Annotated in this window: 60 protein-coding genes and 1 tRNA gene (1 of these 61 running past the window's edge); 24 read left to right on the forward strand and 37 right to left on the reverse strand. The window is 69.3% G+C overall.

What is annotated here, in order from left to right:
- From ACESK5_RS04305 to ACESK5_RS04320, 4 genes are all read right to left on the reverse strand, one after another.
- On the reverse strand, positions 1-1,061 hold a 1,061-nt coding region (locus tag ACESK5_RS04305), incomplete at its 3' end, for a histidine kinase N-terminal 7TM domain-containing protein (RefSeq protein ID WP_372910312.1).
- Between the two features lie 122 nt (positions 1,062-1,183).
- On the reverse strand, positions 1,184-2,518 hold the full coding sequence (locus tag ACESK5_RS04310; RefSeq protein ID WP_372910313.1) for an MFS transporter: 1,335 nt from the start codon (positions 2,516-2,518) through the stop codon (positions 1,184-1,186).
- Positions 2,519-2,567: 49 nt separating this feature from the next.
- Complete coding sequence (locus ACESK5_RS04315; protein ID WP_372910314.1) at positions 2,568-3,152, reverse strand: hypothetical protein; 585 nt, start codon at positions 3,150-3,152, stop codon at positions 2,568-2,570.
- A 196-nt stretch (positions 3,153-3,348) separates the two neighbouring features.
- Positions 3,349-4,284 carry an EamA family transporter gene (locus ACESK5_RS04320; protein ID WP_372910315.1) on the reverse strand — a complete coding sequence of 312 codons (936 nt, stop codon included), beginning with the start codon at positions 4,282-4,284 and terminating at the stop codon, positions 3,349-3,351.
- A 115-nt stretch (positions 4,285-4,399) separates the two neighbouring features.
- Between ACESK5_RS04320 and ACESK5_RS04325 the strand changes: the two genes are divergently transcribed.
- A complete protein-coding gene (locus tag ACESK5_RS04325) occupies positions 4,400-5,503 on the forward strand; it encodes a DNA primase (RefSeq protein WP_372910316.1) in 1,104 nt (367 codons plus the stop codon).
- Positions 5,504-5,609: 106 nt separating this feature from the next.
- Here the strand turns inward: ACESK5_RS04325 and ACESK5_RS04330 are convergent, their stop codons facing one another.
- Positions 5,610-5,807 carry a hypothetical protein gene (locus ACESK5_RS04330; RefSeq protein ID WP_372910317.1) on the reverse strand — a complete coding sequence of 66 codons (198 nt, stop codon included), beginning with the start codon at positions 5,805-5,807 and terminating at the stop codon, positions 5,610-5,612.
- A 166-nt stretch (positions 5,808-5,973) separates the two neighbouring features.
- Here ACESK5_RS04330 and ACESK5_RS04335 point away from each other — a divergent pair, with 166 nt between their 5' ends.
- Positions 5,974-6,717: an SWIM zinc finger family protein gene (locus ACESK5_RS04335; RefSeq protein ID WP_372910319.1), complete on the forward strand. Its 744-nt coding sequence runs from the start codon at positions 5,974-5,976 to the stop codon at positions 6,715-6,717.
- Between the two features lie 58 nt (positions 6,718-6,775).
- Positions 6,776-7,672 carry an alpha/beta fold hydrolase gene (locus ACESK5_RS04340; RefSeq protein WP_372910320.1) on the forward strand — a complete coding sequence of 299 codons (897 nt, stop codon included), beginning with the start codon at positions 6,776-6,778 and terminating at the stop codon, positions 7,670-7,672.
- On the opposite strand, the gene hjc is transcribed toward ACESK5_RS04340, so the two are convergent.
- The 4 genes from hjc to ACESK5_RS04360 all read right to left on the reverse strand — a co-directional run bounded on the left by hjc (position 7,669) and on the right by ACESK5_RS04360 (position 11,956).
- The gene (hjc, locus tag ACESK5_RS04345; RefSeq protein ID WP_372910321.1) at positions 7,669-8,100 is read right to left on the reverse strand and encodes a Holliday junction resolvase Hjc; all 432 of its coding nucleotides are present in this window, start codon (positions 8,098-8,100) and stop codon (positions 7,669-7,671) included. The two genes, ACESK5_RS04340 and hjc, sit on opposite strands and share 4 nt — an antisense overlap.
- 188 nt (positions 8,101-8,288) lie before the next feature.
- Positions 8,289-9,422, reverse strand: a complete 1,134-nt coding sequence (locus ACESK5_RS04350; protein WP_372910322.1) for a flavin-containing monooxygenase — start codon at positions 9,420-9,422, stop codon at positions 8,289-8,291.
- Positions 9,423-9,579: 157 nt separating this feature from the next.
- A complete protein-coding gene (locus ACESK5_RS04355; RefSeq protein WP_372910323.1) occupies positions 9,580-10,392 on the reverse strand; it encodes a helix-turn-helix transcriptional regulator in 813 nt (270 codons plus the stop codon).
- Between the two features lie 283 nt (positions 10,393-10,675).
- Positions 10,676-11,956, reverse strand: coding sequence for an adenosylhomocysteinase (locus ACESK5_RS04360; protein ID WP_372910324.1), 1,281 nt, complete (start codon positions 11,954-11,956; stop codon positions 10,676-10,678).
- A gap of 153 nt (positions 11,957-12,109) precedes the next feature.
- On the opposite strand from ACESK5_RS04360, the gene ACESK5_RS04365 reads away from it, so the two are divergent.
- Positions 12,110-13,444 carry an ADP-dependent glucokinase/phosphofructokinase gene (locus ACESK5_RS04365; RefSeq protein WP_372910325.1) on the forward strand — a complete coding sequence of 445 codons (1,335 nt, stop codon included), beginning with the start codon at positions 12,110-12,112 and terminating at the stop codon, positions 13,442-13,444.
- A 16-nt stretch (positions 13,445-13,460) separates the two neighbouring features.
- Here the strand turns inward: ACESK5_RS04365 and ACESK5_RS04370 are convergent, their stop codons facing one another.
- The 6 genes from ACESK5_RS04370 to ACESK5_RS04395 are packed head-to-tail and all read right to left on the reverse strand — an operon-like array spanning position 13,461 to position 19,594.
- Positions 13,461-14,756, reverse strand: a complete 1,296-nt coding sequence (locus ACESK5_RS04370) for an amidohydrolase (RefSeq protein WP_372910326.1) — start codon at positions 14,754-14,756, stop codon at positions 13,461-13,463.
- 59 nt (positions 14,757-14,815) lie between these two features.
- Positions 14,816-15,559 carry an ABC transporter ATP-binding protein gene (locus tag ACESK5_RS04375; RefSeq protein WP_372910327.1) on the reverse strand — a complete coding sequence of 248 codons (744 nt, stop codon included), beginning with the start codon at positions 15,557-15,559 and terminating at the stop codon, positions 14,816-14,818.
- Positions 15,559-16,362 carry an ABC transporter ATP-binding protein gene (locus ACESK5_RS04380; RefSeq protein ID WP_372910328.1) on the reverse strand — a complete coding sequence of 268 codons (804 nt, stop codon included), beginning with the start codon at positions 16,360-16,362 and terminating at the stop codon, positions 15,559-15,561. The genes ACESK5_RS04375 and ACESK5_RS04380 overlap by 1 nt, the downstream gene beginning before the upstream one ends.
- Positions 16,359-17,327, reverse strand: coding sequence for a branched-chain amino acid ABC transporter permease (locus tag ACESK5_RS04385; RefSeq protein WP_372910329.1), 969 nt, complete (start codon positions 17,325-17,327; stop codon positions 16,359-16,361). The genes ACESK5_RS04380 and ACESK5_RS04385 overlap by 4 nt, the downstream gene beginning before the upstream one ends.
- Positions 17,327-18,202 carry a branched-chain amino acid ABC transporter permease gene (locus ACESK5_RS04390; RefSeq protein WP_372910330.1) on the reverse strand — a complete coding sequence of 292 codons (876 nt, stop codon included), beginning with the start codon at positions 18,200-18,202 and terminating at the stop codon, positions 17,327-17,329. The genes ACESK5_RS04385 and ACESK5_RS04390 overlap by 1 nt, the downstream gene beginning before the upstream one ends.
- Positions 18,203-19,594, reverse strand: a complete 1,392-nt coding sequence (locus ACESK5_RS04395; protein ID WP_372910331.1) for an ABC transporter substrate-binding protein — start codon at positions 19,592-19,594, stop codon at positions 18,203-18,205.
- Positions 19,595-19,787: 193 nt separating this feature from the next.
- On the opposite strand from ACESK5_RS04395, the gene hisG reads away from it, so the two are divergent.
- Positions 19,788-20,633: an ATP phosphoribosyltransferase gene (gene hisG / locus ACESK5_RS04400; RefSeq protein ID WP_372910332.1), complete on the forward strand. Its 846-nt coding sequence runs from the start codon at positions 19,788-19,790 to the stop codon at positions 20,631-20,633.
- A 7-nt stretch (positions 20,634-20,640) separates the two neighbouring features.
- On the opposite strand, the gene ACESK5_RS04405 is transcribed toward hisG, so the two are convergent.
- The 4 genes from ACESK5_RS04405 to ACESK5_RS04420 all read right to left on the reverse strand — a co-directional run bounded on the left by ACESK5_RS04405 (position 20,641) and on the right by ACESK5_RS04420 (position 23,288).
- A complete protein-coding gene (locus tag ACESK5_RS04405; protein WP_372910333.1) occupies positions 20,641-21,096 on the reverse strand; it encodes a hypothetical protein in 456 nt (151 codons plus the stop codon).
- 58 nt (positions 21,097-21,154) lie between these two features.
- Entirely contained in the window at positions 21,155-22,123 is a 969-nt protein-coding gene (locus tag ACESK5_RS04410; RefSeq protein ID WP_372910334.1) for a lysostaphin resistance A-like protein, read from the reverse strand.
- 126 nt (positions 22,124-22,249) lie between these two features.
- A complete protein-coding gene (locus ACESK5_RS04415) occupies positions 22,250-22,621 on the reverse strand; it encodes a hypothetical protein (RefSeq protein ID WP_372910335.1) in 372 nt (123 codons plus the stop codon).
- 103 nt (positions 22,622-22,724) lie between these two features.
- The gene (locus tag ACESK5_RS04420) at positions 22,725-23,288 is read right to left on the reverse strand and encodes a TATA-box-binding protein (protein WP_372910336.1); all 564 of its coding nucleotides are present in this window, start codon (positions 23,286-23,288) and stop codon (positions 22,725-22,727) included.
- A gap of 117 nt (positions 23,289-23,405) precedes the next feature.
- Between ACESK5_RS04420 and ACESK5_RS04425 the strand changes: the two genes are divergently transcribed.
- On the forward strand, positions 23,406-24,377 hold the full coding sequence (locus ACESK5_RS04425; protein ID WP_372910337.1) for a methyltransferase domain-containing protein: 972 nt from the start codon (positions 23,406-23,408) through the stop codon (positions 24,375-24,377).
- Between the two features lie 40 nt (positions 24,378-24,417).
- Here the strand turns inward: ACESK5_RS04425 and ACESK5_RS04430 are convergent, their stop codons facing one another.
- The 3 genes from ACESK5_RS04430 to ACESK5_RS04440 all read right to left on the reverse strand — a co-directional run bounded on the left by ACESK5_RS04430 (position 24,418) and on the right by ACESK5_RS04440 (position 26,723).
- The gene (locus ACESK5_RS04430; RefSeq protein WP_372910338.1) at positions 24,418-24,879 is read right to left on the reverse strand and encodes a DUF6069 family protein; all 462 of its coding nucleotides are present in this window, start codon (positions 24,877-24,879) and stop codon (positions 24,418-24,420) included.
- A 174-nt stretch (positions 24,880-25,053) separates the two neighbouring features.
- Positions 25,054-25,659, reverse strand: a complete 606-nt coding sequence (locus tag ACESK5_RS04435) for a protein sorting system archaetidylserine decarboxylase (protein ID WP_372910339.1) — start codon at positions 25,657-25,659, stop codon at positions 25,054-25,056.
- Complete coding sequence (locus ACESK5_RS04440) at positions 25,656-26,723, reverse strand: AAA family ATPase (protein ID WP_372910340.1); 1,068 nt, start codon at positions 26,721-26,723, stop codon at positions 25,656-25,658. Before ACESK5_RS04440 ends, ACESK5_RS04435 begins: the two co-directional genes overlap by 4 nt.
- Positions 26,724-26,888: 165 nt before the next feature.
- On the opposite strand from ACESK5_RS04440, the gene ACESK5_RS04445 reads away from it, so the two are divergent.
- The 3 genes from ACESK5_RS04445 to ACESK5_RS04455 all read left to right on the forward strand — a co-directional run bounded on the left by ACESK5_RS04445 (position 26,889) and on the right by ACESK5_RS04455 (position 29,717).
- Positions 26,889-27,785, forward strand: a complete 897-nt coding sequence (locus ACESK5_RS04445) for a DUF6544 family protein (protein WP_372910341.1) — start codon at positions 26,889-26,891, stop codon at positions 27,783-27,785.
- Between the two features lie 92 nt (positions 27,786-27,877).
- Positions 27,878-28,798 carry a ribonuclease Z gene (gene rnz / locus ACESK5_RS04450; protein WP_372910342.1) on the forward strand — a complete coding sequence of 307 codons (921 nt, stop codon included), beginning with the start codon at positions 27,878-27,880 and terminating at the stop codon, positions 28,796-28,798.
- 49 nt (positions 28,799-28,847) lie between these two features.
- The gene (locus ACESK5_RS04455) at positions 28,848-29,717 is read left to right on the forward strand and encodes a PhzF family phenazine biosynthesis protein (protein ID WP_372910343.1); all 870 of its coding nucleotides are present in this window, start codon (positions 28,848-28,850) and stop codon (positions 29,715-29,717) included.
- A gap of 53 nt (positions 29,718-29,770) precedes the next feature.
- Here ACESK5_RS04455 and ACESK5_RS04460 read toward each other — a convergent pair whose 3' ends face one another.
- The gene (locus ACESK5_RS04460) at positions 29,771-30,091 is read right to left on the reverse strand and encodes a winged helix-turn-helix transcriptional regulator (protein WP_372910344.1); all 321 of its coding nucleotides are present in this window, start codon (positions 30,089-30,091) and stop codon (positions 29,771-29,773) included.
- Between the two features lie 131 nt (positions 30,092-30,222).
- On the opposite strand from ACESK5_RS04460, the gene ACESK5_RS04465 reads away from it, so the two are divergent.
- On the forward strand, positions 30,223-32,202 hold the full coding sequence (locus ACESK5_RS04465) for a DUF460 domain-containing protein (RefSeq protein WP_372910346.1): 1,980 nt from the start codon (positions 30,223-30,225) through the stop codon (positions 32,200-32,202).
- 71 nt (positions 32,203-32,273) lie between these two features.
- Here the strand turns inward: ACESK5_RS04465 and ACESK5_RS04470 are convergent, their stop codons facing one another.
- The 4 genes from ACESK5_RS04470 to ACESK5_RS04485 all read right to left on the reverse strand — a co-directional run bounded on the left by ACESK5_RS04470 (position 32,274) and on the right by ACESK5_RS04485 (position 34,121).
- Entirely contained in the window at positions 32,274-32,672 is a 399-nt protein-coding gene (locus ACESK5_RS04470; protein ID WP_372910347.1) for a response regulator, read from the reverse strand.
- A gap of 25 nt (positions 32,673-32,697) precedes the next feature.
- The gene (locus ACESK5_RS04475; protein ID WP_372910348.1) at positions 32,698-32,970 is read right to left on the reverse strand and encodes a HalOD1 output domain-containing protein; all 273 of its coding nucleotides are present in this window, start codon (positions 32,968-32,970) and stop codon (positions 32,698-32,700) included.
- A 55-nt stretch (positions 32,971-33,025) separates the two neighbouring features.
- Complete coding sequence (locus ACESK5_RS04480) at positions 33,026-33,697, reverse strand: bacterio-opsin activator domain-containing protein (RefSeq protein WP_372910349.1); 672 nt, start codon at positions 33,695-33,697, stop codon at positions 33,026-33,028.
- Between the two features lie 121 nt (positions 33,698-33,818).
- Positions 33,819-34,121, reverse strand: a complete 303-nt coding sequence (locus tag ACESK5_RS04485) for a PLDc N-terminal domain-containing protein (RefSeq protein ID WP_372910350.1) — start codon at positions 34,119-34,121, stop codon at positions 33,819-33,821.
- Positions 34,122-34,239: 118 nt separating this feature from the next.
- On the opposite strand from ACESK5_RS04485, the gene ACESK5_RS04490 reads away from it, so the two are divergent.
- From ACESK5_RS04490 to eif1A, 3 genes are all read left to right on the forward strand, one after another.
- Positions 34,240-35,220 carry a tyrosine--tRNA ligase gene (locus ACESK5_RS04490; protein ID WP_372910351.1) on the forward strand — a complete coding sequence of 327 codons (981 nt, stop codon included), beginning with the start codon at positions 34,240-34,242 and terminating at the stop codon, positions 35,218-35,220.
- Positions 35,221-35,290: 70 nt separating this feature from the next.
- Positions 35,291-35,947, forward strand: a complete 657-nt coding sequence (locus ACESK5_RS04495; RefSeq protein WP_372910352.1) for a type IV pilin — start codon at positions 35,291-35,293, stop codon at positions 35,945-35,947.
- 94 nt (positions 35,948-36,041) lie between these two features.
- Entirely contained in the window at positions 36,042-36,332 is a 291-nt protein-coding gene (gene eif1A / locus ACESK5_RS04500; protein ID WP_372910353.1) for a translation initiation factor eIF-1A, read from the forward strand.
- A gap of 460 nt (positions 36,333-36,792) precedes the next feature.
- Here eif1A and ACESK5_RS04505 read toward each other — a convergent pair whose 3' ends face one another.
- Positions 36,793-37,311 (reverse strand): hypothetical protein, encoded by a 519-nt coding sequence (locus ACESK5_RS04505; protein WP_372910354.1) that lies wholly within the window; start codon positions 37,309-37,311, stop codon positions 36,793-36,795.
- A gap of 575 nt (positions 37,312-37,886) precedes the next feature.
- Between ACESK5_RS04505 and rio1 the strand changes: the two genes are divergently transcribed.
- From rio1 to thsA, 5 genes are all read left to right on the forward strand, one after another.
- A complete protein-coding gene (rio1, locus tag ACESK5_RS04510; protein ID WP_372910355.1) occupies positions 37,887-38,735 on the forward strand; it encodes a serine/threonine-protein kinase Rio1 in 849 nt (282 codons plus the stop codon).
- A gap of 117 nt (positions 38,736-38,852) precedes the next feature.
- Positions 38,853-40,808, forward strand: coding sequence for an ester cyclase (locus tag ACESK5_RS04515; protein WP_372910356.1), 1,956 nt, complete (start codon positions 38,853-38,855; stop codon positions 40,806-40,808).
- 25 nt (positions 40,809-40,833) lie between these two features.
- Positions 40,834-41,370, forward strand: a complete 537-nt coding sequence (locus tag ACESK5_RS04520) for a KH domain-containing protein (protein ID WP_103427258.1) — start codon at positions 40,834-40,836, stop codon at positions 41,368-41,370.
- Between the two features lie 119 nt (positions 41,371-41,489).
- Positions 41,490-42,248 (forward strand): NAD(P)H-hydrate epimerase, encoded by a 759-nt coding sequence (locus ACESK5_RS04525; RefSeq protein ID WP_372910357.1) that lies wholly within the window; start codon positions 41,490-41,492, stop codon positions 42,246-42,248.
- Positions 42,249-42,372: 124 nt separating this feature from the next.
- A complete protein-coding gene (thsA, locus tag ACESK5_RS04530; RefSeq protein WP_372910373.1) occupies positions 42,373-44,031 on the forward strand; it encodes a thermosome subunit alpha in 1,659 nt (552 codons plus the stop codon).
- A 427-nt stretch (positions 44,032-44,458) separates the two neighbouring features.
- Here thsA and ACESK5_RS04535 read toward each other — a convergent pair.
- Both ACESK5_RS04535 and ACESK5_RS04540 read right to left on the reverse strand, forming a co-directional pair.
- Positions 44,459-44,563: transfer RNA gene (locus tag ACESK5_RS04535), tRNA-Arg, on the reverse strand.
- A 306-nt stretch (positions 44,564-44,869) separates the two neighbouring features.
- Positions 44,870-45,250, reverse strand: a complete 381-nt coding sequence (locus tag ACESK5_RS04540; protein WP_372910358.1) for a YccF domain-containing protein — start codon at positions 45,248-45,250, stop codon at positions 44,870-44,872.
- A 156-nt stretch (positions 45,251-45,406) separates the two neighbouring features.
- On the opposite strand from ACESK5_RS04540, the gene ACESK5_RS04545 reads away from it, so the two are divergent.
- Positions 45,407-45,982 (forward strand): AAA family ATPase, encoded by a 576-nt coding sequence (locus ACESK5_RS04545; RefSeq protein ID WP_372910359.1) that lies wholly within the window; start codon positions 45,407-45,409, stop codon positions 45,980-45,982.
- A complete protein-coding gene (locus tag ACESK5_RS04550; protein WP_372910360.1) occupies positions 45,979-46,398 on the forward strand; it encodes an RNA-binding domain-containing protein in 420 nt (139 codons plus the stop codon). Before ACESK5_RS04545 ends, ACESK5_RS04550 begins: the two co-directional genes overlap by 4 nt.
- Before the next feature lie 69 nt (positions 46,399-46,467).
- Here ACESK5_RS04550 and ACESK5_RS04555 read toward each other — a convergent pair whose 3' ends face one another.
- Complete coding sequence (locus ACESK5_RS04555; protein WP_372910361.1) at positions 46,468-46,983, reverse strand: gamma carbonic anhydrase family protein; 516 nt, start codon at positions 46,981-46,983, stop codon at positions 46,468-46,470.
- A gap of 71 nt (positions 46,984-47,054) precedes the next feature.
- Between ACESK5_RS04555 and ACESK5_RS04560 the strand changes: the two genes are divergently transcribed.
- The 3 genes from ACESK5_RS04560 to ACESK5_RS04570 all read left to right on the forward strand — a co-directional run bounded on the left by ACESK5_RS04560 (position 47,055) and on the right by ACESK5_RS04570 (position 48,927).
- A complete protein-coding gene (locus tag ACESK5_RS04560) occupies positions 47,055-47,375 on the forward strand; it encodes a tRNA-binding protein (RefSeq protein ID WP_372910362.1) in 321 nt (106 codons plus the stop codon).
- 216 nt (positions 47,376-47,591) lie between these two features.
- Positions 47,592-48,128, forward strand: a complete 537-nt coding sequence (locus ACESK5_RS04565; protein WP_372910363.1) for an amino acid-binding protein — start codon at positions 47,592-47,594, stop codon at positions 48,126-48,128.
- A 67-nt stretch (positions 48,129-48,195) separates the two neighbouring features.
- Positions 48,196-48,927 carry a type I 3-dehydroquinate dehydratase gene (locus ACESK5_RS04570; RefSeq protein ID WP_372910364.1) on the forward strand — a complete coding sequence of 244 codons (732 nt, stop codon included), beginning with the start codon at positions 48,196-48,198 and terminating at the stop codon, positions 48,925-48,927.
- 32 nt (positions 48,928-48,959) lie between these two features.
- Here the strand turns inward: ACESK5_RS04570 and ACESK5_RS04575 are convergent, their stop codons facing one another.
- The 6 genes from ACESK5_RS04575 to ACESK5_RS04600 form a co-directional block, all read right to left on the reverse strand.
- On the reverse strand, positions 48,960-49,937 hold the full coding sequence (locus ACESK5_RS04575; RefSeq protein WP_372910374.1) for a nucleoside recognition protein: 978 nt from the start codon (positions 49,935-49,937) through the stop codon (positions 48,960-48,962).
- A 124-nt stretch (positions 49,938-50,061) separates the two neighbouring features.
- Entirely contained in the window at positions 50,062-50,331 is a 270-nt protein-coding gene (locus tag ACESK5_RS04580; protein ID WP_372910365.1) for a hypothetical protein, read from the reverse strand.
- 192 nt (positions 50,332-50,523) lie between these two features.
- The gene (locus ACESK5_RS04585; RefSeq protein WP_372910366.1) at positions 50,524-51,081 is read right to left on the reverse strand and encodes a magnesium transporter; all 558 of its coding nucleotides are present in this window, start codon (positions 51,079-51,081) and stop codon (positions 50,524-50,526) included.
- A complete protein-coding gene (locus tag ACESK5_RS04590; RefSeq protein ID WP_372910367.1) occupies positions 51,081-51,668 on the reverse strand; it encodes a magnesium transporter in 588 nt (195 codons plus the stop codon). The genes ACESK5_RS04585 and ACESK5_RS04590 overlap by 1 nt, the downstream gene beginning before the upstream one ends.
- A 131-nt stretch (positions 51,669-51,799) precedes the next feature.
- Positions 51,800-52,288, reverse strand: a complete 489-nt coding sequence (locus ACESK5_RS04595; protein ID WP_372910368.1) for a hypothetical protein — start codon at positions 52,286-52,288, stop codon at positions 51,800-51,802.
- A gap of 110 nt (positions 52,289-52,398) precedes the next feature.
- A complete protein-coding gene (locus ACESK5_RS04600; protein ID WP_372910369.1) occupies positions 52,399-53,796 on the reverse strand; it encodes a signal recognition particle protein Srp54 in 1,398 nt (465 codons plus the stop codon).
- 142 nt (positions 53,797-53,938) lie between these two features.
- Between ACESK5_RS04600 and ACESK5_RS04605 the strand changes: the two genes are divergently transcribed.
- Positions 53,939-54,200 carry the 5' portion of a LysE family translocator gene (locus ACESK5_RS04605; RefSeq protein ID WP_372910370.1) on the forward strand. It continues 359 nt past the right edge of the window, so only the first 262 of its 621 coding nucleotides appear in the window; it begins with the start codon at positions 53,939-53,941; the stop codon falls past the right edge of the window.

Raw genomic sequence — 54,200 nt, forward strand, 5'->3', positions numbered from 1 at the left:
TTGAAGACCTCGAGGCGCTGGCGGCGGGCCTCGCGTTCGGTGATGTCGTTGAGTGCGATAGTTCGGCCGACCGTGGTGCCGTGTGAGTGGTCGATGTCGGAGGGAACCGCCTCGAGCGTGCGACGGCACCCGTCGACGAGAACGTCGAACGTCTCGCCACCGTCCGCGAAACCCTCCGCCTCGAGGACAGCGGCGGGAACGAACGCCGAGAGCGGAGCGCCGACGGCGGCGTCCGTAACGCCGAGTAACGCCCGCGCCTTCTCGTTGAGTTCGACGACGCGGTCGTCGCCCGTGACGATGACCACGCCGACCCCGAGGTCGTCGAGCGCCGCCTGCCGCCCCCGATAGCTCGTCGCGGGGACGAGGTCGAACAGGTCGAACCGGAAGAGGGCGTAGCCGAAGGTGAGCCCCGTCACCGCGAGCGCCATCGGCGTGAAGTCGACGGCTGCGAGGGGACCGACCTGGAAGGTGCGTTTGACGTGGGCGACGGTCGGGACGACGGAACCGACGACGAGCGCGAGCGTCTGGTTGCGGTACAGGGTGGTGTGTGCGGCGAGCGTGTCGACGAGGAGCGCCATCCCTGCACCGACGAGGACGTACCCGTACGCGGCGTGCGCGTAGTGCCAGAGCGCGGGGTCGTAGGTGACCGTCGCCGCGCCGAACGTGGGCGTGACGCGGTATGCCGTCCAGATGAGTGGCCGCAGCGTGGGGAGAGCGACGACGGCGAGGGTCGCGGTGGGGAACACCGCGAGTGCGACGACGGTGCGCCGGGTGAGGTACTCCGCACGACCGGTGTAGCCGAGGGCGAACGCCAACCAAGCGGGGGCGATGAGCGCCTTCCCGACCTCGATGGGTACCTCCATCCACACGCGGACGGTCGGGTCGAAGACGGTGAGCGCGACGGCGTACGAGAGCGACCACACCGTCGCGCCGACCATCAGGAGGGCGAACGCGGTCGACCCCGGTTCCGCTCGCTCGAACCAGGCGTACAGCGCGAGAGCGAGCGAGGTGCCGCCGGCGAGGAGGGCGCCGAAGACCAGCGGCGAGAACCCCGGGAACATACCCACTCTCCGGTGCGCGTGGACAAAAATCCTCGTGGAATTGATAGTGTGCCTTTACGATACGTTGAGAGGCCTCCCTGACAGCGAGTCACACCCCCCTCTCGCCCGGGACGACGCACTGCTCACCCCGTCGCGCGACCGGGAGTGGTCCGCGCCGACCGGGCGAGGATGTAGACGATGGGGACGAGGATGACCGCACCGACGACGAACGGGAGCGGGAAGCCGACGACGTAGAGGGCGGCCATCGCGGGCGGACCGACCGTCCGACCGAGACTCCCCGCACCCTGGGTGACACCGAACGCGTCGCCCTGACGGTCGGCACTGGCACGCGTCGAGACCAGCGTGGACAGGGAGACATTCAGGAGGCTGTTCCCGAACGAGAGGAGCGCGCCGTCGACGAGCAGCACGAACAGTTCGCGGGTGAACCACGCGGGGCCGCCCAGTGGGGGGAGGAGCCGTCCGACGTCCGGCGAGAACGGGAGGAGGAGGAGCGAGACGAGGAGGAAGACGGCACCGACGACGGCGAGTCTGTCCTCGGGGTACCGGGTCGAGAGCCGACCGACGAGCACCCCCTGGTTCAGTGCTCCGAGGAAGCCGATGTAGGTGAGGAAGAAGGCGGTCTGGGTGGCGTCGTAGCCGTAGACGTCGGCCGCGAACGGGATGAACATCACCTGCACGCCGGAGAAGGCGAGCGAGAGGAGGAAGAAGGAGACGACGAGGCCCCTGAGTCGGAGGTTCGAGAGCGCCCCGACGAAGCTCCCGACGAGCGTCACCCGCGCCGCCGGTCCGCGCGCCCGGTCGGGTTCGGGGAGGAACAGTGCCGCCGACGCCAGCGCGAGGAGGCTGAGCGTCGCCGCGCCGAACGAGGGGAGCGAGAACCGCGTCGCCGGGACGACGGCCGGGAGGACGTCACGCGCGACGCCGACGACGGCGTCGCTGGCGAGAACGCCTCCGAGTGCCGGCCCGAAGATGAAGCCGAGGCTGAACGACGCGCCGATGAGGCCCAGGGAGGCGGCGCGGCGTTCGAGCGGCGTCACGTCCGCGACGTACGCCTGTGCCGTCGCGATGTTGCCGCCCATCGCGCCGGCGAGCATCCGCGAGGCGAACAGCGTCGCGACGCCCGCGACGACGCCGGCCGTCGAGAGTATCTCACCGGCGAGGCCGAAGACGGTCCAGGCGACGACGCTACCGGCGAGTGAGAGCATGAGCACCGGCCGTCGTCCCCGCGCGTCGGAGACTCGCCCGAGGAGTGGGGCGAAGACGAACTGCATGAGCGAGTACGACGCCGCGAGCAGGCCGATGAAGACGTCGCTGACGCCGAAACTACGGACGTAGAAGGGGAGGATGGGGATGACGACGCCGAAGCCGACGAGGTCCAGGAAGACGACGAAGATGACGGTGGCGAGCGCCCGGCGCGGCGTAGTCACGGTGGCCGTGGACGACTCGGGGACCGCCATACCGGTCGGAGCAGTGGGAGGTGCTTCGGCCTGTCGGTTCTCGCCCCGTTCAACCCCGGTGGCGGTCGACGACGCGCTTCGCCGACTCGGCCTTCTCCTTCCAGCCGTAGCCGGCCTCGTAGACGTGGCGTTTCTTCTCGACCAGTTCGCCGGGGGACGTCTCCTCGAAGCCGCCGCGGTCCCACGTGCCACTGTCTTCGAGCCACGCGACGACGTTCTCCTTCGTCTCGGCCCACGAGAGACCGACCATCTCGTACCAGGCGATCATCGCGAAGACGGCGTTGTCGTGACAGCCCGGGACCGACCCGTACTCGTAGAGCGTTCGGAGCGGTTCGACCGTCGGCTCCGACACCTCCTCGCGGTACTCCTCGGCGGTGCGGAGGCGGAGGACGCCGTTTCGCTCCGTGAGGCGGTCCTCGTGTTTCAGTTGGCGGAGCGCCGCCTCGTGGAGCGCCGACCAGTCAACGGCGTCGCGGAGCGCGTCCTCACGGAGCGGCGACGCCGACAGGCGGGCGAGGAGGTCGACGTAGGCGCGCTCGACTTCGGCCCACGGGGTCCCCTCGAACCGGCAGTCGGTGCCGTGGAGGCTGTTCGTGCTCCGACAGGCCGGACAGGGGTAGCTGAACCGCGGCACGCCCCCCGCTTGGCGTCGACTCGTAATAGGTTCGGTGGTCGGCGCGCGGACGGGGAGCGACCCGATGGCGGACAGGCGGCACGTCGGCGTCGGAGGACGGTGTGCCGCACGACCGCGAGGCGTCCTCCACGAGGGTCAGCGCACACCGGTGGTGGCTGCGGTATCGTATTTGAACGCTCGGTGGGAGGGTGGGCGACTACGGGACGGCCGACGTCACCCCGGCCGCGAGCGCCGGCCCCCCGGTCACCAGCGCGGCGCCGAGGACGATCAAGAGCGCTCCGACGACGACCCCGCGGGTGACCCGTTCGAGGTCGCCGAGGAGTCGCCAGGAGAAGAAGACGGTGAACAGCGGGGCCGTCGCGATGAGCGGGTCGACCACGGCGATTCGTCCCTCGGGGTGGGCGAGCGCCGTGAACATCGAGAGGAGGGCGACGGCGGTGATGAGACCGCTGACGGCGAACACGGCGTACGACCGCCGGGGGCGACCCAGCACCCGACTTCGACCGGCGACGGCGACGTACGCACCGAGCGTGACGAGGGCGGCGAGTTCGTTGACGGCGACGGCCTCGAGCGGCGTGGCCTCCGCGGCCGAGAGCCCCCACCGCCGGGCGACGTTACCGACCGCGAAGGCGGCTGCGGCGACCAGCGGGACGAGGAGGTCCCGTCCCGACCACCCCCCGAGGTCACCGCCCTTCGCGACAGAGAGGACGCCCAGGCCGACGACGAGGACGACGATGCCGACGGCCGTCGGGAGCGTCAGCGGTTCGCCGAGGAACCCGACGGCGAGCGCCGTGGCGAACAGCGGGCGGGCGCTGACGACGGCACTGGAGATGCTCGCCCCGACGCGGGCGTTCCCGGCGAAGATGGCCAGTCGACCCAGCGCGGTGCCGACGGCCCCGGCGGCGGCGAAGACGGCGAGTGTCCCCAGCGTGAGGCCGCCGAACGGGTCGTCCTGGAGCAACGCGAGCGCGAGCAGGTAGACGGAGGAGTCGACGACCACGACGGTGAACGCCGCCTGCAGCGGTGTACCGCCGTCCGACAGCGCCCGCTTCTCGATGACGGGCGTGAACCCCCACATGAGGGCGGGGAGGAACGCGAGGAGGAGGACGAGGGGCGGGGCCGAGAGGTCCATACGGGGAGACGACTACACACGGGCATAGACCACACGGAAGCGGACAGCGGCGAGAGACGACGGGGAGCGGACCGTCGTGTTTATTCGACGCGGCCCGCAACGCACACCAGACCAGATGTCACGGGAGGTGCGTCACGCGCGGTACCCGTTCTTCAGCGCGGCGAGAGAGGCCGTCCGGGAGGCCGACCTGTCGCTCATCGGACTCGTCGAGCGCGACGCCCCGGCCGTCGAGCGGGCGCGCGAGCGGGTCGAGCGGGCGCTCACCGCCGGGACGACGGCTCCCGAGGAACCCGACCGGTGGGACTCACGGGACGAACTGCTCTCGTACCCCATCGCACGCATCCTCGTCTCGCTTCTCGACGACCGGGCGGCCGTCGAGAAGTACGCGGCTGCGGAGGCGGCGACGGCCGCCGAGCGGTTCGAATCGGACTTCGCGTCCGACGACGACGGCCTGCGGAGCGTCGAACGCGTGGGCGTCAGCCGCGAGGAGGTGCTCGCGGAGTTCGGCGTCGACGCCGAACCCGAGTCGCGACGAGTCCAGAGCGGCCGGCGCTGGTACTGGGTCGGACTGTCGACGTATCTCACCTTCTCCGACCCCGACTGGGGCGAGGACTGGCGCTTCGTCAACCGGGAGGTGAGAGACGGCGACGTCCGTGTCGAACAGTCGGAACTCGACCGTCTCGTCGAGGAGGCCGTGCGTCGGCGCGTCGCCGAGGGTCTCCCGTTCGACGTCCGCGAACGCAACCCGGAACTCGCGACAGCGCTCGAACCGACGCTCGCCTCGGTGCGACAGTTGCTCACCGCGGGCCACGCGCCGACGTCGGGCGTCGGCGTCGTCGACCCCTCGCTGTTCCCGCCCTGTGTGAAGGCGCTCCTCGAGCGCAGTCGTGACGGCGAGACGCTCCCGCCCGAATCGCGGTTCGCGCTCACGGCGTTCCTCGTGGCGCTCGGCCTCGACGGGGAAACCATCGCGTCGGTCGCAGGGCTCGACGAGGAGGCGACGACGACGCAGGCCGAGTTCCTCCGCGACCGGGAGGGGGTGCAGTACCCTTCGCCGTCGTGTGCGACGATGCAGGCGTACGGCGACTGTGTGAACCGCGACGAGCGCTGTGAGCGCATCACGCACCCGCTGTCGTACTACAAGACGGCCGTCGAAGCCAGCGGTGGGACCGACGGGACGGCGGCAGTCGAAGCCGCGGACGGCGGAGACGACCGCTGAGTGTCGTCAGTCACTGAGACGAAGGGACGGCGAGGAGGCGACGTGAGACGAGTGTGGAGTCGGTGCGTGTCGAGTGCGCTCCCGAGCGGGGACGTGCAGGACCTGCTCACTTCGCGAGGAAGAGACCGACGCCAGCCATCAGGAGGATGAACAGGACGATGCTCCCGATGAGGGCGAGTCCGCCGGTGCTCCCGAGGCCGCCGTCGTTGAACGTCACGCCGATGCCGACGATGATGCCGATGAAGACGAGGACGGTGACGATGGAGACGACGATCTTCCGGCGCATCTCCGCTTCGAGAGCCATTGTCTGCTGACGCTTCCCCCGACGGTCTGAAAAGTGCTTCGAAGCGAGGGCGGACAGGGGCCGAGAGCGGCAGAATCGGCCGATACGGGTCGTCGGGACGAAGACTTACGCCCGTCGAGCACCTACCAGAACACGAGATACCGGCCCGCTGTCGGGTCTCATCATCATGACGCACCCAGCACACACACCCGCGTCACAGCACACACGACTCCCACCGGCGGGCGCGACGGGCCGCGCGCTCCGCGCCCGCACCGAACCGATGACCGTTCGCCCGCTCCGCGACCGCCGGTACGTCGTCGAGACAGAGGGGGGCACGTACGTCGTCGACCTCGACCGGCGCACGTGCACCTGTCCGGACCACGCCATCCGTGGCTCGCGCTGCAAGCACCTCCGCCGCGTCGCCATCGAAGTCACGGAGCGCCACGTCCCGGCGCCGGGGGAGCGGCCGGCCGTCTGTGCGGTCTGTGGCCGGGAGACGTTCGTCCCGTTCGACGCGACGGGCGCACAGCTCTGTGAACGCCACGTCCGCCGCCCCGGAGACGTCGCCGTCGACCGGGAGAGGGGAGCGACGCTGCTCGTCGTCGGCGTCACCACCGCCCGGGCCGACGCCGTCGAGACCCACGAGGGACGCCTCGTCGCCGACTACGAGTCCAACCGTCACTACGGCAGCCACGAGCCCGTCGTCGACGCGGTGTACCTCGAAGACGACGAGCCACGGAAGCGATACCGATTCCCGGCCTCGCGCCTCCGGCCGCGGCGGGGGGCGGACGAGACGAGGCCGGAACCGCGCCGCGGCCGGGCGCTCCCGGCCGAGGACGAGGCCGACGTCGCGTCGGAACACGGCGGGGACGCGAGGCGGACCCCCCGACGCGAGGGCGGCACCCCCATCGGGGTCGGGTCGACCGCCTGAGGTCCGCCGCGGCGGCCGTGAGTGCCCGCGTTAAGTCGTCCGGGCGCCTCTCTCCGGTATGGATTCCGCCGTCGACACGACCCATCCAACGGACCCAGCGTGGCTCGACCGGGGCCTGTTCCCCGTCGAGTCGTCGTACCTGCGCCTCCCCGAGGGCCGACTCCACTACGTCGACGAGGGCCCGCGTGACGGGTCGACGGTACTCTGTCTCCACGGGAACCCGACCTGGTCGTTCCTCTACCGTGACCTCGTGACGAGGCTCGCGCCTCGTCTGAGAGTCGTCGCACCCGATTTGCTCGGGTTCGGCCTCTCGGAGAAGCCCGAGGACTTCTCGTACCTGCCGCGCGACCACGCCCGCGTCCTCGACCGGGTCGTCGACGAACTCGCGCTCGACGACGTCGTCCTCGTCGTCCACGACTGGGGCGGTCCTATCGGACTGGACTGGGCGACGCGACACCCCGACCGGGTCCGCGGCGTGGTCGTGACGAACACGTGGATGTGGCCCCACGACTCGGCGCACGTCCGGCGGTTCAGTCGCCTCCTCGGGGGGTGGCTCGGCCGCGAGGCCATCCTGCGGTTCAACGCGTTCGCTCGCGTCGTGGTCCCGTTCGCGTTCGCCGACCGCTCGCGACTCTCGCCCGACGTCCGCCGACACTACGTCGCGCCGCTCGTCTCGCGGAGCGCGCGGAAGGCGTCGTGGGTGTTCCCGCGCGAACTCGTCGGGTCGAGCGCGTGGCTCGGGGCACTGTGGGAGCGACGGACGGCGCTGGAGGCGAAACCGATGCTGCTCGTCTGGGGACGCGCTGACCCGGCGTTCGGCGGGGAACTCGACCGGTGGCGGAAGTCGTTCCCGCGGGCGCGGACGGTCAGTTTCGGCGACTGCGGCCACTACGTCGCAGAGGAGAAGGGCCGGGCGCTCGCGGCCGCCGTCGAAGGGTTCCTCGAGACGCTCTAGCCCTGGTCGACGTCGTCGAGCGTCGTCCGTTTCGAGCGCCCGACGAACTCGTCGAAGTCCTCGCCGTCTGCCAGCGCCGTCTCCTTCTTCACCCGGTAGTTGCCCCCGTCGGTGACGTAGAGGTCGCCCGGGTGGAAGAAGTACCAGTCCTCGCGGTCGAAGCGGACGGCGATTCGAGCCTTGGCACCGAAGTTCTGTGCGAAGTAGATGAGCGCCTCGACCTCCTCGCCGGTGAGATAGATGGGGTCGCCGGCGCTGGCCTTGGCCTCGATGGCGTAGAACACCTCGCCGTTGCCGGCGAGGACGTCGGGGAGTTCGCGGGTCGTCGCGCTCCCGGAGGCGGGCGCGCGCATGACGGCGAAGCCGGCCTCGTCGAGTCTGTTGACGAGTTCGCGCTCCCGACGGTCGCCCTTGCGGTTCGCGGACATGACCGGACCTCGTGGACGCGCGGTATTAAGGGTTGAACCACGCAGTGACGGACTGAATCGCGTGCGAGAAGAGGACGTATCGTCACTACGGGTGCTCAGAAACCAACGGAGGACGAGTTAAACCGTGTGAGGTGTCGAGGTTCGCGGGACTGGCCGTTCTCAGACGCGGGGGCCGACACCAGACCCGACTACGACTGCTGTGGGAGTCTATCCACCGAACTGGAGTGGTTCGGACGAGGTTGCTGCCGCGCCGTCGACGTCAGGTGGCCGACCACGTACTCCGCATCCCTGCCGACGCCGGTAAACAGCCCCGACGTCATCGCGTACAGGAAGAACAAGCCGACGAAGTACAGTCCCGGCTCGTCTGGGACGATACCACGCACGTGGACGGGCTCTTTGGGCTGTTCCTCTCCGTCGAAGATTGGGAAGTCCATCCACGAGAAGTCGGGGCGGAAGCCAGTGCACCAGATGACGTTCTCGACGTCGAGGACGTCGTCGCCGACAACGGGACGACTCTCGCGGACGCCGGTCGTGCGAGGCACCCGCTCGACGCCGGCCGCGGCCAAGTCACTCGGCTTCGTGCGCACCAGCGGGCCACCCTGTGAGAGCACCTTCGGACGGAGACGGCGCCCGACCGGCGTCCCCGTCGTGAGGATTCGATGGAAGAGCACGCGCATCACGAACGGGACTCCGAGGTGACGGCCGACCCACGAGTCGATGTGAAACGGCACGTGGCCGACGTCCCGGCCCGACAGCCACGTTTCGTGTCCGTCGGCAACGTCGAGTGCGATTTCGGCACCGGAGTTGCCCGCCCCGACGACGAGCACGCCCCCGTCTCGAAGCTGGCCGGGGTTGCGGTAGTCGCTCGTGTGCAGCTGGACGACGTCCTCGGAAAGCTCCACCGCGAAATCCGGGACCTTCGGGACCTGGTAACTGCCCATCGCCACAACGACGTTGTCCGCCTCGACCCGCCGGTCGCCCGCGGTGACGATGAAGCTGTCTCCGCTCCGTTCCAGCCCGTCCACGCGGACGCCGAGCTCGACGGGCAAGTCGAACCGCCGAGCGTAGGTCTCCAGGTAGTCGGCCACCTCGTCCTTCGTGGGGAAGGCGTACGGTGAGCCCGGAACGTCCATCCCCGGTAGGCTCGAGTAGCGGGCGGGAGTGAACACCTGGAGGGAATCCCAGCGGGCCCGCCACGCGTCGCCGACGCGGTCGCTCGCGTCGAAGATGACGAAGTCCTGCTCGTGCTGCTGCAGGTAGTACCCGGTCGCCAGTCCGGCCTGGCCACCGCCGATAACGACGGTATCGTATCGTTCGATCATGCGTTCGTTCCCCGGGAAGCGTACGCGCCGAAGGGAAGTGATGATGCCGCGTGCAGGATTTCACGCCCTGAAACCTCGGAAGCCGGGCCCCTGCGACGTCAGCGGCTCCCAGGTGACCGATCGGTCAGTCCGCGGGTGGTTCTCGTCACCCGTGGCATCACGATGGCGTGCGGGATTCGAAGGCAGTAGGGTCGACCGGGGACGCCTCCGCGCGAACCTGCTCGAATACAGAGATAGCCCAGTCACGGGCCGCCGGGGCGTCGGTGTCGATGACCGCGACGAGCGCCCCAGTCTCGGCGTCGTGGCAGCAGATGCCGGCCCGGTCGTCCACGATGCCGAGACCGCAGCGGTCGCCGTCGGGGAGATGGTCGTGGACGAGAACGGTCGCGTTCTCGCAGGCAGTGACCTCCATGACCCGACCCGGGTTCCAGGCAAACATCCCCTCCAGAGCCTCGGGGGTAAACACGTATTCGAACGTCATTCCCTCGAGGACCGCGCCGCAGGCCGTCTCCAGGTTGCTCGACTTGTAGACGATGTTGTCGAACCCGCGCAACGACGAGGTAGACGAAATGAGCTGGCCGAGGCGCTCGACGGGCTCGTAGGGATAACCTGGCCCGGGGTAGGAGACCACCGCGTCGGCGAAGAGGTCGACGGCGAAACCCGGCATCTCCACCGGCAGCCACTGCCAGACGTCGCGGAGCTTCTTTTCGATATCCATCGCGTCCCGGAGGGAGAAGAACCGATCGGCGACGTACTCTCCGAGTGGGGTCAGCCCGTACGTGGGGCCGTCCCTGACGAGCCATCGACGCTCGTCGAAGTCGGCGAGCACCCGCCCGACGGTCGGCGAGGAGGCACTGGTGGCCTCACACAGCTCTCGACGGTCGGTCGGTCCGTCGCGCAACGTTTCGAGGACGCCGACGCGGTGGGCCGACGTGGCCAGGAACCGGATGTTGTCGATTCCCGCAGTCATATGCGATGTAGGAGAGCGAGTAGCTTAGTCTTTCTACCGCAGGGAGAGAGGCGACGCTACGTTCGAGGCCCTCGGGAGGCTCGAGCGGCGTATCCTCCGCCTGCTCCCCAGCCCCGCACCCAATGGTGGCGACGCTCCTCGTTCGCGGTGCTGACGTGGCTGTCACCACTTGCTGCGATTGCGCCCTCTTGCAGCACGCCCGCAGAGAACTATCACCGGCCGAGACAGAGCCGGCGAGTTGTCACTGTGGTCGCCGCGTGCGCCCGGCCCGCCGGCGGAGGTGTTACGTCCCGTGGTCCCAGGAGTTCATGTACTCGGCCTGCTCGTCGGTGAGCGAGTCGTACTCGATGCCCTCGGCGGCGAGTTTGATTTCGGCCACCTCCCGGTCGAGTTCGTCGGGCACCTCGTGGACGCCCGCGTCGTACTTCTCACCACGCTCGACGAGTTCGCGGACGCAGACGGCCTGGACGCCGAACGACTGGTCCATCACCTCGACCGGGTGGCCGAGCGCGATGGGGGCGGCGAGGTTGACCAGTCGACCCTCGGCGAGGACGTTCAGCCGACGACCGTCCGCCATCTCGTACGCCTCAACGCCGTCGCGCGCCTCGTACTGGTCGACCGCCATGTCCGAGAGCTGGTCGAGGTTGACCTCGACGTCGAAGTGGCCGGCGTTCGCGAGGAGGACGCCGTCCTGCATGACCTCGAAGTGCTCGCGGGTGACGACGTCGCGGTTCCCGGTGGTGGTGATGAAGACGTCGCCGACTTCGGCGGCCTCGGCCATCGGCACGACGTCGTACCCCTCCATGTGCGCCTCCAGCGCCCGGCGGGGTTCGACTTCGGTGACGACGACGTTGGCGTTCTGTCCGGCAGCCTTCTTCGCGACGCCCTTCCCGCAGTAGCCGTAGCCGGCGACGACGACGGTCTTCGACGCCCACGAGAGGTTCGTCGTCATCGCGATGGTCGCCAGCGCCGACTCGCCGGTACCGTGGACGTTGTCGAACAGCGTCTTCATCGGCGTGTCGTTGACCGCGAACACCGGGTAGCGGAGTTCGCCGTCGGCGTCCATCGCGCGCAGGCGGTGGACGCCCGTCGTGGTCTCCTCACAGCCGCCGACGATGGTGTCGATGAGTTCGGCGTGGGACTCGTGGATGGCCGCGACCATGTCCATCCCGTCGTCGACGGTGATGGTCGGTTCGTGGCCGATGACGGCCTCGATGTCAGCGTAGTACTGCTCGTCGTCGACGCCGCGCTCGGCGTACGACGTGATGCGGGGGTGAGAATCGAGCGCCGCGCTCACGTCGTCGTGTGTCGACAGGGGGTTACAGCCCGTGATGGCCACCTCCGCGCCGCCCTCCGCGAGGAGTTCGACGAGGTTGGCCGTCTTCGCCTCGACGTGCATCGCCATGCCGACGACTTCCCCGTCCAGGGGTTCCTCGCTCGCGAACTCCGCGGAGAGCGACTGCAGGATGGGCATGTGCTGCATCGCCCAGTCCATCTTCCGGCGGCCCTCCTCGCGTGCGACCTCGGGGTCCGTGAGACGGTCGGTGATAGACGGCTGACTCATGCGTAGCGGTTACGAGAGGGGTGGGAAAACGGTACCGGAGCGGCGGCATCTGACGGGGACGGGTCGCCGACGGTTTCTCGCCGACGACGCCGACCGGTCTAGCGTCGCTCGGCAGGCAGAACGACTAACAGGCGCCCTGGCGACACGTCCGACATGGACCTCCAGACCGCGCTGGACACGCTCGACGACTATCCGGTGCTGTGTGCGTACAACGCGAACGTCGACGGCATCCGGCGCGTCGACAGCGACCTCGAATCGTTCCTCGGCCCGCCCGGGGACGCCCCCGACGGCCGACTCGACTCCCGGAGCGAACTCGCGGCGGCCATCACGGCGACGATGGAGCGGGGGAGCGGCGACGAGCGCGCCATGACCGACACGTTCGCGGCCGACCTCGAATCGTCGCTCACGGCGGACGAACAGCGCCTCGGCGGCCAGGCCGGCATCATGGCCGACGTGCTGTCGTCGGTCGGCGGCACGCCCGTCTTCTACACCTACCTCCTCTCCGACCGCCAGCGCGAGCAGTTCACCCACCCCGACGGGATTCGGTTCCCGGTCGTCGAGGAGGGTTCCCTCGCGCTCCGGTCGCTCGACGACGCCCCGACGGCGGAGAAGACGAAGCTCAACTGGATTTTCGAGTTCGACGCGGACGACACGTTCTTCGAGACGACAGCGGCCAGCGCCTCGCGCTTCATCGCGGCCTCCCGGCCCGACGAGTTCGACCTCCATACCCCCGTCGACGACCACGCCGTCGAGCTCGGCGAGCACGTCGGCTGTGCGGTCCTCTCTGGCTTCCACAGCGTCAACCGCGAGTACGACAGCGGGGAGACGTTCGAGACGTGTCTCGACAACGCCGCGTCGTTCGTCCGGGACGTTGCGAAGAACGCGCGGGTCCAGGTCGAACTCGGCGTGACGCACGACCCGGCGGTGCGAGCGGCGATGCGCGACGTCGTCGTCCCCGAGGCCGACGTGGTGAGCCTCGACGACCGCGAACTCGACCAGCTCCGCGACGACCTCGACCTCCCGACCCCCGACGCCGACGAGGCCATCGTCCGCCGGTACGAGACGCTCGACGCCGTCCGCGAACGGCTCGACGTCCCGGCGCTGTCGTTCCACGCGAAGTCGTACTTCCTCGCGGCGTTCGACGACCGCTACCTCCCGCCGGCGGCCGTCAGAGCCGGGTTCGACGTCGCGGCCTACGTCGCCGCCGCGAAGGCTGAAGACGGACTGGTGACCGGACCCGCGGACCTCGGGGCCGCGAGCCAGTTCGAGCGGGCGGCGGAGGGTATCGACGCCGTCGACCGACTCGCGGGCCACCTCGGCGTCCCGGAGGCCGACGGCGTCGTGGAGTCGTCCGGCGTGGTGGCGGTGCCCAACCGCGTCGTCGAACGACCCGCGAGCACCGTCGGCATCGGCGACTCCGTCTCGGTGGCGAGTTTCGCGCTGGCGAACGCGGTTGCCGACGCCGGCCGAGTCGCGACCGGACAGTGACGTAACGGCGCGCAGTTCAGTCGGCGCGCTCGGCCACCGCCGCCGCTCGCTCTCTCGCCTCGGCTTTCACCCGTTCTTCGTCCATCGTCAGCACCGTCCGGTCCCGCATCAGCACCTGCCCGTCACAGACGGTGTGGCGGACGTCGGAGCCACGAGCCGCGTAGACGAGGTGTGAGACCACGTCGTGGACGGGCGTCAGGTGGGGCGCGTCGAGGTCGACGACGGCGAGGTCGGCCGCTTCGCCGGGGGCGATGCGCCCACCCGGAAGGCCGAGGGCGTCCGCGCCGCCCGCCGTCGCCATTCGGACGACGTCGGGGGCGGCGACGGCGTCCGCGCGGTCGGCGGCGAGTTTGCCGAGCATGGCCGCGTCGCGCATCTCGTCGAAGAGGTCGAGGTCGTTGTTCGAGGCCGCGCCGTCTGTCCCGAGCGCCACGTTGACGCCCGCGTCGAGGTACTCCTGGACGGGTGCCATCCCCGACGCGAGCTTCATGTTCGACGCCGGGCAGTGGACGACACTGCTCTCCCGGTCGGCGAGCAACTCGATTTCGGCGTCGGAGACGTGGACGCCGTGAGCGAGGAACGTCTCCGGAGTGAGGACGCCGAGCGAGTCGGCGTACCGGAGCGGGTCCGTCCCGTGGTCGTCGACGATGGGGTCGACCTCGTCGCGCGTCTCGTTCGCGTGGAGGTGCAGCGGCACGCCGGCGTCGCGGGCCGTCTCGACACAGCGCTCGAACGCCGCGCGCGAGACGGTCGTGAGCGAGTGGGGCATCACGGCCGTCCGGACCCGGCCGTCGGCGGCCCCGTCGTACTCGCGGGCCACGTCGAGGCTCTCGTCGACGTCGTCGTGCGCCGTCTCGGTGTCCTTGCCGACGGTGACGATGCCGTGGCCGACCCGAGCGCGGAGGCCAGCCTCGGCGACGCCCTCGACGACCTCCCCTTCGTGGAAGTACATGTCGCCGAACGCCGTCGTTCCCGAGCGGATCATCTCCAGGAGGGCGAGGTCGGTGCCGGCACGGACGTCCGCGGGTTCGAGGGTGGCCTCGGCGGGCCAGATGTCCTCGCGGAGCCACGTCTCGAGCGGTTTGTCGTCGGCGTAGCCCCGGAGGAGCGTCATCGCGGCGTGGGTGTGGGCGTTGACGAGGCCCGGCATCACGACCGCCCCGGCGGCGTCGAGCACCCGGTCAGCCTCGGCCGTCAGGTCGGGCCCGACGTCGACGATCTCCCCCCGGTCCTGGTCGGCGAGCACGTCCGCCGTCGTCACGGAGCCGTCGGGGTGGACGACCCGTCCGCCGGCGACACAGAGCGTCTGCATGTGCGCGGGTGCGGCCGCCCCGGCGAAAACCCCGTCGGTCCGCGCGGGCGCCGGGAGCGTCAGTCCTCGCGCGCCCCCAGATAGAGGTCGCGGACCGCGTCGCTCGCGAGCAGGTCCGCCGCCGGACCCTCGAAGCGGTTCTCACCGACGTCGAGGACGTAGCCACGGTCGGCGATGCCGAGCGCCGCGCGGACGTTCTGCTCGACCATCAGCACGGCCGTCCCTCCCTCGCGCACCCGCTGGACGTGGTCGAAGGCGCGCTCGACGAGCTGGGGCGCGAGTCCCGCCGACGGTTCGTCGACGAGCAGGACGTCCGGGTCCGTCATCAGTGCCCGCGCCATCGCGAGCATCTGCCGCTCGCCGCCCGAGAGTGTCGACGCCCGCTGGTTCGAACGCTCCGCGAGGCGGGGGAAGAGGGCGTACAGGTCCGCGCGACGCCGGGACGAGTCGGCGACCGGGGCCCCGCCGACGTCGAGGTTCTCCGAGACGGAGAGGTTGGGGAAGACGTTCGCCGTTTGGGGGACGTAGCCGACGCCGTAGTCGACGAGGTCGGCCGTCTCGACCGTCGAGACGTCCGTGCCGTCGACGGTGACGCTCCCCGCCCACAGCGGCAGGAGGCGGTAGATGGCGCGCAGGAGCGTCGACTTCCCGGCCCCGTTCGGGCCGAAGACGACGACGATTTCGTCCCGCCGGACGTCGAGGTCGACGCCGTGGAGCACCTGCAGGTCGCCGTAGCCCGTCTCGACCCCGCGGGCGGAGAGGAGCGCGTCGTCGACGCGGGGGACCCGTCGGATGTCCCCCATCAGCCACCTCCCAGATACGCGTCGACGACGCGGTCGTCCGCCCGTATCTCCTCGGGGGTCCCGGTGGCGAGCGTCGTCCCGTCCTGCATGACGACCACGTAGTCGCACTCGCGCATGACGAGGTCGAGGTCGTGTTCGACGAGGAGCACGGTCCGGCCCTCGTCGTTGAGCGCCCTGACCCGGTCGAGGAGACGATCGGCGAGCGCGGGGTTCACCCCCGCGACGGGTTCGTCGAGCATGAGGAGCGAGGGGTCGAGCATGAGGACGCGACCGAGTTCGAGGAGTTTCCGCTGTCCGCCGGAGAGGCCGCGGGCGTACGCGTCGGCGAGGTGCGAGAGGTCGAGGAAGTCGAGCGTCTCGGCCACGCGCTCGGCGAGCGCCCGCTCCTCGGCGGCGACCGTCTGCCCCCGGAGGAGTGCGCTGAGCGCCGACTCGCCGGTCTGGTCGGGGGCCGCGAACGCGAGGTTGTCGGCGACGCTCATGCCCGCGAACGTCTTCGGCGTCTGGAACGTCCGGCCGACGCCCGCGGCGGCGACCTCGTGGGGCGCGCGGCCGACGAGGCGCTCGCCGCGGAGCCGAATCTCCCCCGACTCCGGGGAGAGCACACCGGTCACGAGGTCGAACAGCGTCGACTTGCCGGCCCCGTTCGGGCCGATGAGACCGGTGACCGACCCCGCCGGGACCGAGAAGGAGGCCCCGTCGACGGCTCTGAGTCCCCCGAACGTCTTCACGAGGTCCTCGACGGCGAGCGCGGGCGTCGAACCCGGGTCGGACTCGGAAGCGGACGCCGGATGGAGGGTCACTGCTCATCACCCGCCAGCACGAGTTCGTCCGGGTCGCCGAACAGGCCCGCGGGGCGGAACCGGACGACGAGAATCAGGAGGAGGCCGACGACGACGAACCGGAGCGAGGGGAGGAGCGTCGGCGACCCGCCGACGTCGGGGAGGTAGCGCGTCCCCTCGCGGAAGGCGACGAGGACCACCGCCCCGACGACGGCACCGAGATTCGACCCGGCCCCGCCGAGGAGGAGCGCGACCCACACGAGGAACGTGACGAGCGCGACGAACGTGACGGCGACGACGCTCCCGACGTAGTGAGCGTACACCGCGCCCGCGAGGCCGGCGATCATCCCGCCGATGGCGAACGACTTCAGCTTCACGCGGGTGGTGTCCTTCCCCAGCACCTCGGCGGCCTCCTCGGACTCGCGGACGCCGCGGAGGAGGCGGCCGAACGGCGCGTCGCTCAGGCGCTCGACGACGAGGTAGACGCCGACGGTGAGCGCGAGGGCGAAGAGGAAGTAGCCCAGTTGCCACGTCCCCGGCCCGAGGAGCGCACGTCCCGGCCGGGGGACGCTGTTGAGGCCGAACGTCCCCGCGGTGAGCCACGCCTCGTTGACGAGGACGTCCTCGAAGATACCCGCCAGCGCGAACGTCGCGACGGCGAGGTAGTGCGTCCCGAGGCGGACGCTCGTGAGACCGATGAGGGTGGCGAGCGCGCCGCCGACCAGCGCCGCCGAGAGGAGGCTCACCGGCAGCGCCCACGGCATCGGCAGCGCGAGCGCGACGGTGTAGTTCGCGCCGGGACCCGGCGGCGGCATCGTCAGCAGCGCGGCGGTGTACGCCCCCGCCGCGAAGAACGCGACGTGGCCGAAGTTCAGCAGGCCTGTGTAGCCGTAGTGGACGTTCAGCCCCATCGTGAGCATCGCGTATATGAGCGCGATGGTGCCGATGCTGAGAAGCGCCACCGCCGCGCCCGCGACTTCCACCATCAGAGATCACCCCCCGCGATGCCCTCCGGTTTCAGGAGGAGCACGCCCACGAGAATGACGAACGCGTACGCCATCGTGTACTCCGTGGCGACGTAGCGCGTCCCGAGGCTCATGGCGACGCCGACGACGAGGGCGCCGGCCATCGCCCCGTACGGTTTGCCGATGCCGCCCAGGAGGGTGGCGGCGAAGACGACGACGAGGAAGTCCCACCCCATCGTGGGGCGGAACGGGGAGAACTGGACGGCGAGGAGGACGCCCGAGAGCGCGCCGACCACGCTCGAGAGGAACCAGGTTCGGCGAATCACGCGGTCGGTGTCGATGCCCGCGATGGCGGCGAGTTCGCGGTTGCCGCTCGTCGCACGCATCCGCTTGCCGAGCATCGTCCGCTGGAGGAGGAGGTGGACGGCGAGCATCGTCGCGAGGGCGGTGACGAAGATGCCCACCTCGACGGGCGTGAGTCTGACGCCGAAGAACGTCCACGGCCGGACGAGCGGCACCGGTAACTGTCGGGCCTCGGTGCCGGCGACGGCGCGGACCCCGTTGCGGAGGACGAACGCGAGGCCGATGCTCGTGATGAGAAGCGGGAGCGGCCCCCGGTCCGCGAGCGGGTCGTAGAACACGCGAGCGATGCCGACCCCCAGCACGCCCACGACGAGCAGCGCGACGAGCGCCGCGGCGGGGACGCCGACGCCGAAGCCGACGACCAGCAGAGCGACGTACGCGCCGAGGGTGAGGAACTCGCCGTACGCGAAGTTGATGAACCGGGTGACGCCGTACGAGAGCGTCAGCCCCACGGCGCCGACGGCGATGACGCTCCCGTTGACGAGGCCGTAGACGACGGTCTGGACGACGCCCGCGAGCGCGTCCACGAGCATTCAGAGTTCGCTGGCCGGGAGGGTCGCCACCTGTTCCCACGACCCGCCGCTGGCCTTCATGATGGCGAACGGAGAGGAGATGTCGCCGTTCTCGTCGAAGTCGCAGGGACCGACGAGGCCCTCGTAGTTGACCGCCGCGCCCGACGCGAGCGCCGATGCGCCCTCTGCGTAGTTCGTGACAGTCTCGCCCTCGGGGGTCGCCACCTGCGGAATCTGGGCGGCGATGCCCTCGCGCGTCACCTCGCCGTCGGCGGCGAGGGCGGCCCGGGTCGCGAGCGCGCCGATGTTCATCGCGTCGAACGTGTTCTTCGCGAAGATGCCCGGTTCCCGGCCCGCGTACGACTGGAAGTCGGCGGTGAACTGCTCGACCCGCCCCGCCTCGACGGCGGCGGGGGAGTCGGCCTCGACGAGGCCGAAGATGCCGTCGGTGACCCGGTCGTCGGTGAGTTCGAGGAAGTCGGCGTTGGTCTGGTCCTGCGTGACGAACCAGTTCCCCTCGTAGCCGGCCTGGAACGCCGCTCTGAGTATCTTCGCGCTGTCCTCGGGCGTGCCGACGAGCGTGACGAGTTCGGGCTCCGACGAGAGCATCTTCGACACCTCCGACTGGTACGACGACTTGCCGGTGGCGTAGTCGAGGACGCTCGTGAGCGTCCCGCCGAACTCCTCGAACGAGGAACTGATCGGCTCTCTGAACGACTGCAGCGCCGGGGCGTTCCCGACCATCAGCCCCATCTGTTCGTACGAAGTGACGGTGTTGAACTGCTGGTTCCGGGCGGCCCGCGAGATGGCGCGGCCGCCGAGCGAGTCGGAGGGGACGGTGCGGAAGATGTACTCGCCGCCGACCGAATCGAGTTCGGTCGTCCCCGCCGTGGGGGTGATGACGGGCACGCCGTTCTCCCGGATGAGGTCGATGACGCCCGTGAACGTGAGGCTCGTCGGGCCGACGACGAAGTCGACGCCGTCGACGTTGACGAGTTTCTGCGCCGCGGAGACGCTGGCGTCGACTGTCGCCTCGGTGTCTGCCTGGACCACCTCGACGCGATTGCCGTCGATGCCGCCCGACTCGTTGATTTGCTCGGCGAGCATCTCCACGACCGGGAGGACGTTCCCGCCGACCCAGTCGTACTCGCCGGTGAAGGGGAGGAGGACGCCGACGGAGACGCCGGCCTCGCTGGACCCGGACCCCGAACCGGACCCGGACCCGGACCCGGACCCCGAATCGGTCCCAGTGGTCGACGCACCGCTGTCGGTGTCAGTGCCGCTGTCACCCTCGCCGCCGGAGTCGGAGTCGGCGTCACCGCTCCCACTGCCGGCACAGCCCGCGAGTCCCGCGAACGCGGCGGCGCCGAGGGCGAGGACGCGACGCCGGCCGCTGAGACGGTTTCCAGCCACAGTAGGTCGCACCAGTACCGAGAGGGCTAAAAGCGTTATCTTCGACCGTTGACGCCCGGAGCGCGCCTGAAGACGGCGTCGACGGCGGGTGGGTGCGAGGAGACGACGCGGCGGCCAGCGCGACGGCGGCGGCCGCCGGGGACGGGACGGCCGCGGGCGAAAGGCAGTTCACCCGACGGCGTCAGGGGAGGGTATGCGCATCGCCGTTCCCAACAAGGGACGTCTCCACGACCCGACGTTGAGCCTGCTCGAACGCGCCGGGCTGCACCTCGACAACGGTGCCGACCGCAAACTGTACGCCGGAACGGTCGACCCCGACGTGACGGTGCTGTTCGCGCGCGCCGCCGACATCCCCGAGTACGTCTGGGACGGCGCCGCCGCCGTCGGCGTCACCGGCTACGACCAGGTTCGCGAATCGGGCCACGACCTGACCGAACTGGTGGACCTGGAGTTCGGGAAGTGTCGGCTCGTCCTCGCCGCACCCGAAGACGGCGACATCGAGCACCCGGCTGACGTCTCCGGGAAGACAGTCGCGACGGAGTTCCCGACCATCGCTCGCGGCTACTTCCAGCGCGAGGGCATCGACGCCGAGGTGGTGGAGGTGACGGGCGCGACGGAACTCACCCCGCACGTCGACATGGCCGACGCCATCATCGACATCACCTCAACGGGGACGACGCTCGCGGTGAACCGGCTGCGGGTCGTCGACGAAGTGCTCTCCTCCTCCGCGAGGCTGTTCGCCCACCCCGACCACGCCGACGACGAGAAGGTCCAGCAGCTGGTGATGGCGCTCCGCTCGGTGCTCTCCGCGGAGGGCAAACGCTACCTCATGATGAACGCCCCCCGGGACCGTCTCGACGAGGTCCGCGACGTCATCCCCGGGCTCGGCGGGCCGACGGTGATGGACGTCGCCGGCGACGACCACGTGGCCGTCCACGTCGTCGTCGACGAGCGGGAGGTGTACGAGGTGGTGAACGAACTGAAGAACGTCGGCGCGAGCGGCATCCTCGTCACCGAAATCGAGCGGCTGGTCGAGTAGCGCCGCGTCACTCGCCCCCGTCCCCACCGCTATCGCCGTCGTCACCGTCGAACGCGTCGACGACGCCGCCGAGGAGTCCGCCAGCGAGGAGACCCCCCGCGACATCGGTCCCCGATACCCCACCGTCGCCGACGTCGTGGTATCGGGAACCGTACCGCCGCCGCCCGCGGAACGCCCGGCGCACCTCGCGGAGGAGTCGAAGCGGGAGAACGACGCACGCGACGCCTGCGATGACGAGCGGGAACGAGACGGGCGAGACGACCCCCAGGAGGAGGCCGACGGCCTCGCCGACGCCGCCCGCACCTGTGAGCCGAGTGAGGAAGCCGGGGCTCCGGTACGCGCCGAGGGCGACGAGAACGACGACCGACCAGAGCGCGACGCTGAGCCACGCGCCCGGACCGACGACACGCCAGAGGGAGAGCCGGCGACGAGGCCCGAGGAGCCCCAGGAGTTCGAAGTTCACGTCACCACGACGACGCGCGAGGGGATGAATGTATGTGGGGCGCTCACACTACTCAGACTCAGTCGCGCCACCGCAGGTCAGGAACGGTGAGCGAGGGGTGGACGGCGACGAACCCGTAGCGGAGACGGACGTACGCGGGAATAGCGAGCGCGCCGAGCGCGATGGCACCGACGCCGAGCAGTCCAGCCTCCGGTCCGAACGCGCCCCCGGTCCACAGCGCGGGGCCGCCCTGCGAGACGGCGACGACGGCGACGTCGAGGCCCAGTCCGGAGACGGGGAAGCCGTAGACGCCGCCCTGGAAGAGGTTCCACGTGATGTGGACGCCGATGGGGATGGCGAGTTCGTCGGTGAGGACGTAGCCGAGCGCGAGCATCACGCCGGCGAGCGAGATGGAGAGCGTCGAGACGAGCGTGGCGTTCGGGTTCCCGAGGTGGAGCGCACCGAACACCGCCGAGGAGAGGAAGACGGCGACGGCCGTCGCGCCGCGCTCGCCGAACCAGCCGGTGAGTCCCTCACAGACGTTGGTCAGGAGGTAGCCGCGTGCGAGCAGTTCCTCCTGGACGCCGACGACGACGAAGAGGACGACCACCGACGAGAAGGCCGCGGCGAAACTCCCGGTCGACGCGAACGTTCCGCTGACGACGACCCACCCGAGCGCGAGTTCGACGGCGAAGACGAGCGTCATGAGGGCGGCCCCGAGGAAGAGACCGAAGCCGAGGTCGACCCACCAGTCACGGTCGAGGCCGAGGCCGAAGTCCGAGAGGCGCCGGCGGTCGACGACCCACCCGACGAGCGCGATGGCACCGGCGCTCGTCACGCCGGAGACGGCGGTGACGAGGGCGACGAGCGAGAGGCTCTCGACGAGGAGCGGGGTCAGGAGGGGCCGCAGGGGACGGAGCACGAGCGCCGTGCCGACGAGCGCGAGCGCGATGACGACGATACCGGCGAGGAGTCGCCACGGGGCGCGCGGACGGCGCTCGTCGGCGTTCCAGAGGAGTCGTTTACCGAGGGCGAGGGGGGGAGCCATCGACGTGTGTCGGTGCGTGTGTGGGTCACTTCAGTACACGGGCTCGGAGTCGCTCGGCGACGACAGCCGTGAGAGCGTGACGCGATGGCCGACGAGACGCCGGCGCGGGTTCCTCGTCCTCACCTGTCACCCGGGGGCGCTCTGAATCAGCGCCAACAGCCCGAAGACGATGACGCCGAGGATGATACTCACGACGACGTGGATGAGCGTCACGTACGCGGTGAGCCGGTTCGACCGCCGGTAGACGTACCGGAAGAGGCCGAAGTCCGCCGCGAGCGCGAGCGGCAGGGCGAGCACGGACGGCCACGAGAGCGCGACGAAGACGAAGCTGATGGCCGGAACGGCCGGCCCGACGGCGAACGCCCTCTTGATCTCGACGTCCCCGAAGACGTTCCTGGCCGCGATGTGGGCCGTGACGGTGAAGAAGAGCGCGAAGAGGGCGAACGTGCCGGCCACCTGTGCCGGACTCCCGGAGGGCACGGGCTGGAGAACGACCATGTCGGAGGGGACGAACGAGAGCGCCTTAGGTCCGACTATCTCGTGTCGTGAGCGCGGGTGAGACCGCGAACGGCGCGGCGGGGGGAGACGGTCGTGGCGGCGGTCAGCCGTCGAGGAGGCCGAGTTCGTCGAGTCGGGAGACGATGTTGTCGACGGCCTCCTCGGCGTCGGAGGGGTGTTTGCCGCCGGTGATGACGAGTTTCCCGGACCCGAAGAGGAGGGCGACGACGTTCGGGTCGGAGATGCGGTAGACGAGGCCGGGGAACTGCTCCGGTTCGTACTCGATGTTCTCCAGGCCGAGGCCGATGGCGATGGCGTTGAGGTTGAGGCTCACGCCGAGGTCCGCGGAGGTGACGATGTTCTGGACCGTGATCTCGGGTTCTTCGTCGACGGGAATCTCGAGGTCACGGAGCTTCTCGAAGACGATTTCGAGGCTCTCGTGGACGGCGTCGGTACTCTTGGCGCCGGTGCAGACGATCTTGCCCGACCGGAAGATGAGCGCCGCGGACTTGGGGTTCTGCGTCCGGTAGACGAGGCCCGGAAACTGCTCGGGGTCGTAGTCGGCGCCTTCGAGGTCCATCGCGACGCTCTGCAGGTCGAGTTCCTGGCCGATACCCGTCGACGCGACCACGTTCTCGATGTTGATGGTCTCCTTTGGGTCCCTCATATACTGGCTTGAACCTCGTATGTACGATTTAAAAAGGTTGGTGCGGTGGTCGACGCCGCGAAACGAAGGCGAGAGCGGACCGACACGCTCTTTCGCCGGGCGCGTCGACTCGGCGGCGTGTACGGGCTGGAACTCGCCGGAACCGACGACGCCTACGCGGCCTGCGAAGCCCGCGTGGCTGCGACGGACGTGACGGTCGACGCACCCGGGCTGGCCGTCGCCAGAGGCGTCGACCGAGAGCGGGTGCGACGGTTGGCCTACACCCACCGTGCGGCCGAACTCGTCGGGCGGACGGACGCGAGCGTCGAGAGCGCGCGGGCACTGCTCGAAGCGGCCCGCATCGACCGGACGGGGAGCGTCGCCGTCCGCGCCCGCGACGTCCGGTCGACGACCGGCGTCTCGACCCGGGAGGCCGAGGTGGAACTCGGGAGCGTCCTCGTCGACCGGGACTTCTCGGTCGACCTCGACGACCCCGACCACGTCCTCTGTGCGTGGTACTCCGGTGAGCAGTGCGTGCTGGGCTGGCAGGTCGCCGAGAGCGTCCGCGACTTCTCGACCAGACAGCCCACCGACCGACCGTTCTTCCAGCCGGGGAGTATGGACCCTCTCGACGCCCGCTGGGCCGTCAACGTCGCCGGCGCGGGGGAGGGGACGCGGGTCGTCGACCCGATGTGTGGCACCGGCGGCTTCCTCGTCGAGGCCGGCCTCGTCGGGAGCGACGTGGTCGGCCTCGACGCCCAGTGGAAGATGACGCGCGGGACGCGAGAGAACCTGGCCGCGTATCTCGACGACGGCTACGACGTGCTCAGGGGCGACGCGACCGCCCTCCCACTCAGAGACGACAGCGCCGACGGCGTCGTGGTCGACGTCCCCTACGGCCGGCAGTCGAAGGTGGCGACGCACACGCTCGCGGACCTCGTCCCGGGTGCGCTCTCGGAGGCGGCGCGCGTCGCTCCGCAGGCCGTGGTGGTGGCCGACCGGTCCTGGGCTGACGAGGCCGAGGAGGCCGGGTGGACGGTCGAAGACCGGTTCGAGCGGCGCGTCCACGGGTCGCTGACGCGGCACGTCCACGTGTTACGTCGGGGGTGAGCGGCCAATCGGCCGAACCTCACCAGGACCACGGCAGTAGTCAGCCGAGCCCCGTCGTCTCCGGAGCCGTTCCCGACAGTCGACCGGTCAGGAAGACGATACTCGCGACTGCAGGCGGGACGTGCATGATCCCCAGGACGACTGTTCCGAGGAGCGTCGCGCCCGGTTCGCCCGGAACGACGGCTGCAGTCGGAAGCATCGACAGGGCGAGGGCCGCGATGGCGGCCCGCGTGAACGTTCGGTCCGGCGCGCGAACCGACCGTGCGAGGACGGCGTACACCACCGTGGCACCGACGACCCCCGCGCCGGTGAGCACCGCGACAGGGCCGTAACTGAGGTGTGTCAGGTCGGGCGCGATTGCGGCGAGGTCCGAGAGGAGAACCAGCACGCTGTTCACGGCAACGGCGACGACCAGCGCGAGACTGCCGCGCCTGACGAGGCGACTCGTCCGGCCGAGAGAGAGGTCAGTGTCGGTCGGCTGTCTGTTTGGAGTCGAGGTCACGGGAGAAGAGAGGTCGCCGCAGAGCATAACCGATTCGTCGACCTCACGGGACGTTTGAATCCGAGAGTCGCTCCGTCCGGATTCGACCATCGACACGCCCGGCGCGTGTCGACGGCTTCGGCGGCCGTCCGGTCCCGGTCGTCGAGAACCGACGGGGCGGAGGTGGTGTGCCCGTCAGACGTCGTCGTCGTCCGGCACCTCGGCGACCACCGTCTCGCCGGCCCGGACCGAATCACCCTCCTCGACGAGGAGGTGCTCGCGGTCGATAGACGGGGGGAGGAGGACGTCGGCGCGAGAGCCGAACGCGATGTGGCCGAGGCGGTCACCTTTGGCGACCGAGTCGCCGTCGTGGACGTAGGGAGTGATGCGCCGGGCGAACCAGCCTGCGATGAGCGACACCTCGAAGAGGCCGAAGTCGACGTCGACGCGCTCGTTCTTCTCGGACTCCTTCGAGAAGGCGGGCTCGTTCGCGCCCGGCGAGTGCGAGACGCCGTCGACGTACCCCTTCTTGGGTGCACGGACGACGTGGACGTCGAGGGCGTTCATGTAGACGCCGACGCGGAACTGGTCGCCCTCCTCGCGGACGACCGAGACTGTCCCGTCGGCGGGCGCGACGATGCCCACCGTCGGCGGGTACCGCTCGGGGTCGCGGAAGTTCCAGAGGGCGAACAGGCCGACGGCGAGGAGCACGACGGCCAGCGGCGGGAGGAGGAACGCGAAGACCATAGCGCCGACGAGCGGGGGGAGCACCCACCGACGGGCGCCGGGAGCGAAGTTCACGCCCCCGCCTCCTCTCCCCAGGCGGTGAGGAGGTGCGTCAGGTGGAGACGGTCGTCGGTCCCGGTCACGAGGTCGTGGTCGACCTCACCGGCGATGCGGTGGAGGCGGGCGAGGTCCTCGCCACTGACGTCGCTCCGACGCGCGACGCGGAGGAGCGCCCGGAGCAGGTCGCCACCCTCGTACCCCTCGTCGTCGAGGAGCGTCCCGATGGTCTTGCGGGCGTCGCGGTAGTCGCCGGCGCGGGCGTCTGCCAGGACCGATTTGAGGTCGTCGTCGCGGCCGGCCTCCTTGATGGCGCGGTGGGCGGCGTCCATCGTCACCTCGCCGGCTTCGATGGCCGTCGTCTGCGCGCTCAACACCGCGCGACGGATGTCGCCGTTCGCGTAGCCGGCGATGAACTCCAGTCCGGCGGAGTCGTACTCGACGCCCTCCGCCTCGACGATGTCCGCCAGCACCGCGCGGAGTTCGTCCGTCGTCGGCTTCCGGACGGGGACGACGAAGCACCGCGACCGGATGGGGGGGATGAGCCGGGAGGGCTGGCGGGTGGCGATGACGAACTGTGTGGTCTGGTGGTTGCGTTCCATCACGCGCCGGAGCGCGTGCTGGAAGTCCTCGCGGATGGCCTCGGCGTTGTCCAGGAGGATGGTCTTGAACTCGCCGCCGGCCGGCGAGTAGCCCGCGTACTCTTGGATGACGTGCCGGAGCATATCGCGCTTGGACCACTCACGCTTGTACTTCTTGCGTTTGTCTGTGTTCCGTCGGAACTGCTTCGAGAACTCCGTCTCGCCCTGGAGGAAGTGTTCGAACCGAGGGTCGTCGCGAATCTGTTTCTTCGTCCGGTCGAAGAAGTCCGCGACGTTGAGTTCGACGAGGTCCGTGTCGGGGTCGTCGTGCGTCTCCCGTGCGAGCGCCCGGACCGCGGCGGTCTTGCCGACGCCGGAGGGACCCTGTACCACGAGGTTCATCGGTTCGTCGACCGTCCGCCGGAGTCGGTCGCGAACCTCCGGTTGGGGGAGGTCCGCGAGCGCCGGCGCGTGTGTCTCCGTCCAGAGCGGCGCGTCCATACCCCGTACGTGTCGGTGAGGGGCTAAGAATCGGTCGGTCAGCCGAGACGGGCGGGCCCGTCGTCGGGTGGTCTCGCGCTCCGTCTCGGCAGCGACCGGCAGACGCGTCGAGGAGCGGCGAGCGGTCGGCAGGATTGATGAGTCCCGGGAGCGAGCGGCCACGACATGGAGACGTTCGACCGAGGGGTCCCGCGTGCCTCGCTGGCAGCCGCAGCCGTCGGCGGCGCGCTGGCGTTCGTCGTGCTGGGTCGACGGCGGGAGAGGCGAGCGATCGAACGGGTCGTCGACCGACTGCTCACAGGGACGACGGAAACGAGCGAACGGGGGCGGGAGGACGACCGGACGGACCTCCCGGATCCGGTCCGGCGCTACCTCACCACCGTGCTCTCCGACGACGCGCGACGGACGCGTTCGGTCCGCGTCGAACAGGAGGGGACGCTCCGGGTGGGCGGCCGCGAGAGCCCGTGGCGGCCGTTCGGAGCGACCCACCACGCGGCCGTGGAGCCGCCAGGGTTCGTCTGGGACGCGACGGTTACGCTCCCTCTACGCGTCCCGGTGCGAGTCCGCGACGCGTTCGTCGAGGACGAGGGGTCCTCGCGCGTCACGCTGTTCGGCGCGTGGCCGCTCGGCGGGGCGACGGGCCGTCCCGAACTGAACGAGGCCGCCCTCCAGCGGTACCTCGCGGAGGCGGTCTGGTACCCGGCGGCGCTCCTCCCCGAGAACGGCGTGTCGTGGGAAGGGGTCGACGACCTGACCGCCCGGGCGACCCTCAGGTGTGGGGAGACGACGGCGTCGTTGACGTTCCACTTCGCCGAGGAGGAGATGCGAAACCACGCCGAGCGAGACGGCCGCGGGACGGTCGTCGAGCGGGTCCACACGGAGCGTCGATACCGGGCCGTCGACGGCGGCTTCGAGGCGACGCCGTGGACGGGACTGTGGCGCGAGTACGAGGAGCGAGCGGGCGCGTACGTCCCGACGACGGGCGAGGTGGTGTGGCACCTCCCCGAGGGCGACTTCCACGCCTGGCGCGGGCGGGTGATGGACGTCGACGCCCGGCAGTAGCGCGTGGGGTCGGCGACGCCGGGCAGTGGTGAACCGGGCCGACGATTCGACAGCCGTTTACCGCCGCCGCGACGAACGGGAGACGAATGTCGATGCGCGTGACCTTCCTCGGGACCAGCGGGGCCGTGCCGACGACCGAACGGGCCCCCTCCGCACTCCTGTGTAACCGAGAGGGCGAGCGCTACCTCTTCGACTGCGGCGAGGGGACACAGCGGCAGATGATGCGCTTCGGGACCGGCTTCTCCGTCTCGCACCTGTTCGTCACCCACCTCCACGGCGACCACGTCCTCGGGATTCCCGGACTGGTGCAGACGTGGGACTTCAACGACCGCGAGGAACCGCTCGCGATCCACGCGCCGCCGGGGTCGCGAGGGCACGTCGAGTCGCTCCTGCACGCGGGGGGGCACCAGCCCGGCTTCCCCATCCGGGTGAACGAGGTGTCGCCCGGAGCCGTGGCGCTCGACGGCGAGGACTTCGAGGTGCGGGCCTTCGAGACGGAACACCGCACGCGGTCGGTCGGCTGGGCGCTCGTCGAGGACGACCGTCGGGGCCGGTTCGACCGGGAACGCGCCGAGGAACTGGGAGTACCCGTCGGGCCGAAGTTCGGACGACTCCACCGCGGCGAGTCGGTCGAACTCGACGACGGCCGCGTCGTCGAACCCGAACAGGTCGTCGGTGACCCCCGCCCCGGGCGAACGCTGGTGTACACGGGCGACACGCGCCCCGTACAGGCGACCGAAGCGGTCGCCCGGGGCGCAGACCTCCTGATCCACGAAGCGACGTTCGCGAGCGACGAGGCCGGCCGAGCGCGGTCGACCGGCCACACGACGGCTCGGGAGGCAGGGGAACTCGCCCAGCGCGCGGGGGTGAAACGGCTCGCACTGACGCACATCTCGTCGCGCTACGCGGGCGACGCGTCCGAAATCGCCACGGAGGCCGCACGGGCGTTCGACGGCGAGTCGCTCGTCGCCCACGACGGCCTCGAACTCGAGGTACCGTACCCAGAGGAGTGAAACCACGGCTCAGTCAGGCTCTTTACGCCCCCTCCCGTGGGTCGCTGACGTGCCCTCCAACGAGTTCCACCTCGTCGACGTGTTCGCGACCGAACGGTACGCCGGGAACCAGCTCGCCGTGGTCGAAGACCCCGCGTCGCTGACCGACGAGGAGATGCAGGCGCTGGCGGCCGAGTTCGGCTTCTCCGAGACGACGTTCGTCTCGCTCACCCGGGGAACGGGAGACGCGTTCCACACGCGCATCTTCACGCCCCGCGAGGAGATTCCGTTCGCCGGCCACCCGACGCTGGGGACGGCCTGGGTCGTCCGCGACCGGACGGGAGTCGAGGACGTCACCCTCGACCTGCCCGTCGGCGAGATTCCGGTCGACTCCCGCTCGACCGACGGGACGGAGACGCTCTGGATGCGGCAACGAACGCCGACGTTCGGAGCGCGGCGGAGCCACGAGGACGCGGCCGCCGTCCTCGGATTACCCGTCGACTCGCTGGACCACGACCGCCCCGTACAGGAGGTGTCGACTGGCCTCCCGACGGTCGTCGTGCCGCTCCGTGACCGTGCGGCCCTGACCGACGTCGACGTCGACCGAGCGGCCTACGACTCGTTCGTCGCAGAGCGGGACGCGAAGAACGTGCTGGCGTTCTGTCCCGACCCGCGGAACCCGGAGAACGACCTCGCGTGTCGGGTGTTCGCGCCGTACTACGACGTCCCTGAGGACCCGGCGACGGGCAGTTCGAACGGCTGTCTGGCGGCGTACCTCGCCCGACACCGCGACGACGGCGACGTCTCTGTCCGCGTCGAGCAGGGGTACGAGATGGGCCGGCCGTCGTTGCTCTTCCTCGACGCCCACGACGCGGGCGAGACGGTCACCGTCGAGGTGGGCGGCCGCGTGGTCCCCGTGGGGTCGGGGACACTCCGCTGAGCGGCAGCGCGGAGAGACGGGGACGCCGGGCGACGACACCGCAGTCGAGGGAGTCAGGAGTTGCGGTCGACCCACGAGAGCAGCGAGCGGGTTCGCCGGGCGAGACTGCGTCCGTCGCGGGTGAGTTCGTACTCGACGCGCGGCGGCACCTCGTCGTACTGCTCCCGGGCGAGGATGCCCCGGTCGACGAGGGCGCGCAGGCGGGTCGATAGCGTCGAGGTGCTCGCGTCGGGCAGGTGTGATTCGAGTTCGGAGAACCGGACAGTGCCGTGGGCGTCGACGATACAGACCAGTTGCATCGTGTACCTGCTCGCGAGGACGTCCATCAGGTCGGTGTCCGGGCAGACACAGCGGCTTCGTGAACACGTCGTCATGTGAGGGGCTCCCGATTCGTCGTCGACTTCGAAGTCGGCACTATAGAAACTTCGGTTTTGGAAGTGAAAACGGCGGGACGGGTACCTCGTTCCGGCGTGGAGTATATATCCGCACCGTCCCTACCGCCGGTGTGAACGACCGGACGAGCGCGCTCGACTCGCTCGTGTTCGGCGTCGACATCCAGAGCGGCGACGTCCGGGGGGATGCGCCGTCGTACGCTGTCGTCGCCTTCGACGGCGAGCGAGTCGACCGCGATGTCGTGTCGCACCGCAAGCTCCGGCGACTCGTCGAGCGGGAGACCCCCGCCATCGTCGCCACCGACAACATGTACGAGCTCGCGGCCGACAAGGACGACCTGGTGCGGTTCCTGCGCGCGCTGCCCGCGGAGACGAAGCTCGTGCAGGTGACCGGTGCCGAGCGGCCCGAACCCCTCTCGCGGGTGGCGTCGAGACACGGCGTCCCGTACGGGAAGAAGCCGATGAAGGAGGCCGAGGCCGCGGCCAGACTCGCAGCCGCGAACGTCGGCTACGAGGTGTCGGCGTTCGAGAACACCACGACGGTGAAGGTCTCGCGGGGACGCTCCACCGGAAAGGGTGGGTGGAGCGCCGACCGCTACACGCGACGTATCCACGGGTCGGTGAAGCGGACCGCCCGGCAGGTCGAGTCGAAGCTGAAGGAGGCCGGCCTCGCGTACGACCGCGACGTCACCGAGAAGTACGGCGGCTACTCCAGCGCCGTCTTCACCGTCGAGGCCCCGCCCGAGGACATCCCGGTCTCCTCGCGGCGCTCCGGCGACACCCGGGTCGAGGTCGAACGGGAGCGCCGCGACGGCATCGAGTTCGAACCCCTCGTGAAGCGACGCGACCACGTCATCGTCGGCATCGACCCGGGGACGACGACGGCGGCCGCCGTCGTGGGGTTGGACGGCTCCGTGCTCGACGTCTTCTCCACGCGCACGGAGGACACCGCGGGCGTCATCGAGTGGCTCATCGAGCGCGGCCGACCCCTGCTGGTGGCGGCGGACGTGACGCCGATGCCCGAAACGGTCGAGAAGTTCCGCCGGAGCTTCGACGCCGCCGGCTGGACGCCGCCGACGGACCTCCCGGTCGACGAGAAACTCCACCGGACGCGGGATGCCGAGTACGACAACGACCACGAACGGGACGCGCTGGCGGCGGCGCTGTTCGCGCTCGACGACCACGCCGAGCAGTTCGAGCGTATCTCTCGGAAGGTTCCACCGGACGTCGAGCGCGGCGTCGTCATCTCCCGCGTGCTCGGGAACGAGGAGTCGGTCGAGAGCGTCCTGCGAGACCTCGCCGAAGAGGAGACGGAGGACGAAGAGACCCACGAGCACGAAGAGCGCGAACTCACCGAGGAGGAGAAGGAGCTACGGCGGCTCCGGGACCGCGCGAACCGGCTCGAATCGCAGGTCGAAGAGCTCGAGGAGACGCTCGCGGAGAAGGAGTCGACCATCGAGGAGTACCGCGAGGAACTGTCGGAGGCACGGCGGGAGGAACGACGGAAGGCGCGCGAGCGCCAGGAGGTCTCCCGGCTGGAGCGCGAGAAGAGCCGTCTGGAGCGCGAACTCTCCCAGGAGCGCGAGCGGTCGGAGGAACTCGACCGGAAGCTCGAGCGGCTGAAGGCGCTGTGGAAGCTGGACCACTCGAACTTCGCGGACGTCAACACCGAGAAGAACCTCGTCCCCGTGAAGGTGGTCGAGCAGTTCACCCGCGACGCCATCGAGCGGACGGTCGAGCAGTACGGCATCGCCACGGGCGACGTCGTCTACCTCCGTGACGCCTCGGGGGCGGGGCGGTCGACGGCCGAACGGCTGGTCGACCTCGAGCCGCGAGTCGTCATCCGTCGCGGCGGCCTCTCGGAGGTGGCCGACCAGGTGCTGTTCGAGAACGGAGTCCCCGTCGCGCCCGCCGAGGACGTGACCGTCCAGGAGGTGGACGAACTCGCCGTCGCCCGCGAGTCGGCGGTCGAGGCGGCTATCGCCGACTGGGAGGACCGCGCGGAGGAGCGACGGAAAGAGCAGAAAGAGAGCATGGTCGACCAGATCATCTCCGAGCACCGCGCGGAGTCGCGGGCGGAGGGTCGGGAGTGAGTCACGGGGCAGACGCGAGCTCGCCCGCCGGACGACGGCCGACGTGCGACGACCGTCGGCCGAGCCGAGAGTCACGAGTCTGTTGACGACGGCGGCGGGGAGACGGCACGCTCGACCCGGTCCGTCAGGGCGTCGATACCGCCGTGGGACGGGGACTTTCGGACGACTGCGGTCACCCCGGTGGCGAGGACTGTCCGCTCGACGGCATCTGACACGCCGGTCGTGAAGAGGACGAACGGGACCGTCGCAGAGCGGGCACGGACGGCTCGGAGAAACCGGAGACCACCGCTGTGGAGGTGGTACTCGGCGACGACGCAGGCGACAGCGTCGAGACCGCCGTCGTCGAACCACGAGACCGCGGTTCGAGCCGTGGTCGCTGTCCGAACGGTGTCGACCGACGAGGAACGGGACAGGAGCGTCTCGAGATACTCACAGACCAACGGGTCGTTGTCGACACAGAGGACGGTCACACCACCAGTCGGTCGGACCGACTCGTTACGCCGAGTCATACAAGTACCCCCGACCACTGGACGAGAGGAGGACCCAGTAGCCGGCGAAGACGAAACAGAGAGTGAGCTGGCGAGTGCGACACCCGTCGTCGTCGGGACGGCGCAGTAGCGTGTCGAGGGCGTCGGGGTCGATCACAGTCGAGACCGGCGGCAGCGCGAACGGGGTCGTGTCGGCAGTCCGGGCGACAGCCTCGACGACCGCTCGCCAGACGGAGTCCGACTCGGTCCAGTCGAACGTGCATATGGAGGGAAGAGCCATCGGAGACGGTATGACGTCCACACGCCAGAACCTGTGGCTTCGGTGGCGAAGCGGTTTATCTCGATCCCGGTCCCTGAGAGCCAGTCGAGGTCAGGAGCGTGTTGGCGACGAGCGACTTCAATCCACGCCGGAGCCGCGTCGAGATGGCCCGCCCGGAGACGTCGAACTTCGCTCCGAGCTCCTGCTGAGTCGTCCCGCGCGGTTCGTCGAAGTACCCGTCCTCGTACGCCGTGACGATGGTCTCTCGCTGGTCGGGCGTCAGCCGGTAGTAGTGGCCCTCCGAGTCGGCCGGGAGTTCGTAGAGCTTCTCCAGTTCGACGTCCGCACCCTCCGCCTCGAACGCGTCGTGGAACGAGGCGAACGGCTGGTACGTCTGCGCACGGAGTCGGACGAACCACGAAGCACTGGTGCCGACGGCGTCGAGGATGGTCGCGTCGAGCGACCTGAGCACCTCGACGACGTCGCCGTCGTGGGCCCACGTCGCGCGGTACAGTGCGCCGTTCTCGACGCGGTGGAGGACGGTGACGTCCGAGAGGGACTCGTCCCGTTCGGTTGCGTCCAAGAAGGCGTCGACGTCGTCTCCCCACACCCAGAAGAACGGCATGAGAGATTCGCCCGACGGGATGAATCGCTCGACTTCGACGCGGACGTCTAGCTCCTCGGCCGACAGCGTGTGCCCACCCGGGAAGGCTCGAACGGACAGTGTGAACTCCGCGATGTGAGCCATCTCCGTAGCACCCGGTCTACCAACAGGTCGACGGCCGAAAAGCGTGGTGCCAGTCTCCCGTACACACGGTGGCACGCGACCGAGAGAGGGCGCGTCACGGTGACGGAGTCGCGGACGACCCTCACTCGGTCGACGTCGCGTCGCGACGCACACGGACGAGGAGCAGGTAGACCAGCGCGCCCACGACCGGTACGAGGAACGTGACGGCGGTCCACGCGACGGCGTTGCCGTTTCCGGCGCTCCGCGCGTCGAGGTAGACCCAGCCGGGGAGTGCGACGTGGAAGACGAGGAAGTAGAGCATGAAGCCGAGGAGGGGCGCGAGGATGGACAGGTCCCCGACGGCGAGCCACATCGCGACGAGCGGGATGCTGACGAAGACGAAGAAGCCGACGAACAGGGCCAGGGGCGAGCGGAGCGATGCCATCGTCTCGTGAGTAGGTACGAGGGAGCGCGAATCAGGCTGTCGGTCCCGGTCACGCGGCGAGCGAGGCGAGGCGGGCGCTTCCAGAAGTCATATCCCGCATCGTCGTTTCCCCACGCGTATGGACGCCTACGAACGGATCACCCGGAACACGTCCGAGGTGGTCACCGAGGAGGAGGTACGCGCGCTGAGTGAGGACCCACAGGGGAAGCGGGCGTACGTCGGGTACGAGCCCTCCGGCGTCCTCCACATCGGCCACATGCTGACGGCGAACAAGCTCATCGACCTCCAGGAGGCGGGGTTCGAGGTCGTCATCCTGCTGGCGGACGTCCACGCGTACCTCAACGACAAGGGGACGTTCGCGGAGATACGCGAGACGGCCGACCGGATGAAACAGCAGTTCATCGCGTACGGACTCGACGAGGAGAGGACGGAGTTCGTGCTGGGGTCGGAGTACCAGCTCGACGAGGAGTACGTCCTCGACCTGCACGCGCTGGAACTGGAGACGACCGTCGCACGGGCACAGCGGGCGATGGCCGAGATTCAGCGGGGCGAGCACGCGAAGGTGTCGCAGATGGTCTACCCGCTGATGCAGGCGCTCGACATCGAGTACCTCGACCTCGACCTGGCCGTCGGCGGCCTCGACCAGCGGAAGGTCCACATGCTCGCCCGCGAGGAACTCCCCTCGGTAGGGTACGAGTCGCGCCCGGCGCTACACACGCCCATCCTCGCGGACCTCACGACCGGCGTCGGGAAGATGTCGTCCTCGGAGGGCGTCACCATCTCGATGGAAGACTCCACGGAGGACCTCGCGGAGAAGGTCAACAGCGCGTACTGCCCGCCGACGGCCGACCCCGAACCGGACGACGAGGGGAACGAGCGGGAGAACCCCGTCCTGCAGATATTCCAGTACCACGTCTTCCCCCGCTTCGAGGAGGTGGTCGTGGAACGACCCGAGAAGTACGGCGGTGACCTCGAGTACGAGCGCTACGAGGCGCTGGCGGCGGACCTCGAGTCGGGCGAACTCCACCCGGCCGACGCCAAGAGTGCGCTGGCGGCGTCCCTCGACGAACTCGTCGCGCCCGGTCGCGAGTTGCTCTGATTTCGCCGTTCGACATCACATCTGATACTCTAACCTGTCGGTTATTATCGGAGTGAGTAGACTGGGTCGTATGGACACCGACAAGGGCACCTCACCGGTCATCGCGGCCCTCCTCATGGTCGCGGTCGTCGTGATATTGTCGGGAGTGATATTCGTCACGGCCGAGGAGATCACCACGCAAGCCCGACAAACCAACGAGCGCCCGGTGCCGGTGACCGGCGAACTGCTGTTCAACGAGGGGTTCGAGAGCGGCGACAACGGCGTCTGGCAGAAGGGCGACGGTCCTGTCCCGCCGTACCTAGAGAGCGACGCACACATCGTCGCGAGGAACGCCCGGTTCGGTTCATCCGCCCTGAAGATGAACGAGTCGGCGGAGTTCACCGGCCAGAACGTCACCGACGAGATCGACGACGGCACCACCTATCGGATGTGTGCGTACACGATGGTCGACGACCCATCAGGCGCACCCGCGTACGTGGGTGTCCAATACTACGACGCGAGCGGGGCCATCGTCGACAAGGACACTTTCCGGGTGACGTGGACCGCCTACGAGGAACGCTGTGTCCTGACCGACATCCCGGACGACTCGGGCGTGGTGGAGGCCGAGGTGTGGGCGTTCCGTGACCCGAGCGGGACCACCGCCGGGACACTGTACGTCGACGAGGTGTCGCTCGTGCAGGTACGCTACTTCGGGAACTCGAACGCCAACCCGTACGAGAACGGCTGAAGTCCGAGCCAGTTCCGACCGAAACGAAAACCGTCGGTAGCCTCGCGGACGGACGAACGGCGGCTTTAAACCGGATGCTCACCAACGCCGGGATATGGCGAAAGACGGAGACGAGACGCGACGTGACCTCCGGATGCCCGACGACGACGAGGTGTTCGCCGTCGTGACGGACATGTTGGGTGCCAATCGCGTGAAGGTCCGTTGCGCCGACGGCGTCGAGCGCACCGCCCGCATCCCGGGCCGGATGCAGAAGCGTATCTGGATCCGCGAGGACGACGTCGTACTCGTCGAGCCGTGGGACTGGCAGGACGAGAAAGCCGACATCTCCTGGCGCTACGAGAAGAGCGAGGCGGACCAGTTGCGCGAGGAAGGCCACATCCAGTAACTGCCGGTGATTTTCGACGGGGCGCGAACGGGGAGAGAGCGGCCGGTGTACCGTCACCCTGCGCTCGTGCGGACGGGCGACCCGAGTCGCGTGGACCCTCCGAAGCTACGGAGCCCATCGGGTGGGCCGAAGCACGGCACCGTTCGAGACCGTCACTTATCAGAGGAAATACGTAATGTTAAACCATTAGCGTGTCTGGACCAATCATGGTGATGGCTGGCATCGTGGAGCGTCTCCAGCGGGCCGTGGGACGGCTGTCGGAGCGTGCAGAGAGGCACAGACGACCGGCCGACTACCCGTACGCGTGTATCGTGTGCGAGGTGCCGTACCCGTTCGAGCATCACGTCTGTCCGGAGTGCGGGAGCTACTCGGTCGAATCGAGGAGCGGTGCCCGTCTGGGACTCGTCGGGGGCGGACACGGGAACTGAGCGGTCCGGATGGGCGGGGACGACGAGAGTGCCTAGTCGACGCGAGTCCGTTCCGGCGTCGGCGACGCGCACTCCCCGGAGAGGTTCCCGGCCTCACACTCACACCACCGGTCGGGTGTGAAGAGTGCGACTTCGTCGTCGAGGATGCGGGCCGACGAGTGCTGTCGACAGCCCTCACAGACGACGTACTGACTCGCGAGTGCGTCGCCGACCGAGTTGGGCCGGAGCGGCGGGCTGACACCGTCGAAGCGCACTTCCAGCGTGTACTGGTCGTCGAACGCGACTGGGTCCGCCCGGGCGTCGGCGCGACACCGCTCGGAGACGCTGACGACCAGTTCGTCGGCGCCGCCGTCGTTCGGGTCGACCCGGAACGTCTGCAGCAACCAGACCGAGGTGTCGCCGGGGGAGAGGCGTTCGAGCAGTGCGAGGAAGACGTACGAGTCGCCCTCGATGTCGACGAGCTCGGGGAGCCGTCTGTACGCGCCCGCCTCCGGTCGCACGGGCCGAGTGGTGGGGTTCGACCCCGTCTTCGGCGGACCTGGGCGTGTCATGTCCGTCCCCGTAGCCGCCGGGAGTCACGTCGTCGAGGGCGTTCCGTCGAAGCGGGAGTGACCGTCACGCGGTCCCCCCGACGCCGCGCTGGGTCGCTGCCGGGTGGTCGTGACGTCGGTCGAGTCGCTGCTGACCGAACGTTCGACGGAGGTCGGTCCCTCGTGTCGGGCGGGGCCGTCCGGGGAGGCGCGGGGTGCGCTCGTGTGTCGGTAGAGTGATTGTCATCGCTCGTGAGCGTCACGTCCTCGGACGGGGTTGAAGACCAGTGACTGTTCGGACAGTCTCACTCCGTTTCACGACTGTTGCACGCCGTTTCTGGACCGTTTCACGCTCCGAAATCGACGCGGCGGGGGCGAATTCGTCTGCGGCCTCCCGTCCGAGACGACGTGCCACTCACCGACGGGACGAGATGAACGAGAGTGAGAGCGTGAGCGGACACGCAGACCGAAGAGAGAGCGGTCTCTCGACTGCCGAAGGCCGGGCGGCGACAGCAGCGACTGGTCGCTCGACACGGCCGTCGCTCACGCAACCGATACCCACCCTTTTCACGCTCCTCCCCGTATGTCGAGGCTAGATGACAGAGGAGTTCGGCCTGATCGAACCCGAGGAAGGTGAGGGGGAGGCCTTCGGCGACGAGTGGGAGGAAATCGACGTCTCCGACACCGAGGCCGACCGCATCGCCCGGAAACGGGACCGCGAGTTCGACGAGTTCCGCAAGCGGCTGAAGGACGCAGACCAGTTCAAGGTGGAGCAGTCGGTGTTCGACGACGCCACCTTCGCCGCCATCTACAAACTCGTCCAGGACGGCCACATCGAGGCCTTCGGCGGGCCCATCTCGACGGGCAAGGAAGCGAACGTCTACGAGGCGCTGGGGACAGACGGCGACATCGCGGTGAAGATTTACCGCATCAACGCCTCGGACTTCCAGCACATGCGCGAGTACCTCGACGGCGACCCGCGGTTCGAGGGCATCGGGAACGACAAGTCGAAAATCGTCCTCGCGTGGACCCGAAAGGAGTTCGCGAACCTCGAACGCGCCCGGAAGGCCGGCGTCCGCGTGCCCGAACCCATCGCCGTCGAACGGAACGTCCTCGCGATGGAGCTGGTCGGGCTCGTCGAGGAGCGCGCGCGCCGCCTCGCAGAGGTGCGGGTCGAGAACCCCGAGACGGCGTTCGACGTCGTCCGGGAGTACATGCGACGGCTCTACGACGCGGGACTGGTCCACGGCGACCTCTCCGAGTACAACCTCATCATCCACGACGGGGAGCTGGTGGTCATCGACCTCGGACAGGCCGTGACCGTCCACCACCGCAACGCCGACGAGTTCCTCAGACGCGACTGCCGGAACGTGGCGAACTTCTTCACCCGACAGGGACTCGAGACGAGTCCCGACGACCTGTACGAGTACGTCGTCGGGGAGTAACGGCCCCGGGGTGGTCCGGTTCCGGTTCGACGACCGCTGGAAGGGGAGGGAGTCGACGGGACGGGCGGCTCCGACGGCAGATAGGGCTATGCCGCGGAGCGCCGTATGGACCCCGAGATGACAGAAGGGACACGCAGGCGCGTCGCCGTCGCCTGTCAGGGGGGTGGGAGCCACACCGCGTTCACCGCAGGCGTCCTCGACCGCCTGCTGGCCGAGTCGGAGCCGGCGTACGAAATCGTCGCGCTGACCGGGACGTCCGGCGGCGGAATCTGCGCGTTCCTCGCGTGGTACGGCCTGGTGAGCGAACGGGACGAGGAAGCCGGACGCGAACGGGCGCGGGCGCTCCTCGCGCAGGTGTGGGACGACATCGCGGCGACCGGCCCGGTCGTCGCGGCGACCAACCGACTCGGTGTGTGGTGGGCGGACGCACGCGACAGCGGAGTCGCGCTGCCGGCCGTGAGTCCCTACGCGTCGGGCGTGTCGGCGTGGACCACGCGGTATCTCCGGCGGGCGCTCGAACGGGCGGTCCCACCGGACGAACTGGCACACGTCGTCGCGACGCTGCCCGAGACGGCGCCGACGCTTCATCTCGGTGCCGTCGACGTCGAACGGGGGACGTTCCGGACGTTCACCGAGCGGGACGTGACTATCGACGCGGTGCTGGCGTCGGCCGCCGTCCCGACCGTGTTCCGGGCAGTGACCGTCGACGACGACGGCAGAGAGCGACGGTACTGGGACGGACTGTTCTCGCAGAACCCGCCCGTTCACGACCTCCTGGCGGGGGTCGACGTGGACCGGAAGCCCGAGGAGATATGGCTGGTCCGTATCAACCCACAGCACCGGGAGTCGGTGCCGACCGACCTCGGGGCCATCGCCGACCGGCGGAACGAGTTGAGCGGGAACCTCTCGGTCAACCAGGAGCTGGCGTTCATTAGGCGGGTCAACGAGTGGGTCGCGGCGGGCACGCTCTCCGGGCCGTACCGGCAGGTCGCCGTCCGTGCCGTCGGACTCGACGAGGACCGACTCACGACCCCGTTGACGCCAGCCTCGAAACTCGACTGCCGACCGGCGTTCGTCGCGGAACTACGAGCGGAGGGGCGGCGAGCGGCCACCGACTTCCTCGACGCGGAGCGGAACCGACGACTCGTCCGCGGCGTCGTCGACGCGACGTGGAACACCGACAACCCCGCTGCGAGCGCCTACCTCACCGACGACTTCGAACTCCACGCAGTCGGCGCCGAGGAGCGAACGGGCCCGGCAGCGTACGGGACGTACGCCGAGCGGGTCAGGGGCGCGTTCGAAGGGTTCGAACTCCGCGTCGAGACCAGCGTGGCCGAGCGCGACCGGGTGGCGCTGACCTGGACGGCGCGGGGCCGACACGTCGGCCGCTGCTTCGGCGTCGCCCCCTCGGACGAGGTGGTCACGTTCCGCGGCGTCGAAGTCGCCCGCATCGCCGAGACGGACGGCGGGGCGGCCGTCGCCGAGACGTGGCTCTCCGTCGACGACGTCGGTCTCACCGCGGCGACGCGGAGGACCGACGACCCGCCGGTGCTGCAGACGGTGGTGACACCGGTCGTCGCCGACGTGGGTGGGGCGGCCGAGGCGCGGCGACTCGCTGTCGCCCACGCGGAACGGCTCTGGGGCCACGAACACGACCGACCGGCCGCGCTGGCACGACTGCTCGTCGACCGGTCGCACGTCTTCCACGGGACGGTCGACGACGTCGAGGGGCGCGACGCGTACGTCGCGGTGATTCAGTCGTACCGGGAGGCCTTCCCCGACCTCCGGGTCAGCGTCCGGGACGTGGTCGCAGAGGGGAACCGGGTGGTCGTCCGGGCGGCGATGACCGGGACACACCGGCGGCCGTTCGCGGGCGTCGAACCGAGCGGTCGGCGCGTCGAAGCCCACTGGGTCTTCGTCCACGAGGTGTCCGAGGGACGCATCACGGCGACGGGGATGCTGGACAGCCAGCGGTGGCTCCGCGACCAGTTGTCGGCCCGACCGCTCTCGGCCCGACGTCGTGACGAGCGGGCGGTCGACGAGGAACCGGGAGACCGACGAAGGAACCCTTAAACCGCTCCGTCGGGTACGTCGGGGCATGCAGCACGTGAAGGTGCCGCAGGACCGCATCGGAGTTCTCATCGGTGAGGGAGGCGAGACGATGCGCGAGATCGAGCGTCGCGCGGAGGTCCGTCTCGACATCGACTCCGAGAGCGGCAGCGTCGCCGTCGACTCCGTCGGCGACCCCGTCTCGGGGATGGTGGCACCCGACATCGTCCGCGCCGTGGGGCGAGGGTTCAAACCCGACGCCGCGCTGTCGCTCCTCGACGACGACCTGCGGATGTTCGAACTCATCGACCTCGCGGAGTACACCCGGAACAAGAACGACCTCCAGCGCCAGAAGGGACGGCTCATCGGCGAGAACGGGAGGACCAGAGAACTGATGGAGGAACTCACCGGCGCCGAAGTCGTCATCTACGGCTCGACCCTGGGCGTCATCGGCCAGCCCGAAGAGGTCGAGGCCGTCCGCCGGGCCACGAAGATGATTCTCGACGGCGCCCCCCACGGGGCCGTCTACTCGTTCCTCGAACGGAAACATAACGAACTCACGCGCGGGTTCGACGTCAAGTCGTGAACGTCCGCGGTCGTCTCCCTGCGCGGGACTGTTCTCCGCAGGTGGGCGTCCGCCACGTCGCACACGGAACCGTCTCTCGGGCGGTACGTTGACGCTCGCGGCACGCGACGGGACGTCCCATGCCGTTCTTCCTCACGGACCGCGGACAGCCAGTGCCGGCGGTGACCACGGGCGAGATGCGGGCGGTCGATCGAATCGTCGTCGAAGAGGTCGGTCCCGAACTCCTGCAGATGATGGAGAACGCCGGTCGGACGCTCGCCGGACTCGCCCGGGAACGGACGGACGACACGGTCGTCGTGCTCGCGAGCGACGGTGGGAACGGCGGCGGGGGGCTCTGTGCGGCGCGAGACCTCTCGAACCACGGGTGGGACGTCCAGGTGGTGCTCGACCGCGCGGGCACGGAACTGACCGGCGCGGCAGCGACCCAGTACCGGGTCCTGCAGGGGACGGACGCCGCCCTCCGGGAGAGAGACCACGGGCGTGCGGCGCTCGACGAGGCTGGTCTCGTCGTCGACGCGCTCGTCGGCTACGGCCTCGACGGGGCACTCCGGGGACGGGCGCGTGACCTCGTCGAAGCGGCCAACGCGGCGTCGACACCGGTCCTCTCGCTCGACGTGCCGTCCGGTGTCGACGCGACGCCGGGCGTGGCAGTCGACGCCGACGTCGTACTGACGCTCGCCCTCCCGAAGACGGGACTCGGAGCCACGGCGGCCGAGCGGGAACTGTGGCTCGCGGACATCGGCATCCCGGCAGAGGTCTACCGCCGCGCGGGTGTCGAGTACGACCAGCCGTTCTCGGGCGACGTACGGGTTCGGCTTCGCCCGGATTCCCCGGACGCCGGCGGGATATCAGTATATAAACGCGGAGAATCGTGCTAGCAGTTAACGTGACATACCCCGTCTCCGTGTGGCGATTCGTTCGAACCGGTAGCGAAGCTTTTATATAGAATCACAAACAATCCGCTGGTGTACTATGAGTCAGCGAATGCAGCAGGGACAGCCGATGATCATTCTCGGCGAGGATTCCCAGCGCACACAGGGGAAGGACGCGCAGTCGATGAACATCACGGCCGGGAAGGCCGTGGCCGAGTCCGTACGGACGACGCTCGGCCCGAAAGGGATGGACAAGATGCTCGTCGACTCCTCGGGCGGGGTCGTCGTCACGAACGACGGCGTCACCATCCTCAAGGAGATGGACATCGACCACCCCGCGGCCAACATGATCGTCGAGGTTTCGGAGACCCAGGAGGACGAGGTCGGCGACGGCACGACGACGGCCGTCGTCATCGCGGGTGAACTCCTCGACCAGGCCGAGGAACTCATCGACCAGGACGTCCACGCGACCACCATCGCGCAGGGCTTCCGACAGGCCGCCGAGAAGGCCAAGGAAGTGCTGGAGGACAACGCCATCGACGTCTCCGCCGACGACCGCGAGACGCTCGTGAAAATCGCCTCCACGGCGATGACGGGCAAGGGCGCGGAGTCCGCGAAGGACCTCCTCGCCGAACTCGTCGTCGACGCGGTCCTCGCAGTCCAGGACGAGGACGGCATCGACACGGACAACGTCAGCGTCGAGAAGGTCGTCGGTGGCTCCATCGACAACTCCGAACTCATCGAGGGCGTCGTCGTCGACAAGGAGCGCGTCGACGAGAACATGCCCTACATGGTCGAGGACGCCAACGTCGCGGTCATCGACGGTGCCCTCGAGGTGCGCGAGACGGAAATCGACGCCGAGGTCAACGTCACCGACCCCGACCAGCTTCAGCAGTTCCTCGACCGCGAGGAGGAGGAGCTGAAGGAGATGGTCGACAAGCTCGTCGACGCCGACGTCGACGTCGTCTTCGTCGGTGACGGCATCGACGACATGGCCCAGCACTACCTCGCGAAGGCCGGCATCATCGCCGCCCGTCGCGTGAAGGACTCCGACCTCAAGCGCATCGCCCGCTCGACGGGCGGGAAGGTCGTCGGCAGCGTCGACGACCTCGACGCCGAGGACATCGGCTTCGCTGGCTCCGTCGCCCAGAAGGACATCGGTGGCGACGAGCGCCTCTTCGTCGAAGACGTCGAGGACGCGAAGTCCGTGACGCTGGTCCTCCGCGGCGGCACCGAGCACGTCGTCGACGAGGTCGAGCGCGCCGTCGAGGACGCCCTCGGCGTCGTCCGCACGACCCTCGAAGACGGCCAGGTCCTGCCCGGCGGCGGCGCGCCCGAGACGGAACTCTCCCTGCAGCTCCGTGACTTCGCTGGCTCCGTCGGCGGCCGCGAACAGCTCGCCATCGAGGCGTTCGCCGACGCGCTCGACGTCGTGCCCCGGACGCTCGCCGAGAACGCCGGCCTCGACCCCATCGACTCGCTGGTCGACCTGCGCCAGAAGCACGACAGCGGCCAGTTCGCGGCGGGTCTCGACGCCTACTCCGGCGACATCATCGATATGGAAGAAGAGGGTGTCGTCGAGCCGCTCCGCGTCAAGACGCAGGCTATCGAGAGCGCCACCGAGGCGGCCGTCATGATCCTCCGCATCGACGACGTCATCGCAGCGGGCGACCTCAAGGGTGGCTCCACCGACGACGACGGCGACGACGAGATGCCGCCGGGCGGCGGTGGCATGGGCGGCGGCATGGGCGGCATGGGCGGTATGGGCGGTATGGGCGGCGCGATGTAAGCGAGGTTCCGAAGGAACCTCGTTACCGAGCGGGGAGCACACGCGACCCGCGAGGGTGGCGCTGTCTGAACAGATACGCCCACCCCCATCCTCCGACCTGCTGCACCGTCTCGTATCGTCGCTCGACCGATCCGACCTTCTCCGTTCTTTTCGACGCCGAGCAGCAGCGTCAGCGCTCGTCTCGCGTAGGTCGAGTCTGCGCTCGCTCCGCTCGTCACGCTCGTTCCTCGCAGAAGCGAGCACGACGTAATTCGAACCTCGGTCGCTCCCGTTCGCTCACTTCCCGCATCCTGATTCAAACCCCGCGTGGACTCGTCACTCACGGTTCACTGTCTGTCCCCGCGAAGTGACGAGCACGATGGGAGTCCCGCGAGCGCAGCGAGTGGGACTACATCGTGCGAGTGAAGACGAGCGAAGCGAGTCCGAACGAGCACGATGGGATTTGAACCCACGACCATCGGATGACTTCCCCCGACGGAGCACCGACGGGGATAGAAGTCCGACGCTCTAATCCAGGCTGAGCTACGTGCCCTCGTTCGAGAGAAGACGACGGTGACACAAAAGGAGTACTGATTTCACTCGGCTCCCGGTCGGCGCGATGGTCGCGACTCCGGGCCGGTTCCGTGAGGGAACCGAACGGGAGCCAGCGAGACCGCAGGTCCCGATCGGGCGACCCCACGCGAGGGGGGAGCGACCGACCGAGCGAACGCGAGAGAGAGAGAGCGAATCGGCTGGGGAGGGGGTGGTCACACCGCCCTGGCGACGCCGACTCGTCGCTGTCACCACTGTCTCAACCGCGACTCGGCCACGGACGAGGAGACGGCGAGTGCCCGCCCGACTAGCCGTCGAACCGGTACAGCGAAGTCACGTACGGCAACCGGTTGAACATCCACAGCGCCACCGGCAACCCGACGATGGTCACCGCGAGGAACGCCGCGACGTTCGCCCAGAGCCACGAGAGCCACCAGCCGACGAGAACGAAGTACACCGCTCGGACGAGGAGCGAGCGCTGGCCCCGCCCCGGCGACTCGGGGTCAACGACCGACCGCGGTTCGCGGAGGGTGAGCACCGTGGGGACGAGGTTGACGAGTTTGATACCGAGTGGGGCGCCAACGACGGTGGCGGTGAGGAACCACGCGACGTTGACGACGGCCGGCGTCGCCCACCAGCCGACGACGACGAACCACAGCGCGCGGATCAGGAGGGACCGTTGCGGCATGACCGGGAGTAGGCGGTCGAAGGACAAAAAGTGACGCTCGGCGCGTCCAGCGCCTCGAAACCGTCTCGAACGCGGGAGAGGTCGAGACGAGAACGACACGCGGGCCGCCGGAGACGACCCGACGGAGTGAAATGAGATGGGCGGATACGGACCCACATGAGAGTTATCGGGACCGTCGGCCTCCCCGGCAGCGGCAAGGGCGAGGCCGCGGCCGTCGCGGAGCGGGCAGGCATCCCCGTGGTCACGATGGGTGACGTCGTCCGGGCCGAAACCGAAGCGCGGGGGCTCCCGCCCGAGGAGCACGGGACCGTCGCGCGGGCGCTCCGCGAGGAGAACGGTCCCGCGGCCATCGCCGAACGGTCGCTCCCGATGGTCGAAGACCACCTCGAGACGAACGAGACGGTGGTCGTCGACGGCCTCCGGTCGGGCGTCGAGGTGGACGCGTTCGAGGAGCGGTTCGGCGACGACTTCACGCTCGTGAGCGTCGAGGCACCGTTCGAGGTGCGCGCCGAGCGACTGGCCGAGCGGGGTCGCGACCTGACCGACGAGGACCGCGACGCGCTGCTGGAGCGTGAACGGCGCGAACTCGAGTTCGGGATGGACGAGGCGATGGACCGCGCGGACGTCGTCATCAACAACACCGACTCGCTGGAGGCATTCCGACGGCGGGTCCGCCGCGTCCTCGACGTGTCCGCTCCCGAGACGAACACCGAGACGGAGGAACACCGATGACGGACGTGTACAGCATCGACGCACGCATCGTCGCCCCGGTTCGCGACACCGAGGTGAAAGACCGTGTCGCCGACGCCATGGCGAACCTCTTCCCGAACGCCGACCTGATGCACGAGCGGGGACAGGTCGTCGCCGAGACGCACTCGATGGAGCGCTTCTCCGAACGCCTCCACGAGCAGGAGATACTCGACTCGGCGCGACGGGAGTTCTTCCGGCGCGCCGACGACGAGGGCTTCTCCTTCGCGCTGAAGAAACAGGCGGCGTTCGAAGGCGTCGTCAACTTCTCCGTGGGGAACCCCGACGAACTCGGCGACATCGAGGTACAGGTCACGGTGCGGTCACCCTCCGTCGAGGCGTACATCGACTCGATTGCGCCGCCGACGGAGGACGGGAAGCCGGTTCTCCCCGACGAGTAGGGGCCCACCCGGCGGCGTGACGACTGCGCCAGCCGACCCGTCCGCTGCTCGACCAGTGGGCGCTGGGCGCTACTCGAACAGGTCCGTGTGACGGTTCGCGAGGTCCGAGTAGTCGCCCGAGGAGTACGCCTCGAACGCCTCCTCGACGTCGAACGTCGTCTCCGAGAGCGGCGTCACTGTCGCGGGCGCGCCGCGGGCGAACGAGTGGTCGGGGACGTCGAGACCCTCGGGGATGACGGTGCCGACGGCGACGATGCTCCCCTCGCCGATGTGGGTGTCGGAGACGGTGGAGTTGAACCCGACCATCGAGCCGTCGCCGACGGTCGTCTCGTTCAGCACGGCACCGTGCCCGACCATCACACGGTCCCCGAGACGGGCGGCGTGGAGGACGGCGTTGTCGCCGACGTGTGACTGGCCACCGACGACGACCGGACCGATGTCTCCACGGAGGACGACGCCGGGCCAGATACTCGAATCCGGTCCGACGCGGACGTCGCCGACGAGCGTCGCGTCCCGTGCGACGTTCGCCGAATCGGCGATGGTCGGCGTCCGCCCCTCGAACTCGTAGCGTCGACTGTCTGTCATGCCGGTAGTGTGAACGGGGAAGGTTGAGTATCTTACTCCGGTTTTATACACCGAGCGCGGGAGGCGAAGACGTGACCAGTCCGTTCGACACGACAGTCGTCGTCGGCGAGGTGCGGTCGGCCGAGCCGTTCCCCGAGGCGCGCAAGCCCGAACTGTTCAAGCTCGAAATCGACCTCGGCGACCGGGTGGTGCAGTCGGCCGCACAGCTCGGCTACCACCACGCGCCCGAGGAACTCGTCGGTCGGCAGGTGCTCTGTGCGGTCGGTCTCGGGGTCGTCAACGTCGCCGGATTCGAGTCGGAGGCGCTGACGGTCGGCGTCCCCGGCGACGACGGCAAGCCGGTGCTGGTGACACCGGACGAGACGGTGCCACTGGGTGGCGAACTGTACTGAGACGCGACCACGAGCCAGCGCCGAGGAACGCAGTCGCGGGCTCGCTGAGAGTGGGAAACGGTACCGTGTCGTTGATCGGACCGGGCTCAGGCGTCGCCCGGTCGAAGCCGACGAGAGGCGGAGTCGAGGCCGTCCCACGCGACCCGGCGGCGAGCCAGCGGAGACAGTGGGGGAGAAACCAGCAGTTACTCGGGCCTCGGACGTGACCGGCGGACGATGAGCCGAGGCGGCGACGAACCGCACGCACACACGGTCCGACTGGAGTTGGCCGACGAACCGGGAGAACTGCTACGGGCACTCGAACCGGTCGTGGACGACGGCGGTGACCTCCTGTCGATACGGTACGAGCGAGCGGACGTCACACCGCGAGGACGAATCCCCGTCGAAATCGACGTGGCGGCGACGCCGGACCAGTTCGTCGCCATCGTGGCCGGCCTCCGTGGTGCGGGAATCGACGTCGTGCAGGCGGAGACGGAACGGTACAGCGAGTCCTTCACGGTCGTCCTCTCCGGCCGCCTGGTCGAGGCGGGACTGTCGGAGACGGTGACACGGATTCGGGCCGAGTCCGACGTCCCGATAACGAAACTGTCGCTGTCCGCCCCGGACGGGACGCGAGACGTCTCCAGCGTGCGGCTGACGGGGTCGACGCCGAAGGGCGAAGTGGAGCGGGCGATGGGAGTCGTCCGCGACGTCGCCGCCGACGAGGGGTTGCGGCTGATCGAACTGGACGGCGGCACCGGGGGTGACAGTTGAGACGCGTCGTCGGGAGGGTGCGTCCGCTCCGAACCACTTTAATCGGTGGATAGAGTACCGTGGTCCCATGAGACCGGACGGGTTCACGCTCGCGGCCACGACGAACGACTTGACACGTGAGCCGGAAGTCAGAGACGTCGCGGACGTCGTCGAGTTCCGGATGGACAAGGCGGAGGACCCGCTCGAACAACTGGCCGAGTACGACGGCGAGCTGGCCCTGCTCGCGACCAACCGGGGACGGGCGTTCGGCGGAGAGGCGGCGGAGGCCGGACGCGTAGACGACCTCTCGACCGCGGCCGAGTTCGACTGCGTCGAGATGGTCGACGTCGAACTGGAGGTGGTCCGCGAGCGCGACGAAGTCGTGCCGGTGTTCCGCGACGGGGGTGTCGACGTCGTCGTCTCACACCACGACTTCGACGGCACCCCGGACGCCGATTCGCTCGACGCCATCTTCGAGGAGTGTGCCCGGTACGGCGACGTCGCGAAGGTGGCGACGCTGGCCGAGACGACCGGCGACGCGCTCGGGATGCTCAACGCGGTCCACCGCGCGACGAGCGACGGGAAGCGCGTCGCCGGAATCGCGATGGGTGGCGTCGGCAGTCACACGCGCGTCGTCGCACCGCTCTACGGGTCCAGACTCGGCTACGCACCGCTGGCGTCGGACACCAGCGAGTACGCGCCGGGACAGCTATCCATCCGGACGCTGGCCACGATGATAGAGACGCTCGGGTCGCCCGACCGGCACAGGGCCGACTTCCCCGACGAGGACGCCGCCACGTCGAACGGCGTCGTCGACTGACCTCGGGCGCGATGGCGCGGTGTCGAGGCCAATCACACCGCCAGCAACGCCGTCACCGCGAGGCCGATGAACACGACTTTGAACGCGGTGTTGACCGCGACGACCTTCGACCCGAAGGAGGGGCCCCAGATGCCGTACTGGAACGGGATGGAGCGTTTGAACGTCGACACCGCGAAGGAGACGATGCCGCCGAGGAGCATCGTCGCCACGGCCTGCCGCGGGGTGAATTCGACGCCGACGAGCGGGGCGATGGTCGCCGCGCCCGCCGTGGTGTCGAGCGCGAAGACGGCGATGACCGGGACGGCCGCACCGGGCAGGCCCACGACGGCCGCGAGGGGGTCCGCGACGTTCGTGAGAGCGGTGAGGTCGTAGGTCCGGGTGAGGACGACGACGAGCGTGTACACCACCACGAGGCGGGGGACGATGCGCCGGAGTTTCGGGAGCGTCCGGTCCCAAGCGTGTTCGACGACGTCGCGGCGCGTCTCCAGGTCGTCGTGTGGGGCACCGCCGTCGGTGGAGGTGGTCGCCGTCGTCGACCGGTCGACGTTCGTCGGGGAGAGCAGCAGGGCGCCGGCGGCGACACCAGCGAGCGTGATGCCGAGTGCGACCAGCGCCCGCGCTCCGACGTACATCACGCCGACTTCGAGGCCCAGGATGGGGATGAGGACGGGGACGTAGAACGTGAAGATGTGCTGGACGAACCCGAAGAACGTGTTGGTGGTGACGGCGACGAGCGTCGCGCGGTCGTCGAGCAGGCCCGACTCGCGGAACTCCGCGAGCATCCCGTAGCCGGCGGTGGTCGAGGCGGCGGTGGTGAGAATCGCCGTGCCGACCTCGTCCGGGAGGTTTGCCGGCCGGGTCAGATACCGCGAGAGGCCGGCGACGTGCTCGACGAGGCCGAAGCCGACGGCGAGGTTCGCGAGGAACACCCCGACGGCGATGAAGACGGCGATGCGTGCCACGCGCGGCAACACGTCTCCGAGGACGACCAGCAGGTCCGCCTGGAGCACGACGGGCGACGCCGAGAGCACGTCCGAGTTTCGGGGGTGCGCGGCAAAATGCGCGTCGGTCGTCTCCGGGCGACGGCCCGTCGCGGTCCCGGCGCGCGTGGACCGCGAACGGCGAGCGACTGCGTCAGAGCGACCCGGCGACGATGAGGACGATGACGGCACCGCCGGCTGCGAGCGACGCGGTCAGTGAGGCGGCGGCAGCGGTCGCACCGGCGTACCGCGTACCGAAGGCGGCGCCGATCACCCCGGCGACGATGAGCGCGACGAGGACCGTCTGCGCCGACACCAGTCCCAGCGCGTCGCCCAACAGCTGGACGGGGAGCGTCACGAGGATGCCGAGAAAGGGGGCGGCGACGTACGGGCGGTCACGGCCGGGGACGGAGAACGCAGTCATGACACGTAGGAGGGAGACCGGTGTCAAAAGGAGTCCGGACTGGCTGGGGAGGACGAGGCTGCGGATCACTGCGTCCGTGTACCGTGCGGTACGTCCGACCGCATCGGTCGTCTCGACACCGGCGGTTCACAGACGCGGGGGGACGCGGTCCACCGACTCGCCGGACCGAGTAACGCGTCTCACAGGGGCCGCTCACACGTACACCTGCACGGCCCCGAACAGCACCAGCACCCCGAGGACGTCCGAGGCGTTCGTCACGAGCGGGATGACGACGTCGTCGGGGTCGAGGCTGAACCGGTAGGCGGCGTACGTCGCGACGAGCGTCACGACGACTGCCAGCACCGCGAGCGCGACGCCGCTCGTAATCGCGACGGCGAGGACCGTCGACAGCGGGAGGCGTGCCGTGCCGAGGAGCGTCGAGAGGAACCACGCGCCCGTCCCGATGAGGGGGAACACGGTCACGGAGAGTGCGACGGTGGCGAGGGCGTTCCCCGCCAGCGCCTCGTCGCGCGGGTCGAACGAGAGCGTCCCGAGGTGGAAGGCGGTCGAGAGGCGGGCCGCGAGGATGCTCCCGAGGTTGCCGGCGGTGCCGATGGTGACCGGCACCAGGACGAGGAGGGTCGGAAACCGAAGCAACGACGACTCGAAGCTCCCGAGGACGAGACCCGACCCGACCTCGACGAGCGTCAGCGCCAGGAGGACGGGGAGCATCGCGCGGGTGATGGCCCGGACCGACCACTCGGTCGGCATCAGCCACCGCCTCCGGCGCCGAGTCCGAGCACGATGCGAACGGCCAGGAGGAGGAAGAGCACGCCGAAGACGTCACCCGTGGTGGTGACGATGGGGCCGACGAGCGTGTCCGGGTCGCGGCCGCGGCGGTAGCCGGCGAAGACGACCGAGACGACGACGACAGTCAGGACCGCCCCCGACAGGACACCGGCGACGAGCGCGATGCCGACGAGCGTCGGGAGCGACGCCACCGGCGTGTCGAGGGCGGTGAGGAGGGCGAAGACGACGACGGAGGCGAACGTCGACGCGAGGAGGCCGTTCGAGATGGCCGCGGCCGCGGCCGCGCCGAGGCGACGGTCGGCCGCCGAGAGGTGCGGTTCGACGAGGCCCTGGTGGAGCGCGGTGGCGACGCGCGCGCCGAACGACCCGTAGACGTTCCCCCGCGTGGCCAAGAGAGCAGGAATGAGCACGAGGAGACCGGGGACCTCGCGGAGTTCCGGGCGCATCCCGCTGAGGACGACGCCCGCGAGAAGCCCACCGAGCAGACTGGCAACGAGCGCGGGGAGCGCCTCCCGGTAGGCGTCGAGCACGACCTCACGGACGGTCATCGGAGACGCTTCACGGTGGAGGGGTAAAAATCGGGCGAGACGGGCGGGGTGTCGGACGGTCCGCCGGGGCCGTCTCACTCCGTCCGGTACCCGCGGTGTCGCGACTCGTCACGGAGGGACGGCCGGCGGTGTCAGGGGACGACGAGGTCGTTCGCGTCGCCGCTCGAGGTGGGGGTGACGGCCGCACGGAGGCTTCGGTCGAGGGGGACGGTGAGCGGCCCGAACGCCCGCCACTGGACGCGACCCTCGCGGAGCAAGAGCGCGTAAATCCGGGCGGGACGGTCGAGGACGAGCGCACGGCGGAACGCGTCGACGTCGGTGTGAGCGGTGAGTGCTCGGACGCCGGGGACGTCGCCGCCGTCGGTGAGCGGCGCGTGGAGATCCTCGGTGAGAGCCTCCTCGACGCCGTCGGGGAACTCGGGGAGGACGAGGAGGTCGTAACACCAGAAGCCGGGGACGGCGTCGGCGACGTCGGCGACGAGGGGGAGCCACGTCTCGGCCTCGCGACTGGGCTGGGGGGCGAATCGGACGAGTAAAAGCGTCGGGTCCGAGCCGACGTCGGTCGGGAGGTACACCGAACGGCCGTCGAGGTCACGGCCGTGGAGTTCGGGGAATCGCATGCGAGAACTACTTCAGCAGCGAGTATAAGCTTTCTCGGCCGGCGCTCGCGGTCGAGCGAGGACGACGGTATCGACGGTGCCCGAATCGTGAGGACTGGTGGGCGCGGCGGTCAGTCGCCGAACGGGCCCATGCCGCCCATCCCACCCATGCCGCCACCGCCGCCCTGGTTCTGCAGCTTCTTCATCATCCGCTGCATGTCGCCGTCGCCCATCCCCTGGAACTGCTTGAGGGTGCGCTCCATCATCTTGTGCTGCTGGAGGAGTTCGCGCACCGTCTCCTCGTCGGTGCCGGAGCCGCGGGCGATGCGGCGGACCTGCTGTGCGCCCACCGACCGCGGGTTCTCCATCTCGCCGTCGGTCATCGAGTCCATGATGACCTCGAACTTTCTCATTCTATCCTGGGTGACGTCCATCGCGTCCTCGGGGAGCTGGTCCTTCAGCCCGCCGCCGAGACCCGGAATCATGTCGAGCACCTGGTCGAGCGGCCCCATCTTGTTCATCGCCTCCATCTGCTTCTTCATGTCCTTCAGCGTGAACGACCCCTTCATGATGTCCTCGGGGTCCCAGTCGTCGTCCTCGGCCTGCGTCTCGGCCATCGCGCGCTCGACGCGCTCGGAGAGCTGTTTGAGGTCGCCCATCCCCAGGAGGCGGGAGATGAAGCCGTTCGGCTCGAACCGCTCGATGTCCTGGACCGTCTCGCCGGTGCCGAGGAAGGATATCGAGGAGCCAGTCTCGTTGACGGCGGTGAGCGCGCCGCCACCTTTCGCGGTCCCGTCGAGCTTCGTGATGACGACGCCGCCGATGCCGATGGAGCTGTCGAACTCGCGGGCCTGTTCCTTCGCGCCCTGACCGATGGCCGCGTCGAGGACGAGGAGGTTCAGGTCGGGCTGGACGACCGACTCGATCTCTTCGATTTCGTCGATGAGGTCGGCCTCGAGCGCGTGGCGCCCGGCGGTGTCGACGATGTGGACGTCGGCGTCCTCGGTCGCTTCCAGCCCCTCTTCGGCGATCTGCACGGGGTCGTCGGCGTCGGGGTCGCCGTAGAAGTCGACCTCCGCGCGCTCGCACATCTGCTTGGCCTGGTCGTACGCGCCCGGTCGGAACGTGTCCGTCTGGATGACGGCCGGCCGGAGCCCCTTCTTCGAGAACCACCACGCCATCTTCGCCGCCGTGGTGGTCTTGCCCGATCCCTGGAGGCCGGCGAGCATGATGGTCTGAGGCTCGAGCGGAATCTCGGTCGAGTCACCGATGAGGTCGACGAGTTCCTCGTAGACGATCTTCAGGACGTGGTCGCGGGCGCTCGTCCCCGCCGGTGGGTCCTCTTCGAGCGCACGCGTCTTGATGGAGTCCGAGAGGTCCATCACGAGGCTCACGTCGACGTCGGCGGAGAGGAGCGACCGCTGAATCTCCTTGACGATTTCCTGGACGTCCTCTTCATCCAGGCGGGATTTGCCCTGGAGCTTGTTCAGCGAGCCCCTGAGCGAACTCCCGAGGTTGTCGAGTACCATCGTATTGCTCTGGGGTACGAGACGGAGGCGGTAAAGGCTTTGTTCGTCGGCTCTCCCCCGTCTCGGGGACAGACAGGACGGAACGGGCGGGACGTGCACATCCGCACTTACTTATCCTTCTCTCGTCAACCCGCGACGTACGATGCTCCAGGTCGGGTTCGTCGTCGGATTCGAGCCGACGACCCTCCTCGCGTACCTCGCGGCAGCGGTGGCGCTCATCCTCGCGCCCGGCCCGGACACCATGTACGTCCTCGCCCGCGGCCTCCAGGGACCCGGCGCGGGCGTCCGCTCCGCGCTCGGCGTCGCGACGGGCGTCCTCGGACACACGCTCGCGGCGGCGCTCGGCGTGAGCGCCCTCCTGAAGGCCGCACCGGCCGCGTTCGCCCTCCTCAAGTACGCCGGGG

This window comes from Salinigranum sp., from assembly GCF_041641895.1.
Classification (GTDB): domain Archaea; phylum Halobacteriota; class Halobacteria; order Halobacteriales; family Haloferacaceae; genus Salinigranum.

Excerpts from the sequence above, each read along its gene's own strand:
- ACESK5_RS04310 (WP_372910313.1), bottom strand. The coding sequence starts at position 2,518 with ATGGCGGTCCCCGAGTCGTCCACGGCCACCGTGACTACGCCGCGCCGG.
- ACESK5_RS04320 (WP_372910315.1), bottom strand. The coding sequence starts at position 4,284 with ATGGACCTCTCGGCCCCGCCCCTCGTCCTCCTCCTCGCGTTCCTCCCC.
- ACESK5_RS04325 (WP_372910316.1), top strand. The coding sequence starts at position 4,400 with ATGTCACGGGAGGTGCGTCACGCGCGGTACCCGTTCTTCAGCGCGGCG.
- ACESK5_RS04330 (WP_372910317.1), bottom strand. The coding sequence starts at position 5,807 with ATGGCTCTCGAAGCGGAGATGCGCCGGAAGATCGTCGTCTCCATCGTC.
- ACESK5_RS04335 (WP_372910319.1), top strand. The coding sequence starts at position 5,974 with ATGACGCACCCAGCACACACACCCGCGTCACAGCACACACGACTCCCA.
- ACESK5_RS04340 (WP_372910320.1), top strand. The coding sequence starts at position 6,776 with ATGGATTCCGCCGTCGACACGACCCATCCAACGGACCCAGCGTGGCTC.
- hjc (WP_372910321.1), bottom strand. The coding sequence starts at position 8,100 with ATGTCCGCGAACCGCAAGGGCGACCGTCGGGAGCGCGAACTCGTCAAC.
- ACESK5_RS04350 (WP_372910322.1), bottom strand. The coding sequence starts at position 9,422 with ATGATCGAACGATACGATACCGTCGTTATCGGCGGTGGCCAGGCCGGA.
- ACESK5_RS04355 (WP_372910323.1), bottom strand. The coding sequence starts at position 10,392 with ATGACTGCGGGAATCGACAACATCCGGTTCCTGGCCACGTCGGCCCAC.
- ACESK5_RS04360 (WP_372910324.1), bottom strand. The coding sequence starts at position 11,956 with ATGAGTCAGCCGTCTATCACCGACCGTCTCACGGACCCCGAGGTCGCA.
- ACESK5_RS04365 (WP_372910325.1), top strand. The coding sequence starts at position 12,110 with ATGGACCTCCAGACCGCGCTGGACACGCTCGACGACTATCCGGTGCTG.
- ACESK5_RS04370 (WP_372910326.1), bottom strand. The coding sequence starts at position 14,756 with ATGCAGACGCTCTGTGTCGCCGGCGGACGGGTCGTCCACCCCGACGGC.
- ACESK5_RS04375 (WP_372910327.1), bottom strand. The coding sequence starts at position 15,559 with ATGGGGGACATCCGACGGGTCCCCCGCGTCGACGACGCGCTCCTCTCC.
- ACESK5_RS04385 (WP_372910329.1), bottom strand. The coding sequence starts at position 17,327 with ATGGTGGAAGTCGCGGGCGCGGCGGTGGCGCTTCTCAGCATCGGCACC.
- ACESK5_RS04390 (WP_372910330.1), bottom strand. The coding sequence starts at position 18,202 with ATGCTCGTGGACGCGCTCGCGGGCGTCGTCCAGACCGTCGTCTACGGC.
- hisG (WP_372910332.1), top strand. The coding sequence starts at position 19,788 with ATGCGCATCGCCGTTCCCAACAAGGGACGTCTCCACGACCCGACGTTG.
- ACESK5_RS04410 (WP_372910334.1), bottom strand. The coding sequence starts at position 22,123 with ATGGCTCCCCCCCTCGCCCTCGGTAAACGACTCCTCTGGAACGCCGAC.
- ACESK5_RS04415 (WP_372910335.1), bottom strand. The coding sequence starts at position 22,621 with ATGGTCGTTCTCCAGCCCGTGCCCTCCGGGAGTCCGGCACAGGTGGCC.
- ACESK5_RS04420 (WP_372910336.1), bottom strand. The coding sequence starts at position 23,288 with ATGAGGGACCCAAAGGAGACCATCAACATCGAGAACGTGGTCGCGTCG.
- ACESK5_RS04440 (WP_372910340.1), bottom strand. The coding sequence starts at position 26,723 with ATGGACGCGCCGCTCTGGACGGAGACACACGCGCCGGCGCTCGCGGAC.
- ACESK5_RS04445 (WP_372910341.1), top strand. The coding sequence starts at position 26,889 with ATGGAGACGTTCGACCGAGGGGTCCCGCGTGCCTCGCTGGCAGCCGCA.
- rnz (WP_372910342.1), top strand. The coding sequence starts at position 27,878 with ATGCGCGTGACCTTCCTCGGGACCAGCGGGGCCGTGCCGACGACCGAA.
- ACESK5_RS04460 (WP_372910344.1), bottom strand. The coding sequence starts at position 30,091 with ATGACGACGTGTTCACGAAGCCGCTGTGTCTGCCCGGACACCGACCTG.
- ACESK5_RS04475 (WP_372910348.1), bottom strand. The coding sequence starts at position 32,970 with ATGGCTCTTCCCTCCATATGCACGTTCGACTGGACCGAGTCGGACTCC.
- ACESK5_RS04480 (WP_372910349.1), bottom strand. The coding sequence starts at position 33,697 with ATGGCTCACATCGCGGAGTTCACACTGTCCGTTCGAGCCTTCCCGGGT.
- ACESK5_RS04485 (WP_372910350.1), bottom strand. The coding sequence starts at position 34,121 with ATGGCATCGCTCCGCTCGCCCCTGGCCCTGTTCGTCGGCTTCTTCGTC.
- ACESK5_RS04490 (WP_372910351.1), top strand. The coding sequence starts at position 34,240 with ATGGACGCCTACGAACGGATCACCCGGAACACGTCCGAGGTGGTCACC.
- ACESK5_RS04495 (WP_372910352.1), top strand. The coding sequence starts at position 35,291 with ATGGACACCGACAAGGGCACCTCACCGGTCATCGCGGCCCTCCTCATG.
- eif1A (WP_372910353.1), top strand. The coding sequence starts at position 36,042 with ATGGCGAAAGACGGAGACGAGACGCGACGTGACCTCCGGATGCCCGAC.
- ACESK5_RS04505 (WP_372910354.1), bottom strand. The coding sequence starts at position 37,311 with ATGACACGCCCAGGTCCGCCGAAGACGGGGTCGAACCCCACCACTCGG.
- rio1 (WP_372910355.1), top strand. The coding sequence starts at position 37,887 with ATGACAGAGGAGTTCGGCCTGATCGAACCCGAGGAAGGTGAGGGGGAG.
- ACESK5_RS04515 (WP_372910356.1), top strand. The coding sequence starts at position 38,853 with ATGACAGAAGGGACACGCAGGCGCGTCGCCGTCGCCTGTCAGGGGGGT.
- ACESK5_RS04520 (WP_103427258.1), top strand. The coding sequence starts at position 40,834 with ATGCAGCACGTGAAGGTGCCGCAGGACCGCATCGGAGTTCTCATCGGT.
- ACESK5_RS04525 (WP_372910357.1), top strand. The coding sequence starts at position 41,490 with ATGCCGTTCTTCCTCACGGACCGCGGACAGCCAGTGCCGGCGGTGACC.
- thsA (WP_372910373.1), top strand. The coding sequence starts at position 42,373 with ATGATCATTCTCGGCGAGGATTCCCAGCGCACACAGGGGAAGGACGCG.
- ACESK5_RS04540 (WP_372910358.1), bottom strand. The coding sequence starts at position 45,250 with ATGCCGCAACGGTCCCTCCTGATCCGCGCGCTGTGGTTCGTCGTCGTC.
- ACESK5_RS04545 (WP_372910359.1), top strand. The coding sequence starts at position 45,407 with ATGAGAGTTATCGGGACCGTCGGCCTCCCCGGCAGCGGCAAGGGCGAG.
- ACESK5_RS04550 (WP_372910360.1), top strand. The coding sequence starts at position 45,979 with ATGACGGACGTGTACAGCATCGACGCACGCATCGTCGCCCCGGTTCGC.
- ACESK5_RS04555 (WP_372910361.1), bottom strand. The coding sequence starts at position 46,983 with ATGACAGACAGTCGACGCTACGAGTTCGAGGGGCGGACGCCGACCATC.
- ACESK5_RS04565 (WP_372910363.1), top strand. The coding sequence starts at position 47,592 with ATGAGCCGAGGCGGCGACGAACCGCACGCACACACGGTCCGACTGGAG.
- ACESK5_RS04570 (WP_372910364.1), top strand. The coding sequence starts at position 48,196 with ATGAGACCGGACGGGTTCACGCTCGCGGCCACGACGAACGACTTGACA.
- ACESK5_RS04580 (WP_372910365.1), bottom strand. The coding sequence starts at position 50,331 with ATGACTGCGTTCTCCGTCCCCGGCCGTGACCGCCCGTACGTCGCCGCC.
- ACESK5_RS04585 (WP_372910366.1), bottom strand. The coding sequence starts at position 51,081 with ATGCCGACCGAGTGGTCGGTCCGGGCCATCACCCGCGCGATGCTCCCC.
- ACESK5_RS04590 (WP_372910367.1), bottom strand. The coding sequence starts at position 51,668 with ATGACCGTCCGTGAGGTCGTGCTCGACGCCTACCGGGAGGCGCTCCCC.
- ACESK5_RS04595 (WP_372910368.1), bottom strand. The coding sequence starts at position 52,288 with ATGCGATTCCCCGAACTCCACGGCCGTGACCTCGACGGCCGTTCGGTG.
- ACESK5_RS04600 (WP_372910369.1), bottom strand. The coding sequence starts at position 53,796 with ATGGTACTCGACAACCTCGGGAGTTCGCTCAGGGGCTCGCTGAACAAG.